Here is a 57,159-nt window from a genome sequence, read left to right on the forward strand (position 1 = left end):
TTCATCGTCGAAGGTGACAGCGCCGGGGGGTCGGCCAAGATGGCGCGCGACCGCAAGACCCAAGCGCTGCTGCCTCTGCGCGGCAAGATTTTGAACGTCCTCGGGGCGGCCTCAAGCAAACTGGGGTCCAACGCTGAAATTTCGGACCTAAGCCAAGCGCTTGGCGTGGGTCTGGGGGCCAAATTCAACGTCGACGATCTGCGCTATGACAAAGTCATCATCATGACCGATGCGGATGTGGACGGCGCGCACATCGCGGCTCTGCTCATGACGTTCTTTTTCACCCAGATGCGGCCGATGATCGATGCCGGGCACCTGTATCTCGCCTGCCCGCCGCTGTTCCGCCTGACCCAAGGGGCCAAGCGGGTTTATTGTCTGGACGAGGTCGAAAAAAACGCGCTGATGGAGAGCGGTTTGGGTGGCAAGGGCAAGATCGACGTGTCCCGATTCAAGGGACTGGGCGAGATGGACGCCAAGGACCTCAAAGACACCACCATGAACCCCGCAACGCGCAAGCTGATCCGCGTGTCGATTGACGATGATGAACCCGGAGAGACGGGCGATCTGGTCGAGCGTCTGATGGGCAAGAAGCCGGAGATGCGGTTTCAGTACATTCAGGAGAACGCACGGTTTGTGGAGGAGTTGGATGTTTGAGAAGGTTACTTCTTCCAGTCAAACTCCAAATCAACTCGAATTTTGAACGGCTTTAGCACACCCGCATTCTGCAAATCTTTTGCTGTATTGCCAAGTTTCCGCAAAAATTTACCATAAGTTGTTTTTACTTTGGCATTTTTCGATTTTTTGAAGTCAAATTTGTCAAACAGATATCCCTTGAATACGAAACCATCCTTGGTTCTGTCGATATCGCCAAAAAGTGTTGCCTCAAGAAAGGCCGCATGAAGGTGTTTGGTAGAACGAAATTTTATTGATGCCTTTATGCAAGCTGGGGCGGTGAACTCCTTAATCTTTTTCTGAAACTCCAGGGATTTATATATGCTCTTCGCGACGGAGGAAGACTTCCCATATTGTAGATCCTTTTTTCCTAGAGCCGCGTGCTTTACAAACACAGCTGGCGTTCCGATTGCTTCAAGGTCAGCAATCACCCCATCAAAAGCTTTTTCAAGATCATCGATAGAAGTACCAATTTTGCTTAACGCATTCGAATTGGCTTTTATTTTCTTAGCCATGAACAATCCATACGGTTAGAGAACGCCACCGGCCAAATTATCAGCAGCCAACAAGCGAGTCGTTTTGATCCAATAGCCTAGCATATTGCTAACCTAAGCGGGTCACCAACCCTTGGAATTGGTACCCAATCGAAACAAATACAGTGATGCAGGACATATTTCGCTTCACCCGACCGCGGGTAGAAGGCCGTCTTGCAAAGGCTCCAGTTGAGCTGTTGAGGCCGCAGAGGGCGATAGCTCCGGGGTGACGCAGTCGCCCATGGGGGCGGTCGTGCTCTCTCGCGGGTTTCAGCAAGAACACGCTGTCGGGTGTCGCGCCCGCAAGCGGACGCTCAGGCGGCGAAAACGAGGGGCGTTTCCGCTGACCTTGTCTCGCACTGCTGCGCAGTATGCTGCTGGGCGACGCGCCCACCATACGCACGCATGAAAAAGGCGAGAGCTTTCGCCCTCGCCTTCATACTCGTTACAAACCGACAGGCACTTACTCGCCCGCGGCCTGATACTTTTTCGCCCATAAAGGTGTACAGCAGTTTACCAGAACTAGGCATCTTCAAGGCATTTTAGAGACCGGATTTTTGCTAAGCGGGATATTGCCCAATCTTGCATCCTTTCCGCCTATGCCGCAGGTTAAAGGAATGATTACAGCCCCCGATGCCCAACGTTTCCTGGAAGAAAACTTTGCCCCGTGGGTCCTTGCGCTGTCGCCCTCTGTCACACAATGCGACCACACTGGGCTGACTGTTGACATACCAATAACAGATGAGATCGCACGCATTGGTGGTATTGTGTCAGGCCAGGTTTTGGCGACCCTCGCAGATACGGCCATGGTGCTGGCTGCGGGCGCGAATCGAGGGCAGATGATTCCCGTGGCGACGGTCACGCTCGACACACAGTTTCTGCGCCCCGGCTCCGGCGACACGGTCCGCGCAGAGGCACAGGTTTTGCGCGCGGGCCGGTCGATGATCTTTGCACGCTGCACCCTGACCGCCCTGCCCGTGAACAAACCAATTGCCCATGCCACAGCCACTTTCGCCGTGCCGGGATAAGAGGTGCGGTGTTCACGCAGTTGCAACTTGATCCCAAATCCGATCTGGCCCCTATTGGGCGCATGTTCATGCGCACCCTTTTGATCCTTGCCCTGCTGACGGGCTGTGGTCGGCCCCTGACAGAGGCCGAGATCGCCTTTTCCGCGACGATCCATGGCGATGCACTGGACACCAAGCGTGTGCGCCTTGTGGACAGCGCCCCAACCCGCGCTGTCACCTTCCGGCGCAAGGCGCGGCCACGCACAACGTGCCGCGAGTTGATCCTGCCCCCGGCGACCGAAGGGATTGTCACGGCCAAACCTGCGGCTGTGGCCCTTTGGCAGCATGTGCTTTTCGACAAGGATTGGTATCTGGAGGACTACGTCCCTGACTACCCGGACGAGATCAACCTGATCGCTGCCATGCTGCTTGCCCATGAGCTGACCCATGTCTGGCAATGGCAGAACCGGGATGTGACGGGCTATTCCCCGCTCAGGGCCGCGCGCGAACATCAAACAAGCGACGATCCCTACCTGTTTGATGTTGGGGTGGAACGAAAGTTTTCCGAATTCGGTTTCGAGCAGCAGGGGGCCATCGTGGAAGAGTTCGTATGCTGCCGCGCCCTTGCCCCCCAAGCCCCGCGCACGCATCGGCTCCATGCACTCATATCCAAGTCCATGCCCGTGGCCGCCCTGCCCCAATCGCGCCAACACAATGTGCGCCTGCCGTGGGACGGTGTTGAACTTAACGGGATCTGCGGCTGAAACATGACGGATAAGGGAAGATCACCCATGGCCCAATACGCCCTCATCATGCTGTTGGCCGGGATCGGCATTCCCATTCTGGCCGCACTGAATGCAGCCCTGGGCACCCGACTGGGCAACCCGGCAGCAGCGGCCACGGTATTGTTCACCGTGGCGTTGGTGACGGCGGCAGTGGTCTTTGCGTTCACAGGGGGGCATGGATTGGCCAAGGTGGCGGAGGCCCCAAAGCATCTGTTTCTGGCCGGTGCGCTGATCGCGTTCTACGTGCTGTCCATAACGTTCATCGCCCCGCACTTTGGCATCGGAAATGCCGTGTTCTTTGTGCTGATTGGACAGTTAATCAGTGCAGCCGCCATTGACCACTTTGGTCTGTTCGGTGCGCAGGCTGCCGCCCTTAGTCCGGCGCGGATGGGCGGGATTGCATTGATGGCGGCGGGGGTGTGGCTGACGCAGCAGGCGTAAGGCGCAGGTGTTCTGCGCTCTAGCTGACCTCGGCCAGCGCCTGAGCTTGTTCCCACGCCGCTGGGTCTACGTCGACCGGATCCGCGATCACGCGATGTTGTCCTGGCATGCGCCCCCCTTCGTCGGTCGCAATCAGTTCACTCAGTTCTACGACGCGGTCCGCAAAGTCGGGTGAGGTACTGGGATCGATCAGGAGGTAAAACTGGCCAAGATCATGCGGTGGTCCCTCTGGCGCCTTGAGCGGTTTGACGTCACGACTGAGAACGCCGCCTGTCATGCCTGCCGTCAAAAGTTCGGCCATCAGGCCAAAGCCCCATCCTTTGTACCCGCCCATGGACAAAAGTGAGCCTTTAATCGCGGCCTCCGGATCCGTTGTCGGGTTACCGTCTGCGTCAAGCGCCCAGCCAAGGGGGATCGCCTCGCCCGCGGCCTTGGCCATTGTGATCTTGCCCAAAGCCACAGTGGTTGTGGATTGATCAAACTGCATGGCCAGCCCGCCTGACCCATCAGGCACAGAAAACGCAATGGGATTGGTCCCGATCATCCGCGTCTTGCCCCCCGGCGGAGCAACGATGGGCGAGGCATTGGTCATTCCGATCCCGATCAATCCGGCCGCCGCGATTTGTTCGGTGAAATAACCCAGCGACGTGCAGGTATGCGCATGGCCCACGGCCAGCGTGGCGACGCCAAACTGGCGGGCCGCGTCCAACGCCGGAGCAAGCCCATAGGCAAATGCCGGTTGCGCAAAGCCCATAAGCGCATCGACCTGAATGGCCGCCGGACGCGCGGCCGTTACCACCGGCACCACATCCCCCTGTACACGGCCCGTTTTCAACTGCGCGCAGTAGCTTTCAAGGTAATACAGCCCGCATATCCGGTTGTGCGTCGCTTCGGCCCGTGCCACGGCCCGCGCCACCTCGGCGGCGGCAAAGGTGCCCGCGCCATGGGCGACCAGTGCGGCCTGAACTTTGCGTTCGATGTCGGCAAGAGTAACGGAAGTCATTGTATTCGTCCTTCACGGCGAGGGCCGTGCCACACATTCTGATCAAAGAGCTTGGCAAGCGTCAAGCGTAACGGATACGAGACAGTTTACACCAACCGCCCAGAATCCAGCTGCAATGTGCGGTCCATCCGGGCTGCCAGTTCAAGGTTGTGAGTGGCAATCAGCGCCGACAACCCTGTGTCACGTACCAATCCCATCAGCGCATCAAACACCTGATCTGACGTAGCCGGATCCAGGTTTCCGGTTGGCTCATCCGCCAATAGCAGTCGCGGCGCATTGGCCAGAGCACGGCAAAAGGCAACGCGCTGTTGTTCGCCGCCAGAAAGTTCGGCCGGACGGTGATCTGCACGGGCCCCTACCCCAACTTTGTCGAGAAGCATCATAGCACGCTCGGACGCGGCGCTTTTCGACGTCCCGTTACTCAACTGCGGCAACACGATGTTTTCCAAGGCTGAAAACTCGGGCAACAGGTGGTGGAACTGGTAGATGAACCCCACATCCGCCCGGCGCGCCAAAGTCCGGCGCCGATCTGATTGCCCGCTCAGGTTCTGCCCACCCAATTCGACCGTTCCGGCGTCAGGCGTGTCCAGCAAACCCGCAATGTGCAGCAATGTCGACTTTCCTGCACCGGAGGGCGCAACAAGTGCGACAACCTCACCTTTGCCCACACTCAGGTCTACGCCGCGAAGCACCGCAACCTCAGACGGTTTGCCCGCATTGTAGGTCTTGGCGATATCCTTCAGTTCCAGCACCACATCACTCATAACGCAGCGCCTCGACCGGGTTCATGCGAGCCGCACGACGTGCCGGAAAAATGGTGACAATGAAGGACAGCCCGAGAGACAGGCTAACCGCACTCAGTACGTCAGACAGGTTTAACTGGGCTGGCAGCGCATAGATACCGCGAATGGATGGATCCCATACGCCCCCGCCCATAAGGTAGTTCACCAGCGAAAACAGCGGATCGATATAAAGAGCAAAGAGGCAGCCAAGTACTACGCCCATGGCCGTCCCGATCATGCCCGTGAAGGCGCCGCAAATGAAAAAGACGCGCAGGATTGACCCTTCGGTCAGCCCCATGGTGCGCAGTATACCAATGTCGCGCCCCTTGTTTTTGACCAACATAATCAGGCCCGAGACGATGTTCATCGCCGCGATCAGAACGAGGATCGACAGAATGATGAACATCACGTTGTCCTCAACCTCGAGCGCGCGCAAAAAACTGCCCGAGGCGTCGCGCCACGTCCACAACTGGCTGCGGTCGCCTGCAGTTTCTCTCAAAGCCACAGCATAGCTGTCGACGGCCTCCGGGTTCTCGACCATCACCTCGATCTCGTCCACGACCCCTTCGCGGTTAAAGAACGATTGTGCCTCGGCCAGAGGCAGATAGACACGCACCCGGTCGATGTCGTAGCGCCCGGCAGAGAATATGTACGTGACTTCATATGCGTTGATGCGTGGCGAAGTGCCGAAAGCGGTTTTCACCCCATTGGGTGAAATCAGCTTGATCCGATCCCCCACCTGCGCGCCCAGTTCCTGCGCCACGCCCGAGCCGATGGCCACACCTTGTTCAAAGCGCGCGATGTCACCCCGGGCTGTTTCGGGGTCCGCAATGCGCGGCAAACTGCCAAGATTTTCCGCCGATATCCCAAAGACTTGGACGCCCGCATTGCTTTGGCGCAAGTTGGCCATAACCTGCCCACGCACAATCGGCGCAGCACGGGTCACACCCGGCACGGCGCGCAATGCCTCTGCCCGTGCATCGTAATCGGCGATGGTGCGGTCAATGGTTCCCGCCGGAGTGACCTCACCAATCTGGTATACCGTCACGTGGGCGTTGGCACCAAGGATCGTATCTACAAACTCCGCACGAAAACCCGAGCGAACCGACAGCGTCGCGATCAGCGCAAAGACCGCCAGCGTGATCCCGATCAGGCTGATCCATGTCATCGTACTGACGCCACCGGTGGCGCGACGCGCGCGCAAGTAACGCCATGCGATCATCCACTCGAAAGGGGCAAAAGGGGGTGTGGCCACGGTTTCGGGCTCCTGCTCTGTTTGCAAGCAGACTTGGGCGAGACGCAGGCGGAGGTCAAGCGGTTGCAGTCAGAGGCTTGGGTTGGACACGCGCCACGCTAGGGCGTGCGGGCACTACGCGCCGCCGTGGCCATCGATAATACGGTCCGGCTTCGTGGGCGCACGAAATACATCTGTTCTTGGAAAATCACCTACCCAAACAGGGTTTCGCCGCCCGATCAGACCGCCGTTCCGGCGCGGCGGCGAAGCGGCCACATCAACAGTTTGAGCGCCGCCCAGATGGTGAGCAACCCCGCAATAAATCCTGACCCCGCAAACGTCAGCCCCGCCATGCCAAGAGGGACCGCTGGTTCAAACGTCTCCATCGCCGCGCGCGCAACGTCTCGGTCGCTCATGCTGGTCGCGTGATAGGCGCGCATAAACGGCCCTGCCCCTTCCAGCTTTGTCAGATCGGCTAGCAAGCTCTCGTAACGCTCAAACGTGCGCGTCATATCCTGCCGCCTCGCATCCAGAAATGCGCTGCCTTGCAGTTCGGCCAGTGCCGCGTCCCGCGTCAGGCCAGCATCCGCCGCCGAGGCGTCAAAGTCGGCAACCACTTCGCCCAACGCATCCACTGCTCCGCCCAGACGCTGGGTGTACTGTTGGGCGAATTCCGGGAATTGAGACGCGGACGCGCCGCCCAAGACACCACCTGCCAAAACCAGAACCCGGGCAATCATTCCACCGCCCCATAAGCCGCGCGGCCAATTTGTGTATCTAACGCCAGCATGGTGTCGAAATCCACACAGGCGTCATAGCCCATGATGGCAGTCAATTTTCCACCGAATGTGACAGCGTAAGAACCAACGCTCATGCGTCCGGGAAAACAGAGCGCACCGAAATGCCAAAAATTGAAAGTACCATCGCCGGTGTGGTTGGGGCGAAACACAGTGCCAAGCCCATAGTAGGGTCCGTTTTCGAACAATTGCACATGTGGATAGTCAAATGGATTGCGACCCGTTGCGGTGCCTTGCCCATACCAATGTGCATGCAACCGCGCATAATCCAAAGGCGACATGGTCCAACCGCCCCAACTGAGGAACCCGCCAGCCCGCGGTGATGGCATGCCTGTCACGCCTACAGGATGCAACACAAGGCGTTTGCAGGTATCTTCATAACTGTCCGGAACGCTGGCCTCGATCACCAATCCCAACAAGGCGTAGTTGACGTTGTTATAGACGTACTGCCCCGACACTCCAGTTGGTGCCGACATCGCCTCAAGCACGTCAAAGCCGCGTTGTCCGTCCGTGTCCAGCCACTCCGGCATCAGCTTCTGTGTGACATCCTCGGTGAGGCCGCTGGTGTGGGTCACAAGGGATGCAACGCTGACATCCGGGCCGCGGCCCAGCACATCGCGAACTGAAACTGACATGTCCAGATCACCCGAATCCCGAAGCGCTGCTGCGCAAAGCGCGGTGATGGATTTGCTGACGCTTGCCAATTCAATGGGTGCGGTGGCATCCCCAATCGCGTAGGTGTCGGCACCTTCGAACGCCAGCGCACCTGTTCCGGTCGTCTGATTGCGCTCCAGCCACTCCGCATAGGCCGCGCGCATTGCCTCCACCCGGTCAGCGTCCTGAGATGCCGCTGCCAAAGGCAGCAGCGTCAAAATCAGCACGGATAAAACAAGCGCTTTCATCACATACAACTTAGCACAAGGCGGCGATCAATGTGCCGCGTAAATCTCCGCTACGCGCTTGACCGCCTCTTCGGGCGGCAACTCTTCGCTCACCCCTGTACGGCGCGAGGTCAGTTCGACCACGCCGTTCTTGAGACCCCGTGGCCCGACGGTGATCCGCCAAGGCAGGCCAATCAGGTCCATGGTGGCAAACTTGCCCCCAGCGCGCTCGTTGCGATCATCGTAGAGCGGCTCAAGGCCCAGCAGACCGAGGCTGGCATATAGAGCCTCACAAGCCGCGTCCGCCTCTGCATCGCCCTGTTTAAGGTTCACGATGCCGCAGTGATAGGGTGTGACGCCTTCTGGCCAGATGATGCCGTTGTCATCATGGCTGGCTTCGATGATGGCGCCCATCAGGCGGCTGACACCGATACCGTGGCTGCCCATATGCACTGGTACCTGCTTGCCATCCGGGCCCTGCACAACCGCGTTCAAAGCATCCGAATACTTGGTGCCAAAGTAGAAAATCTGGCCCACCTCGATCCCGCGCGCCACGCGGCGGCGTTCCTCGGGGATGGCGTTGAACAGCGCCTCGTCGTGGGTTTCGTCGGTGCGCGCATAAAGGTTCGTGAACTCTTCCATCACGCCCGCGCACTGGGCCACATCATCATAGTCGATGTGACGATCGCCAAAGGTGAGGTCGGTGACGGCACTGTCATAGAACACTTCAGACTCCCCAGTTTCGGCAAGCACCAGAAACTCATGGGTGTCATCTCCGCCAATGGGTCCGGAATCTGCGCGCATCGGAATGGCCTGCAAGCCCATCCGCTCGTAGGTGCGCAGGTAGCTGACCAGATGGCGGTTATAGGCGTGCAGCGCGTCTTCTTTGGTCAGGTCAAAGTTGTAGCCATCCTTCATCAGAAATTCGCGGCCCCGCATCACGCCAAAGCGCGGGCGGATCTCGTCGCGGAATTTCCACTGGATCTGATACATGGTCAGCGGCAAATCCTTGTAGCTGCCCACATGGGCGCGGAAGATATCGGTGATCAACTCTTCGGCGGTGGGAGTGAACAGCATGTCACGCCCGCCGCGATCCTTGATGCGCAGCATCTCGTCGCCGTAGGCATCATAACGCCCGCTTTCACGCCACAGATCAGCCGATTGAATGGTGGGCATCAGCATGGCCATGTGACCAGCGCGCGCCTGTTCTTCGTGGACGATGTTTTCCAGCTTGCGCAAAACCTTAAAGCCGAGGGGCAGCCAGGAATAAATCCCCGCACTGGCTTGCTTGATCATGCCAGCCCGCAGCATCAGGCGGTGGCTCACGATCTGCGCCTCGCTGGGGTTTTCCTTTAGTACGGGCAAAAAATAACGGCTCAAACGCACGATCAGCACTCCATCAGATATTTGGACCTGATTAGGCGAAAGGGTGAAAGGCCGCAATCACACTTGAACGGCAGTCCGGGAAAAAGGCGGATGCGTGCCTTGACCGCGCGGGCCAATTACAGCCGTGAAGCCGCGCATAGGCAAAGACGCACTATGCTTGCGACCACATCTTCCCTTGAAAGCGGGGGTAAAAACCGCAATGTGGACCCAAGGTCAAACGGGAGACAACATGGCCCTGCCGGTGCGCGATCAGTTAAAATATTGGGGGATCGCCGCGGCGATCTTTTTCTTGCTGCTTTACGCGCTGGGTGATCAGTTGCTGCCTTTCTTTCTTGGGGCCGCTATCGCCTATTTCCTTGATCCGGTCGCAGACTGGCTTGAGGCGCACGGTTGCAGCCGCGCCCTCGCCACAGGGATCATCACCGTCAGCGCGATCATCGTCTTTGTCATCCTTATCCTCTTGGTGATCCCCAACCTTGTCCAGCAGTCCGTGCAACTGTTCAACGCCGCACCCCAAATCGCCGAAGACGCCACAACCTTCCTCAACGAACGCTTTCCCAGCCTGCTGGATGAAAGTTCGGCCGTACATCAAACGCTTTCGAGCATCGGCCAAACCATCTCTGAACGGGGCGGTGACCTGCTCAACTCTGCGCTGATCTCAGCCGCAAGCCTCATCAACATCATAGTGCTCTTCGTCATCGTGCCTGTTGTGGCGGTTTACATGCTGCTGGATTGGGACCGTATGATTGCACGCATCGACGCTCTTCTGCCCCTCGATCATGCGCCCGTCATCCGCCGCCTCGCTCACGAAGTTGACACGACCCTGGCCGGGTTTATCCGGGGCATGGGCACAGTTTGCTTGATCCTTGGAACATATTACGCTGTCGCGCTGATGGTGGTGGGCCTTCAATTCGGGCTTGTCGTTGGTTTCGTGGCGGGTCTTTTGACCTTCATTCCTTACGTGGGCGCACTTGTGGGCGGCGCTCTGGCCATCGGTTTGGCGCTGTTCCAGTTCTGGGGGGAATGGGGCATGATCGCTGCGGTGGCCATCATTTTCATGATTGGTCAGGTTGCAGAAGGAAACGTGCTGACACCAAAACTGGTCGGTGAAAGCGTCGGACTGCATCCAGTGTGGCTGATACTCGCCCTGACGGTGTTTGGCGCCCTATTTGGTTTTGTCGGCATGCTTGTCGCGGTGCCAATGGCCGCCGCCATTGGGGTGTTTGTGCGGTTCCTCGCAGACCAGTACAAAGACAGTCGCCTCTACAAAGGGTTAGAGGCTGACATCGAGACCGAAGACTGATCATGGCCACGCAACTTGGACTGGACCTGCCTGCACGCGCAGCGCTTGGGCGTGACGATTTCCTTGTGGCGCCCTCTAACGCGCTGGCAATGACGATGATCGACGATTGGCAGAACTGGCCATTGCGCAAAATGGTGCTGAGTGGTCCCGAAGGTTCAGGAAAAACCCACCTCACCCATGTTTGGGCCGCCGCCAGCGGCGCACGGATCATAGCGGCACGTGATCTGACCATTGACCTCCTCGACATTCCCCCAACAGGGCCAATCGCGGTCGAAGACGTCCCCCTTATCTCTAAAGACATAGACATCCAGACAACCCTGTTTCACCTTCACAACCAATTGGCCGAGGCAGGACAGCATTTGCTGATGACGGGCACCCAAGCGCCGTCCCTTTGGGCCATGTCACTGCCTGATCTGCAAAGTCGGATTGACGCGGCTGGGCACGCGGCCCTCGATCCCGCAGATGACAACCTGCTGGCGGCAGTGTTGGGCAAACTGTTCAATGACCGTCAACTGACGCCACGGGCGGATGTGATCCCCTATCTGGTCACCCATATGGAGCGGTCATTCGAGGCCGCGCGGCGCATCGTCGCCACCCTCGATGCAACAAGTCTGGCCCGCAAAAAACCAGTGACACGCGCCCTTGCCGCAGAGCTGCTGGACATTGACACAGGCGATAGGGGATAAACGTCACTTAACCGTCACATGTGATCGCCATACCCGCCCCATGACCAATGCCGACTTTCTTGCCTCGCCCTTTCCCGAACCTGTCGACCTGCCCGATCTGGACACAAACGGTCCGGGCCGGTTTTTCAATCGTGAACTCAGCTGGCTGAGCTTTAACTGGCGCGTGCTGGAAGAGGCGGAGAACCCGCGCGTTCCGCTCTTGGAACGGCTGCGGTTCCTGTCGATCTCGGCCGGCAACCTTGATGAATTCTACACCGTGCGTGTCGCAGGCTTGCGCGAACTGGCCATCGCCGGCAACACAACGCCCGCCGCAGATGGCCTGTCGCCCGCCGAACAGCTGGTGCTGATCAACGAAAACGCGCGTGCACTGCTGACCGAACAACAACGGGTCCTCAAGGACCTGCACGAAGAGATGGACGCGGCTGGCATCAATGTCCTGACACCAGAAGAGTTGACCGAAGAAGACATCGCCCACCTTGAGGACGTATTCCTTGCCGAAGTCTTTGCCGTCCTCTCTCCTCTGGCCATTGATCCTGCACATCCGTTCCCCTTCATCCCCAACACCGGCTATGCGCTGGCCCTGCAGATGGAGCGCAAGTCCGACAAACGCAAACTTCAGGCCCTGCTGCCGATCCCGGCGCAGATCGACCGCTTCATCGCCCTGCCCGGCCCCGGCCAACGGTTCCTGCCGCTTGAAGAATTGCTGATCCTGCACATCCCGAACTTGTTCCCAGGCTATAAACTCAAAGCACATTTCGAATTCCGCGTGCTGCGCGACAGCGATCTGGAAGTCGAAGAAGAGGCCGAAGACCTCGTCCGCGAGTTTGAAGTTGCCCTGAAACGCCGTCGTCGTGGGGAAGTGGTGCGAATGACCCACTCCGCAGGCGCGCCAGATGCGCTGATGGCTGTCATCAAGGAAGAACTTGGGGTCACGGATTCCGAAGTGGTTGAGGTCGATGGTATGCTTGGTCTGGCGGACCTCAGCGCGCTGGTGCTGGATGATCGTCCGGATTTGCTATGGCCCTCGTTCACCCCACGTGTCCCCGAGCGGGTCAGTGACTTTGACGGCGACATGCTGTCGGCCATCCGCCAAAAAGACATGCTGTTGCATCACCCCTACGAAACATTCGACATGGTGGTGCGTTTCCTTCAACAAGCGGCGCGGGACCCGGACGTCGTGGCGATCAAGCAGACGCTCTATCGGACTTCAAAAAACTCACCCATCGTCGAAGCCCTGTGTGAAGCGGCAGAAGACGGCAAATCCGTCACCGCTCTTGTCGAACTCAAAGCCCGCTTTGATGAGGCCGCCAATATCCGCCAGTCGCGCCGCCTCGAACGGGCGGGCGCGCATGTGGTCTACGGCTTTATTGATCTCAAGACACATGCAAAAATCAGCACCGTGGTGCGCCGCGAAGGCAAAAAGCTGGTGACCTACACCCATTTTGGCACCGGCAACTATCACCCCGGCACGGCCCGTATCTACACCGACGTGTCGCTGTTCACCTGCGATCCGAAACTGGGGCGTGATGCGACCAAAGTCTTCAACTACCTGTCCGGATACGCCCCACCCGAAGCGCTCGACAACCTCGCCATTTCGCCAACCACCCTGAAACCTAAACTGCTAGAAATGATCCAAGCCGAAGCTGATTACGCCGCCAAAGGTAAATCGGCTGTGATCTGGGCCAAGATGAACTCGCTCATCGATTCCGAAGTCATCGATGCGCTCTATGCAGCAGGACAGGCCGGCGTGAAGATCAGCCTTGTCGTGCGGGGTATCTGCGGGTTGCGGCCGGGGATCAAAGGGTTCTCCGATAACATTCGGGTTAAATCCATCGTGGGCCGGTTCCTCGAACACTCGCGTATTGTCTGCTTTGGCAACGGGCACGGGTTGCCGTCCAAGAAAGCCCGCGTTTTTATATCTTCAGCGGACTGGATGGGCCGGAACCTGAACCGGAGAGTCGAAACACTGGTCGAGATTGAAAACGCTACCGTAAAGGCGCAGATCGTGAGCCAGGTCATGGCCGCAAACCTCGCCGATGTGGCACAAAGCTGGGTCATGGCACCCGATGGCAGCTTTATACGTCCAGACGTGCCCGAAGGAACGTTCGCCTTCAACTGCCACCGCTTTTTCATGGAAAACCCCTCGCTCTCCGGGCGTGGATCGGCGGGGGCCTCAGACGTGCCCAAACTGACCCACACCGAGGACTGAGCGCACGCGCCCGGATCGTCGAGCGCATTGACCAAGGCGTCTCACTGGTTCATCACTGATCACAAGATCGGCACCACGGGGGCTCCATGAACGTTTTGGTCGAACCGCATCATGACGGGGGTCTTTTCGGGCGTCCCCTGTTTGAAGACCCATCAGCGCGCGCTTTGTCCCGTGTCGGGGTTGTGGATGTGGGATCAAACTCGGTCCGGTTTGTGGTCTTTGACGGGGCCGCGCGCAGCCCGGCCTATTTCTACAATGAAAAGATCATGTGCGCCCTCGGAGCCGGCATGTCCGGCACCGGACGCCTGAACCCGGAAGGCCGCGTGCGTGCCCTTGCCGCGTTGCACCGGTTCAACCGTCTGGCTCAGGGCATGGGGCTGTCCGATCTGACCGTCGTGGCCACTGCGGCCGTGCGCGACGCAAGCGACGGCCCGGCCTTTTGCGCGGATGTGGAACGCGAAACTGGCCTTTACGTGCGCGTCATAGACGGGCGGGAAGAGGCCCGGCTGTCCGCTCAGGGTGTTCTGCTTGGCTGGCCGGGCTCTTACGGTCTGGTCTGCGACATTGGCGGATCGTCCATGGAACTGGCGGAAATATCGGGGGGCATCGTGGGGCGCCGCGAAACTTCTGACCTCGGCCCTCTCAAACTGCAAACCGTGAAGGGCGGCAAAAAGGGGCGCGCCGCACATATCAAAGCAACCATGGAACGTCTCAAGGACGCGATGGGCGCACAGCGTGATCGGCTGTTTCTGGTTGGCGGCTCATGGCGCGCAATCTGCAAAGTGGACATGCACCGGCGTGGCTACCCGTTGCAGGTGCTGCACGAATATCGCATGACCCCCAAGGCCGTCCGTCAAACCGCCAAATTCATCGCCAAACACCCCGATCCGGAACAATTGCGCAATGCCTGCGGCATTTCAGCGGCGCGTATGGCGCTGGCACCACTGGCAGCCGAGGTGTTGGTACGGCTGATAAAAACGTTCAAGCCCAAAGACATCGCCATTTCCAGCTACGGCATTCGTGAGGGGATGCTTTACGAGCAGATGCCCCAAAAATTGCGTGACCGTGATCCTCTGATCGAGGCGTGCTATTTCGCCGAATCCAAGGACGCGCGCATGCCGGGTTTTGGCAAACGGCTCTATGAGTTCTTGGAACCGCTGTTTAAATCCGCCCCATTCGAGCGCAAACGCCTGATCAAGGCAGCCTGCCTTCTGCACGATGTGAGTTGGCGCGCGCATCCCGATTACCGCGCAGAAGTGTGTTTCGACAACGCCACCCGCGCAAACCTCGGCGGGCTGAAACACTCCGAACGGATTTTTCTGGGCCTCGCGCTGCTCCACCGGTACACCAACCAGCGCGAAGGCACCCATTTCGAATACCTCTATGACCTTGTGGACGACAAAACGCTTATCGACGCCGAAGTGCTGGGCAAAGCCATGCGGTTTGGCGCGATGATGTGGACGGACAAAGACGCCAATCTCGGAGAATTCCGCTGGTACCCCAAGAAAAAGAAGCTTGAACTGCGCCTGTCAAAAGACGCGATGCCGCTCTTTGGAGAGGTGGCCGAAGCCCGGCTGAACTCGCTGGCTGCCTCGCTTCGCGCAGACGTGACCGTCAAGCAGCGTAAACGCTAAAGCTCAATCTGGCCCTCTTCATCGGGCTTTGGCGTGTCCGTTGGCGGTTTCCGCCGGATGATGATGTCGCCGTTGTCGAGGATTTCGGGCGGTTCATAAACGCTCCAGTCCTCAACCTGTTCCAGCAAATCGCGCAGTGCAGGCCCCATCTGGGCGGTAAAGTCGCGCAAAGCAGGGCCATACTCGTCCGCCAACTCTTGGAAATCCTCAAGTGCGGGCTCCATCTGCTGCATCAAGCCTTCCATCAGCATCTGCGCGCCCCGTTCCATCAGAGACAGCCCATCGCCCTCATCTTGGGCCATGGCCGGGGTGCTACATGTCAGGCACGCAATCATGATCAGACGTTTCATAGCCATAATATGGGACCTCAAAGTGAGATATCCAAGCTCACCGGGAAATGATCTGACGCATCCACCAATGCATCGCGCAAGGCAGGCTGTTTCCAACACTCCGGATCATCAAGCGGATGCCAAATGCGCCAGCGCCCTTCGTGCATCGCCAGATCAGGCGATACCATGATGTAATCCAAAAGTGCCTGCAAATAACGCTGCTCAGGCCGAATCCAGAACCGCGCAGTGGTCGGCATCGCGCCGAGGCGGCGTTGCAATCCTTGGCGCGCGTGCGGATCGAACAGGGCTGTGTCCCCCTCGCCAAGGATGATCTCGACCGAGGAGCGGCCAAAGAGGTGTTCGTATTCATCCAGCCCCGGACCGTCATTGAGATCGCCCAACAATATCAACGGTGTACCTTCATCCAGATGCGCCGCAATGCGGGCACGCAACCAGATCGCCTGCGCCAGTTGCTTGCGCCGGTTCGCGATAGACATGCGCAGCACTTCATCGCGCGTCTTGGCCCCGTGGGGGGCTTTGGATTTCAGATGTGCGCCGATCAGGCGGAGCTGTGTCCCGCCCTGCGTCTCCACTGCCAGCTCAAGTGGCGGTTTTGAAAAGACGACCCTGTCTTCAGTTGCATCAATGTCCAGATCAATTGCAAATTCACTATCGAATTGCGGGGCACCGGCGTGAATCTGCGGATCATGGCGCACCGTCAGGACATCGGGATCAAACAACAGGGCAATCTCTTGCTGTGTGTCATTGGCAAAACCGATAACAGCGCGGCGCGCCCGAATGCCAGCATGAGCGGCAAAGGTCTCAAGAGCCGCCACTGAATCGCGACTTCGCCCTTGATCCGGAGCCTCAACAATCATTACGCCGTCCGCATCCAAGGCCTGAAACACGTTGCACAGCGCAGCAATCTGATCTTGTCGGGTGACACCATAGCGGCCCGACGGCTCGCCATCGTTCAACAGCGCGCCATCGTCAGCGAACAGGTTGGTCATCCACTCGATATTATAGGTCGCCAGCCGCATCAGGCGTGCGCACTCCGGATGTCTTCCCAAGCCCGGTTGATGTCGATCATGCGTTTTTCGGCCAACCGCACAGCCTCTTCCGGCACGCCGCGGGCCATCATCGCATCGGGGTGGTTCTCGCGCACGAGTTTGCGCCAAGCTTTGCGCATCGCCTCAATATCCATGTCCGGAGTTATGCCGAGCACGGTGTAGGGATCAGGTACAGCTTCAGGGACAAACCGCGCACGCAGGGCGCGGAATTCGACGTCTGGAATGGCGAAAATGTGGGCCACCTGCTCAAGAAACGCATCCTCGTTGGGGTGATAGAATCCATCAGCCATCGCGATGTGAAACAGTCCCTCAATGAGGTCGGTCAGGGTCTCGGGCTGATCGGAAAACATGGAATGGATGCGCGTGGCGTATTCCTCAAAGCCCGCCACATCCTGACGGGCTAGGTTGAACACACGTGCCGCCCCGGCCTCGTCCTGCGCAGCGATGTGAAACACGTCCCGAAAGGCGGTAACCTCGTCGCGGGTCACCTGCCCGTCCGCCTTGGCCATTTTGGCCCCCAAAGCGATCACAGCAATAGCAAAGGCAACACTGCGTTCAGGCGGCGAGCGCAATCGATCAAAGACAGCCGTAAGCCCTTCACCAGCTGTGAGGGCCGCGAGAGCGTCTGATATGCGGGTCCAAAGTGACATGAGGCCATCTTATAGGCCAAGGTCCGGGCGCATGTTAGGGCAATCAAACCTATCCGAGCAGCTTTTGCATCAGGATCAGATCAAGCCATTGGTCACTCTTGCGCCCAACCTCAGGCATCTGGGCCACAGTTTCAAAACCAAGGGCCGCGTGAAAGGCAGCTGCGTTCGGATTGGCACTGCTGATCCCGGCCACCATAACGTGATGTCCTTGGCCCCGCGCGTGCTCCATCAAGGTCTGCATCAACGCACGCCCCTGCCCGCGCCCTTGGGCCGATGTGTCCAGCAGAATGGAGTGTTCCACGGTCGCCGCGTATCCGGGGCCCGAACGAAAAGGACCATATGTGGCAAAGCCTGTCTGGTCTGCCAGCACAAACACCGGACGGGTTTCGATCATTTCTGCGATCGCTCCTTCGGTCTTGGGCTCGGTTGTAAAAGTGAACAGAGTATCGGCAATCATCGCGTTCCAGATCGCCGCGATCCAGCCCGCATCCTGAGGTGTCGCAGACCGGATCACAGGATGCGTTCGCCATGTGGCGTATCAAACACCGCCTGCATCGCGATAGGCCCCGTTTCGACAGCGACGCGGTCGTCAATCAGATGCCGCGCCAATGTGGTGTTTAACACTTCGGCTTCAGGATGGCGCAGCGTAAACCGTTTCAAACGCGCGCCGGTTGGGTTCAGCTTGGTCGCCGGGTGCACAATTCCAGCAGGCCACTGCAACAGTGCGGGCCACAGGTTGTCAAAGGGCGTTGTGCCCTGTGCTGACACAGCCATATGCCAAGTCAATGCGCCGCGTGCCACCTGAACCGGTGCGCCACATCCCTCTGGCAGGTCGCGCAAGTCAGCTTCCAAATTATCCACTGCACAGGCCCAATTCGACAAGCGCGCCGGACCTGTAAATCGGTCAAGATCGAACCACCGGGGACGCAGCGGCGGATCAGCCGAAGGATCTGGCGCAATCGCCTCCAGATACAGACCGTCCTCCAAACCCATCAGCGCGTTGTGCGTGTGAAACACACTGTGTTGCCCGCCGGGTTGCATCGTCAAACCCAACGCATCCTCAATATGGGCCTGTGCTTCGGCCAGTGTTGTGGCTCCGACAACCAAATGGTCGAACTTCATCACCTAAGCCCTTGTTTCTCCGAGGATGGTCAGAATTTCTTGCGCTGCCGCAGGGATGTTTGTGCCCGGCCCAAAGATCGCTTTGACCCCAGCATCATAGAGGTACTGATAGTCCTGCTGCGGGATCACCCCGCCACAGATCACGATGATTTCTTCGGCCCCGGCCTCTTTCAGGGCGTCCACCAGCTGCGGCGCGAGGGTTTTGTGACCTGCCGCCTGCGACGAGATGCCAACCACGTGCACGTCGTTGTCCACCGCGTCCTGCGCCGCCTCGGCAGGCGTTTGGAACAAGGGGCCGACATCCACGTCAAATCCGATATCGGCAAAGGCAGTCGCAATCACCTTGGCCCCGCGATCATGTCCATCCTGTCCCATCTTGACGACCAACATGCGCGGGCGGCGCCCCTCGGCCTCAGCAAATGCTTCAACCGATTTTTGGATGGCCGCGAAGCCTTCGTCGCCCTCATAGGCGGCACCGTAGACACCAGAGAGTGTTTTTACTTCGGCGCGGTGGCGTCCGAATACCTTTTCCATGGCCATGCTGATCTCTCCTACGGTTGCGCGGGCGCGGGCGGCCTCAACGGCCAAAGCCAAGAGGTTGCCATCGGCGCGCGCGCCCTCTTCCAATGCCAAAAGCGCGGCCTCACACGCCGCGTCATCCCGAGCAGAGCGGATGTTTTCAAGGCGCGCGATCTGATTGTCGCGCACAGCGGCGTTGTCGATGTCGAGGATGTCGATGGGGTCTTCCTCGTCGAGGCGGAACTTGTTCACGCCCACGATGACCTCGTCGCCCTTGTCGATCAGGGCCTGTCGGGTGGCGGCCGCTTCTTCGATCCGAAGCTTGGGCATGCCGGATGCGACCGCTTTGGTCATACCGCCCATCTCTTCAACCTCTTCGATCAGTTTCCAAGCCTCTTCCGCCAGATCGTGGGTCAGCTTTTCCACGTAGTAAGAGCCGGCAAGCGGATCGACTACATTGGTCACGCCAGTTTCATTTTGCAGGATCAGCTGTGTGTTGCGCGCAATGCGAGACGAAAATTGTGTGGGCAAAGCAATCGCTTCGTCAAAAGAGTTCGTGTGTAGAGATTGGGTACCGCCCAACACCGCGGCCATCGCCTCATAGGCGGTGCGCACCACATTGTTCATCGGGTCCTGCTCTTGAAGGCTGACGCCGGACGTCTGACAGTGAGTCCGCAGCATGCTCGATTTCGGGTTCTTCGGTTCAAACTCCGCCATGATCTTGTGCCAAAGCAGACGGGCCGCGCGCAGCTTGGCCGCCTCCATGAAAAAGTTCATGCCGATGGCGAAAAAGAACGAAAGCCGTCCCGCAAACGCGTCCACGTCCATGCCCCGCGCAATGGCGGCACGCACGTATTCGCGCCCATCGGCCAGCGTAAAGGCAAGCTCTTGGACAAGGTTCGCACCCGCCTCTTGCATGTGATATCCCGAGATGCTGATCGAGTTGAATTTGGGCATATCGGCTGACGTAAAGGCGATGATATCCGCGATGATGCGCATCGAGGGTTCGGGCGGATAGATGTATGTATTGCGCACCATGAACTCTTTGAGGATGTCGTTCTGGATCGTGCCTGATAGGGCGGCGCGGTCCACGCCTTGCTCTTCCCCGGCGACAATAAAGCTTGCAAGTATCGGAACAACGGCGCCGTTCATCGTCATGGAAACGCTGACTTTTTCCAGCGGAATTCCGTCAAATAGGATCTTCATATCCTCGACTGAATCGATAGCAACACCGGCTTTGCCGACATCACCCTGCACGCGCTCATGATCACTGTCATAGCCTCGGTGTGTGGCCAGATCAAAAGCAACGGACACCCCCTGCTGACCCGCCGCAAGCGCGCGGCGGTAAAAGGCATTGGATTCTTCAGCCGTTGAAAAACCAGCATATTGGCGGATAGTCCACGGACGCCCGGCATACATCGTTGCCTTCACGCCACGCGTAAACGGTGCCTCACCAGGAATGGTGCCAAGGTGGCCGACATCGGCAAGGTCCGCCTCTGTATAGATCGGGGCGACGTCGATCCCTTCGAGCGTTTTCCATGTCAGATCGTCAACGGGTTTGCCGCGCAGTTCACCCTCAGCCAGGCTGCGCCATGCGTCTTTCTTCGATGTCATGTCCTAGTCCTCGTTTGTACGGACCGTGTGGCAGGGTTTTCCCCGCGCGTGTCTGGTCCAGTTCCTCTGTCAGTGTTGCAAGACCGTTTGCACCGCTTATCAGCCAGTGCATGTCGTCTGCGTATGCTTCGCGCAGGGCCGCGCGCGCGTTCGTGTCGAACGGGTTCCAACGCCCATCCGTATCCGGAACGGCGTCAATGTCTTCCCCCCGCTCAGCCAAAACATCCCGTAATTGTGCAGCTGTCGGTGCCCGATTTAACCATTCGGGCGCTGCATCACGGGGGGCCGCGTGACCCGTGGCCGCCGTCAGCATCAAATCCGGGCGATCTGCAGACATTTCAAACGGGATGACCTCAATCTGTGCAAGCGGGGCCGCACAGGACACGTCCGACACCACATCGCGCCAAGTGCGCGGCTGGCGCGCAATCCCCAGACACCGCGCGGCATCAGGCACTGCATGGCCTCGCCCAACACCATATGCCAGCGACGAGGCCCAGAAATGATCCAACGCGCGAACAGACAGCACGATCTTGTCAATCCGCTGGTCAAACGCCCAAATGTAACGCACCAAACGCTCGCCAATGTCGGGGTAAAGGCGACTTTTGCGCAGGTTCATACGGACCGAACCCATCATGTTTTCATCGCTGACGAACAAGGTTTCGACGCCCTGCGCCTGTGCTTTTTTCAAGTTAAGCAGAATGCGCCCCCGGGCGCGGCGGGCGGCGGTACGACCAAAGCCCGGTGTGGGTTGAACGCCCGCGAACAGCCCCTTGCGGGTGCGCATGGGCCCCCAGAACCCAAGGCCGTCATCGCGCAACTCTTTGCTGTGGCGCCGAATGTAGGATTGAAAACTTATTGTGCCGGTTCGATGTGCCCCGATATGTAGAATGACTTTCATCTGTACCCCTTTTGATGCCCTATGGGCCATGTGGCGCACTGATCGGGTGCGCCAGACGGGCAAAGCTGGCATGCAGAGGCTTGAAGAGGCATTAAAGCTAAAAATGATGTGACTGGCGGTCGTAATTGGGGAAAATGCATCTACATATCCCTCATCAGGAGAGCATATGAAACACGTACTACCCGTTGTAATTGCAGGCCTTTTGGGCGGCTCACTGGCAGCCGCCGAGGGTGAGGTCACGCCCGCAGAAGCCCTCTTTGTCGAGGGTGATGTGGAAGATTTGAGCCAATTTGTCTGGGAAAAGCGCCCGATCATCATATTCGCGGACAGCCCTGCCGATCCGAACTTTGGCCAGCAAATCGAATATCTGGAAACACGCGCCCAAGAGTTGCTGGACCGCGACGTCATTGTTCTGACCGACACGGACCCGTCCGGAGACAGCGCGTTGCGCACAAAATTGCGCCCGCGTGGGTTCATGCTGGTGCTGATCGGCAAAGACGGAGGCGTGAAACTGCGCAAGCCGTATCCTTGGGACGTGCGGCAGTTGATGCGTTCCATCGACAGTATGCCGATGCGGCAACGCGAGATTCGCGAGCGCCGGGTCGAAAGTGGCGGCTGAAAGCTGAGGTAACACGGCCTTAACCCACCTGTGTGATTTTGAGCTTGAGAGTTGCGTGCACAGGCACGCACGCCTATATTGTGGGTGGAAGCACCGCGCGTGTGCGGTGTCGTGACACGAGGGAATGTAATGTCTGATACGTCCAAACGTTCTACCCCCATCACTGGTCGGAATGGGCCAAGCCCGGGCTACTGACCCCGGACGTCACACCCATTTCACGCAGTGCCCGATCCGCATAGGTCTTTGCGCGCTGTTTCATCTGCAAATACTCAAAATACGAAATTTCGCGGCGTCTTATGCTGTCTTCGTCAGTGCCCGATACAAAAGCATCCAGGCGCGAGTCGGCGATCTGTGCCTCGATCGCCTTGAGTTGTGAGTAGTACTTCACAACCGGATCAATCACTGTCTTTGGCAGAATATGGATGTCTGCCAGCACGGACTGGAACACCATATCATTGTCTTCTGTTGGTAAGAACGGGACATACCCAGATGCGATGCGCGGCTGCATCGCCTCCCACGCGGCATTGAGATCCTCGCCTTCCAGCACCTCAAGATAGTGCTTTATCTCAGCCACGAGCGCTCGTTGCACGTCATCACGCCGTTCGCGGCGCAAGCGTCGGGCATCGGCCCGATTCTGCGCCCCGTTCACGATCCAACCCACAGCAACAAACAGGCCAGCCAGCACGGCCTGCCACATGCGTGGGTCTATGGTTGAAATCCACCCACTTATGTTGCCTGTCTCGTTCACTCGAACTCAAGAATGACTTCGTCCACAGCCAGACTGTCACCGGCAGCGGCATTGACCTTGGATACGATGCCCTTGCGCTCAGCGCGCAGGATGTTTTCCATTTTCATCGCCTCGATGGTGCATAGGGCCTGCCCCACCTGCACCTCTTCGCCCGGTTCGACATGCAGGGTCACGACCAGTCCGGGCATTGGGCACAAGAGCAGCTTGGACGTATCTGGCGGCGTCTTGATAGGCATCATGCGCGCCAGTTCTGCTTGGCGGGGCGTGCGCACGTGCACAACCATGTCCGCCCCGCGGGTGCGGATGCGGAAACCGCCAGACACTTTTCCGACCTTCAGAACTAGGGGCGCGTCTTCCACCTGCATCACAGCCAGCTGATCCCCCGGCGTCCAAGCGCCAGACACCCGCAGCGTCGCACCATCAGAGAACCGGACCGTCGATCCGGACTGATCTGCGTCGACCGTCACATCAAACGAGCGGTCCTGCAGCGTCACGTTCCAATCCTCACCCACCTTACGTTCGTGATTGTCCATCCGGCCCGACACGCGGGCGCGACGGATTTCAGCGACCCGGTGCATGGCTGCGCAGGCCGCCGCCACCCGGACCAGTTCCGCTCCGGGCAATGTGACGCCTTCAAACCCGTCCGGGTATTCTTCGGCGATAAAGGCGGTGGTCATGTCGCCCTTGATGAAGATGGGGTGGTCCATCACCGCGCTTAGGAAAGGCAGGTTGTGGCCAATCCCCTCAACCTCGAAACTGTCGAGCGCCACGCGCATCGCTTCAATGGCGGTGGCCCGATCCGGTCCCCATGTGCACAGCTTGGCAATCATCGGGTCGTAATACATGCTGATCTCACCGCCCTCATAGACGCCGGTATCGTTGCGCACGGCTGTCTCGCCACTGGGGGCTTCACCCTGCCATTTGCCGGTGTCCAGCAGCGGCCCAGCCGCCACTTCCATCGGAGGGCGATAGCGGGTGAGACGCCCAATCGAGGGCAAGAACCCGCGATACGGATCCTCGGCATACAGTCGGTTTTCGATGGCCCAGCCGGTGAGGGTCACATCGTCCTGAGTAATGCTCAGGGGTTCTCCGGCGGCAACGCGGATCATCTGTTCAACCAGATCGACGCCAGTGATCAGTTCGGTCACCGGGTGTTCCACCTGAAGGCGTGTGTTCATTTCCAGGAAGTAGAAATTCTTGGACCCGTCCACGATGAATTCAACGGTGCCCGCGCTGGCATAGCCCACGGCTTTGGCCAATGCGACGGCCTGTTCACCCATCGCCTTGCGGGTCGCCTCGTCCAGAAACGGGCTTGGGGCTTCTTCGACGACCTTCTGGTTGCGGCGCTGGATCGAACATTCACGCTCGCCCAGATAGATGCCGTTGCCATGGGCATCGCAAAGCACCTGAATTTCGATATGCCGGGGCTGGGTGACAAATTTCTCGATAAAGATCCGATCATCACCAAAGGAATTGGCCGCTTCGTTCTTGGACGACTGAAACCCCTCGCGAGCTTCTTCGTCATTCCACGCGATGCGCATGCCCTTGCCGCCACCCCCGGCAGAGGCCTTGAGCATCACAGGATAGCCAACTTCGTTGGAAATCTTCACCGCCTCGTCGGCATCCGCAATCAGCCCCATGTAACCGGGAACCGTGCTGACACCCGCCTCCTTGGCGATCTTCTTGGAGGTGATCTTATCCCCCATCTTCTCAATCGCACCCACAGGTGGGCCGACGAATGCAACGCCAACTTCTGCCAAAGCCTCAGCAAACTTCGAATTCTCGGATAGAAAACCGTACCCGGGATGCACCGCTTGCGCGCCCGAGGACGTGATGGCCTCCATCATCTTGTCGATCACGATATAGGACTGGTTGGCCGGTGGTGGGCCGATATGAACGGCCTCGTCGGCCATCTGCACGTGCAGGGCCTGCGCGTCCGCGTCCGAATAGATTGCAACGGTTTCAATGCCCATCTTGCGCGCGGTCTTGATGACACGGCAGGCGATTTCGCCACGGTTGGCGATCAGAAGCTTTTTGAACATGGGCCCTCACTTGAGTTGGGTAGAAAATGCAAAACGCCGCCGTGCAGCGAGGCACGACGGCGGTTTTGAGATGTCAGATGTTGGAACGCGTGCGCGTTAGCAGCCGACGATGTCGAGCTCGCACGCGAGAATGTTGCCCGCAGCACCAACCGCAAGGCCGGTCGCAATGCTGCCACCCGCAACGGCAGCCGCGCCTGCGCCGACCGCGCCGCCGATGATGGCCTGTTCGCCCGCGGTGTTTCCGCAAGCTGCAAGGCCAAGCGCTGCAACGCATGAAAGCGTGATGTATTTGATGCCCATTTTGTTTTTCCTATGCTCGTTTTCCTTGTGGATAAACGATACCGGGCACAGGTCAAACGCTGCGGGAAACGGGGTGTCAGATGCGCGTCAAACTGCCGAGGCGGGCAAAGATCCGCCTGTGCAAGACGCGGCACGCCGGCCGAAAAAATGGCGGGCAGCAACGTGTTGGAGAACGGATGCTGCCCGCCAGAGGAAGGGGTACGGAAATGGTACATGCCCGCGGATTTACTTTGGGGAACCGAAGGCACCTGAGGAGCGTTGCACAGCAAACCGCTGAGCGCATAGGACAGTTTTGGGCTGCCGTCCATTTCAGCCAAATTTCGCCATATACGGGAATATGGCGGCAACTTTGCGCCGATCATCGCCCACCCTCCCCGTCAATTGCGTCAGGAAAAGAGGCGCGCGCCACGGGTTCGTCGATGACCAAAAGAGCCTCGTAATCGGCCACATCAAAAGGGTCTGTCGCCGGAATGACTTCTCGACCAAACAGCCATGACAAGCGGCCCGCATCCAGGTTTCCGCGCTCGAAAGGTTCGGCGCCAAATTGCGCCCACAAGGCCGCCATAAAGGCGGCATCGGCGCGCTTATCGGGGGGGCGACGATCGGGAAACCGCTCGCGCTGGGTCAGCGGAGTGACCCCTTTGGGGTTGGGGCGTCGAATGGTGAATTGGAAATCAGTGCCCGACAAACGGCCGGGAAATCCGCGATGTTTCAGCATGGGCTGCCCCCCGCGAAAAGGGGTGTCAGAGCGGGCCGCGGGGCCCGCCCTGCGAAATTATTTGTACTTGCCGGTCTGGACTGGCTCTTGGCTGATGGGCTCCGGGTCAACCACAACGAACTCTTCGTTGTTATTGTTGCCACATGCGGCAACCAGAACCAAAAGGCTAACCAAGCCCATTGCTTTGATGCTCTTGGACATCTGTCTCTCCTGTATACAATTCTTGAGCGAACCTTCCGATGCGCTCCCTGCGAGGTAAAGAAGTCTCTCAGACCCCTTAATCGTGGTATAAGGGAAATCGGGCTCAAAATAAACGGCAATGCAACGGCTTGCGCGGGATGTGGCCGCAATGCCGCAAAGCCATTTACGGGTCTATATGTCGGCGCGCGCATCAAAAAGCCTCCCATATACAGGCGTCATCCGCGATGCGGAACGCCTCGATAAACTGCGTCGCGGCTGCATCCGATTGCCCAAATGGGACAGGACGATCCATGAGGGTCACAACAATCACATCCGCACCAAGATCGTATTCGCGCATATAAGGGCGCGCGACGGTCTCGCACAGATGGGCAAAATCCGCCTCGGCTTGCGCATATGAAACATCACCGCCCTCGCGCGCGATCTGCGGCGCGACAAAGCGAAACCGCAACCAGCTTTCGGACTCAACCGCATCCACCAGCACCTCGTGCAGCGCAAGCCTTTGTCCCGAGGGGACTTCCTGTGCGGTGACAGGTGCAGCCAGTATAGTAAGAAATGCGCAGCCCCGGACCCAGTGCCGCAAGCGGCGTCGAGCTCCTCCCTCCGGGGCTGCTGTGCGGGCGAATGTCAGCCTGCGCACTAACTTGATCGCCACCTTATGAAGTTGACGAGAATTCATTTTGCACCTTCTTCTCGAGTTGTAAAGTCAGCCGGCGAGGTAATCTCGATCAACTCCATATCGTCCGAGTGGCGCACCTCGCGGTGGACGATCCCCGGCGGCTGCAAAACGCAAGAACCAGATCGCAGAGTATGTTCGCCCTGCCCTTCATATTCGAACACAACCCACCCCTTTGTCACGTAAACCATTTGGAAATCCAGATCATGGCTGTGCCACGTGCCCGGAATTTCCATGCCCGGCACGGCGCGGATAACGTGGGCTCCATATTTGCCTGACGTGGCTTCTTTAATGCCCAGTTGGCGGTATTCAAAAAACGGGCGCAGGCCCGCTCCCTCAAAGGTGCCGCTGTCTGCATGCGCGATGGTGAAGGCCTGATTTTTCCACGTACTCATGACATCATCCTCGCCTGCCTGACCCAGCGGGTCCGTTTGGCCGGGTCACTCAAAAGCGCATCAATCGTCGCCTCGACACTAGGGGCGCTGCGGCCCATGACCCGCCCCCCGGCAGTGACCTCCCACCCATTTTCCGTCGGTTCCAGACGCACAACCGGCGAAAACCCACGCAAGTTGGACAGCCCCCGCCACAGATCCTGGCGGATCTGATGTGCCAGACGAACGGGGCGCGCAGGGGGCAATTGCGTGGACGCGGCCACATCAAAGCGCGCAGGCAGATGCCGGGACAGGGTCACGGTGCCGTCCTGATGCGTGATATGCCAACGCGGGCTCATGCCGGGCGCCTCGCGATACAGTCGATTTCGACAAGGGCACCGACAGCAAGGGCGGTAACACCAACAGTGGTGCGCGCCGGACGGCGATCTTCAGGAAAGTAAGTCTGATAGGTGTCGTTGAACGCGGCATAGTCGCGCTCGAATGCGGTAAGGTAGCAACGGCATTGCAGCACATGGCTGAGGTCAAGACCGACGCCTTTGAGGATGATCTCAAGATTGTCCATCACCCGTCGGGTCTGCGCCTCGATCCCTTCGGGCAAAGGCGCATCCGGTGCGTCCGGGTCCGTTGGCATTTGGCCAGTCAGAATGACCCAGCCGTCTGTCTCAACCGCGTGGGAAAAGGGGGCAACAGGGCGCGGGCCGGATGCAAGGAGGTGAAAGTCAGGCATCTGTCACATCACTCCCAAACCCAACGTCTCACCACCAAAGCTGCGCGCGATCTGACGCGCCGCAAAGGCTGGAATGGCGGCGAAAGCAAAAAGTACAAAAAGAACGACGCGCATAGACTGTTTCAACCCAATTCCTGTGAACCTTCGTTTGATCAAAGCGGAATGTTGTCGTGCTTCTTCCAAGGATTCTGCAACGATTTGCCCCGCAGTGACGCAAATGCGCGGCTGACCCGCTTCCGTGTAGACCGGGGTTGGATCACCTCATCAATGAACCCCTTCTCGGCGGCAACAAACGGATTGGCGAAGCGGTCTTCGTAATCTTTCGTATGCGCCGCGATCTTTTCTGCGTCTCCCAAATCCGCACGGTGGATGATCTCCGTTGCCCCCTTGGCACCCATCACGGCGATCTCGGCCGTGGGCCAGGCATAATTGAAATCACCGCGCAGGTGTTTGGAGGCCATCACATCGTACGCACCACCGTAGGCCTTGCGGGTGATCACAGTCACTTTAGGGACGGTCGCCTCGCCATAGGCGAAAAGCAATTTCGCCCCATGCTTGATCACGCCACCATATTCCTGCGATGTTCCGGGCAAGAAACCGGGCACGTCCACCAATGTCAGGATTGGAATTTCAAAGGCATCGCAAAACCGCACAAAGCGCGCGGCCTTGCGGCTGCTATCGATGTCCAGACATCCGGCCAGAACCATCGGTTGGTTGGCCACGACCCCAACAGTCTGCCCTTCCAAACGAACGAAACCGGTGATGATATTCTTGGCAAAATCTTCCTGTATCTCATAGAAATCGCCCTCATCCGCGATCTTCAGGATCAATTCCTTCATATCGTACGGCGTGTTGGGATTGCTGGGCACCAATGTATCAAGGCTGGCCTCGATGCGACCCGGTTCGTCAAAGAACGGGCGCACGGGTGGTTTTTCGCGGTTGTTGAGCGGCAGAAAATCAACAAGGCGGCGCACTTCAGCCAACGCTTCCACATCGTTTTCAAATGCGCCGTCGGCCACGCTGGATTTACGGGTGTGGGTTGACGCGCCACCCAGCTCTTCGGCGGTGACATGTTCGTTTGTGACCGTTTTGACCACATCAGGCCCGGTGACAAACATGTAAGACGTGTCTTTGACCATAAAGATGAAATCCGTCATCGCGGGCGAGTAAACAGCGCCACCTGCACACGGCCCCATGATCAGGCTGATCTGCGGGACAACACCACTGGCCATGATATTGCGCTGGAACACTTCGGCATATCCCGCAAGGCTGGCCACACCTTCTTGGATCCGCGCGCCGCCAGAGTCGTTGATGCCGATGACAGGCGCCCCGTTCTGCATCGCCATATCCTGAATCTTGCAGATTTTCTGAGCGTGGGTTTCTGACAGTGACCCACCAAAGACGGTAAAATCCTGACTGAACACATAGACCATGCGGCCGTTGATCGTGCCCCAGCCCGTGACCACGCCATCCCCTGCGGGCTTTTGTGCCTCCATCCCGAAATCGGTGCAGCGGTGGCTGACGAACATGTCGAACTCTTCGAACGATCCTTCGTCCAAAAGCAGCTCGATCCGCTCGCGCGCAGTCAGTTTGCCTCGGGCATGCTGCGCATCTACGCGTTTTTGTCCGCCGCCCATACGCGCATCTGCGCGCCGCGATTCCAATTCGGTCAGGATATCGTTCATGCTGTCCCCGCTGGTGATTTTGCGGCATCATACAGGCACGAAGGGCCGCCGTGAACGGCCATTTGGAATATTTGCAAACTATATACAGCATCACTACTGCAAACTGCGAACTTGCAAAGCGCCGATACCTGTGCAAAACTGCACTGGACAGTTCAGTTGGCGCGACTTACCTCCAAAAGCATGGACAAACCCACCAAGGTCCGTTTTCTGGATCGCTCCACCCCACCGCATATTTCTACGCTGATCCTGCTGGCCGGGGTTTCGGCCATGGTCATGAACATGTTCCTGCCCAGCCTGCCGAACATGACGGCCTATTTCGAAACGGATTACAGCGTGATGCAGTTGTCCGTGGCGCTGTACCTGGCGGTTTCCGCGGTGATGCAGACGATCATCGGGCCGATTTCAGACAATCTGGGGCGGCGCCGCGTGCTGTTATGGGGCATCGGGCTGTTTATGCTGGCCACGCTGGGCTGCATTTACGCCCCCAATGCCGAAGTATTTCTGGTGTTCCGCATGTCACAGGCTGTGGTCGCCGTGGCCATGGTGCTCAGCCGGGCGGTGATCCGTGACCTGTACGATCAGGATCACTCCGCTTCGATGATCGGATATGTCACCATGGGCATGGCCGTTGTGCCAATGGTGTCACCCGGTCTCGGCGGCTTGCTGGACGAGGCATTTGGCTGGAAATCAGTGTTCTGGTTCTTCTTTGCCATCGGCGGGCTAATGATGTGGCTGGTCTATGTGGATCTCGGGGAAACGGCGCAAAAGTCGTCAAAGTCGTTGATCGGACAGTTCAAGGAATATCCCGAATTGCTGAAATCCCCGCGTTTCTGGGGATACTCGCTGGCCGCAGCTTTCTGCTCCGGTTCGTTCTTTGCCTATCTTGGTGGGGCGCCTTTTGTGGGCACCGTCGTCTTCGGCATGGGCCCATCCGAACTTGGGTTTTACTTTGGCGCGCCTGCCATCGGCTATTTCCTCGGCAACTTTCTATCTGGGCGTTACGCGACCACGTTCGGCGTGAACAAACTGGTTTTGTGGGGCTGCATCGCCAACGCAACAGGCACCTTTGCGTCACTCATGATCTTTGTTGCCGGCCTCGGCACACCCCTTAGCTTTTTCGGGATGATGGTCTTTGTTGGCCTTGGCAACGGCCTCGTCATTCCCAACGCCACTGCTGGCATGTTGTCTGTGCGCCCACATCTGGCCGGGACTGCCTCTGGCCTCGGCGGGGCAATCATGATCGGGGGCGGTGCGGCGCTGTCCGCTCTTGCGGGCCTTCTCCTGACACCTGAAACAGGGGCATTCCCGCTTGTCGGCATCATGTGTGCCACCGGCGTGTGTGCCTTGTTGGCTATTGGCGCCGTCTATCGACGCGAACGCAGGCTGGCCGTCGCCTAAGGGTTGCGCGCCCCCCTTTGCAAACTTAGCCTGACCCTATTGCAAAACTGCAAAGGGAAGGATTCGTATGGCCAGCCCAAAACTCTACGCCGGTGCCAAACTGCGCGAAGTGCGCACGCGCGTCAGCCTGACCCAAAAGGACTTTGCCGCCAAATTGGGCGTGTCGCTGCCCTATCTCAACCAGATGGAAAACAACAACCGGCCCGTCAGCACCTCCGTGGTTCTCAGTCTGGCCAAGGAATTCGGGCTGGATGTCACCGAACTCAGCGCAGGGGACGGCGCGCGCCTTGTGTCGGACATGCGCGAGGCCTTGGCTGATCCGGTTTTTGCCGCTGATATGCCTCCGCTCGCGGATCTGCGCCTTGTATCTTCGAATGCGCCCGCCCTTGCGCATGCCTTTCTCGACCTGCACCGCGCCTACCGGCAAACCCACGAACGCCTCGCCTCGCTCGACGAGGCGCTGGGACGTGAAGACGCAAGGGTGCGCCCCTCCCCTTGGGAGGAAGTCCGCGATTTCTTCCATTATTGCGATAACTACATCGACGCCGTTGATCACGCCGCCGAAAACTTTGCTAAGGCCGATGGCGGGAACAGCAATATTCGCATCGCTGCCGTCTCTGCCCTTGCAAATGCGGGCGTCACCGTCAGTTTTGAAGACAGTGACACGCTGCGCCGATACGACGCTGAGACCAAGACCGTTCACATTTCCACACGCGCCGCGCATCAAAGCCAGACGTTCCAATTGCTGCTTCAGGTCGCTCTGGAGCGTCAGGACGCGCTTCTTGAGGCCACGCTCGACCTCGCCCGCTTTCACACCAGCGAGGCACGTGCCATCGCCAAGATCGGGCTCGCCAACTACTTTGCCGGCGCGGCCCTAATGCCCTACGCCACCTTTCTCGAAGCCGCCCAATCCACACGCCACGATCTGGAACAACTCGCCACCCGGTTCGGCGCGTCCATCGAACAGGTCTGCCACCGCTTGTCGACGCTACAACGGCCCGGGGCCAAGGGCGTGCCCTTCTTCTTTGTGCGGGTTGATCAGGCAGGCACGATCACCAAGCGTCATTCGGCGACCCGGCTGCAATTTGCGCGTTTTGGCGGCGCCTGCCCTTTGTGGAACGTGCACCGCGCCTTTGAACAACCGGGTCAATTCCTGCGGCAGCTGGCCGAAACTCCGGACGGGGTACGCTATGTCAGCCTTGCGCGCGACGTATCCAAAACGGGCGGCCGGTTTGGCGCACCGGTGCGTCGCTATGCGATCGCACTGGGGTGCGAGGTCAAACATGCGCCGCATCTTGTCTTTGCCGATGGGTTGGACGTCAGTGCGGATGCCGCCTTTGAACCGATCGGTATTTCCTGCCGAATTTGCGAGCGCAAAGAGTGTCACCAACGCTCTGTTCCGCCGCTTGAACGCCAACTGACTGTTGATCCCGACAGGCGCGGGGTTCTGCCTTACGAAGTGGGCTAACGCCGCGCGGCCCGCCAGCCCGCAGCCCGCGCCTCGGCGGGCGAACAGAACCACCGCTCGCCCTTGTCAGTATTGATCCCGGTCCGTTCATAGAATTCCTGACCAGGGACATGAAAAATGCGCCCGTTTTTCGATATATTGCCTTTGATCCGACAGGATGGGTCCGGTGGTATCCGCCCCTTGGCGCGGGTCTGGCGGAACTGCGCTGGCGACTGCACCCGAAACCCATGCAGCCCACGATCCGCGACATAGGCGGACTTTTCGTCCAGATCATAGTCCATGCCGTAGCGACGATAGGCAAAGGCCAAGCCTTGGGACACGATCTCCTGCCCGATGTCGACGCCATTTACCCGACAGATCGCAACGACGCGACCATAGCGGTCCGTGTCCATTTGTGTGCAGCGCGCAAATACGCCTTCAAACTGATCCGCCACCTGCGCACTGGCCCAAGCGCCACAGGCAAAGTCAAAGCCATGCTCGGTCTGGCAAATCTGGTCTTGTTCGGGTGCATCAATCGCATGCAGGCGGACGCGGGTGTCCCCAACGTCAAGTGTATCCGCATCAATGACACGTACCAAGCCAGAGACTTCTGCCCAAACGGGCAGGCAGACACAGATCAGAACAAGAGCGGAACAAATCCTTAACACTTCGTTAACATGGGCACGGCGCGTTTGAATTTCAAACGCAATCCGGGCCCATGATTAACGCTGCGATGTCTCCCAATCGGGGTGAATCCAAGGCTCGTCATTGCTACGGGCGAGCGGGTCGCGGCCCAGAATATGGTCGCTCATCTTTTCGCCAGTCATGATGGACGGCGCATTGAGGTTCCCATTGGTGATGCGGGGAAAGACGGAACTGTCCACAACCCGCAGCGCCTCGACACCAATCACCCGACCTTCCGGGTCGACCACAGCCCCTTTGTCATCACTGCGCCCCATGCGGCAGGTGCCGCAAGGATGATAGGCGCTTTCGGCATGTTCTCGAATGACAGCATCAAGGTCCGCATCGCTTTGCATCTCAGCGCCCGGGACAATCTCGTGTTTGACATAAGGCGCAAACGCCTCTTGGGCAAAAATCTCGCGGGTCAGACGAATACAGCGGCGGTAGTCTTCCCAATCCTGCTCTGTGCTCATGTAGTTGAACCGGATCACAGGGTCGTCGGCCGGGTCAGCCGAGCGCAAGGTGACCGCCCCGCGCGAGGGCGAGCGCATTGGCCCCACATGGGCCTGAAACCCATGCCCTTCGGCGGCGGCTGTGCCGTCATAGCGCACCGCAATGGGCATAAAATGGTACTGAATATCCGGATATGGCACCCCAGCCTTTGAGCGGATGAAAGCGCAGCTTTCAAATTGGTTTGACGCGCCAAGGCCTGTGCCGGTGAACAACCACTGCGCCCCGATCATAGCCTTTGAGACAATGTTCCAGTGTTTATAGAGCGTGACAGGCAGTTTGGAGGCCATCTGGATATACATCTCAAGATGGTCCTGTAGGTTGGCCCCGACGCCAGGGCGGTCGGCCACGACCTTGATCCCATGTTCAGCGAGATGTGCGGCAGGCCCGATCCCAGACAACATCAAGATCTTGGGCGAATTGATGGAAGAGGCGGCGAGGATCACCTCGCGTCGTGCCCGTACCACCTGCCCGCCCGCAAGCACCACGCCCGTTGCACGCCCATCTGTGATTTCGACGCGCTCTACGAGACCGCGGATCAGATCGCAATTGGGTCGCTTCAAAGCTGGTTTCAGATAGGCATTGGCCGTCGACCAACGCCGCCCTTTGTGAATAGTTTGATCAAAGGGGGCAAAGCCTTCCTGCTTTTTCCCGTTGTAGTCATCAGTGACCTCATACCCCGCTTGCCGCCCCGCCTCGACAAAGGCTGTGTTCAGGGGGTTGTCACGTGGCCCGCGTTTGACGTGCAAAGGACCCTGCGTACCGCGCCAATCCGGATCACCCCCGTGACCGCCATCATCCCATGCCTCCATGCGCTTGAAATAGGGCAGCACGTCGGCATAGCTCCAACCGTCGGCACCCGTTTCGGCCCAATGATCAAAGTCATGCGCATGGCCGCGCACATAGACCATCCCGTTGATCGAGGATGAGCCGCCAATAACCTTGCCCCTGGGACAGGCCAGACGACGCCCGCCCAAATGCGGTTCGGGCTCTGACCTGTATCCCCAATCATACCGCTTCATGTTCATCGGATACGACAGGGCGGCAGGCATCTGAATGAACGGGCCGGCATCGGTGCCCCCATGTTCGATGACCAACACCGACTGGCCAGCTTCTGCCAGACGATAGGCGACAGCGCAGCCCGCGCTGCCCGCCCCCACAATCACATAGTCACTTTCCATCTCTTACCTCACGGTGAAGCGGCCCGCCGATCAAACCGATCCTCAAGGCCCCTCGCAAAAAATCCCACCCGTTCAAAGCGCCTGTAGGCCCGCCACTGCACCGCCCTGTTTGGCGGACGGTGTGGGCGGGTGGGCCGGTGCCAAAAAGGGTGGCCCGACCTCTCAGAACAGGCCTAAAACGGAGCCTCCACATCGCCCATGCGCACATAAACCGACTTCAACTGGCTGTAATGCGCTATGGCAGCCTTCGAATTCTCACGGCCCACACCTGACTGTTTGGACCCGCCAAACGGCGCCTCGACCGGCGCGTCATTGTAGGTGTTGATGTAACAGGTGCCCGCCTGAAACCCGGCGGCGACGCGGTGCGCGCGGGTCAGATCACGGGTAAAGACACCAGCGGCCAGACCGAATTCTGTCGCATTCGCGCGTGCCATCACCTCGTCTTCATCGTCAAAATCAAGAACCGCCATGACAGGGCCAAAAATCTCTTCGCGCGCGATGGTCATATCGTCCGTGACATCCGCAAAGACGCAAGGTTCGATGTAAAATCCGTCCTGCGCAAGACGCGCGCCGCCATAGACAAGGCGCGCACCCTCTTCTTTGCCTTTGGCAATATAGCCCTCGACGATGCCCAACTGGCGCTCCGATACCATCGGGCCAAAGGACGTGGCCGGGTCTTGGGGATCGCCAATCACAGCGTCCTTTAGCCGTTCGGCAAGGCGGGTCAAAAACGCCTCTTTGATCCCCTTTTGAACGAACACGCGCGTGCCGTTGGAACACACCTGGCCTGAGGAATAGAAGTTGCCCAAAATGGCCCCGGACACGGCGTTTTCAACATCTGCGTCATCAAAGACGATAATGGGGGATTTGCCGCCCAACTCCATCGTCACGTGCTTGATGCCCGCGGCCGCTGCGGCATAAACCTTGCGGCCCGTCGGCACAGATCCGGTCAGCGACACCTTGTCCACCCGATCATCCGTGACCAAAGCAGCGCCGACATCCCCAAGTCCCTGAATGACGTTGTAAACGCCCGCAGGTGCACCGGCTTCGTGCAAAATCTCGGCGACCTTCAAGGCGCACAGCGGCGTTGTTTCGGATGGTTTGAACACCATGGTGTTGCCACAGGCCAAGGCTGGCGCGCCTTTCCAACTGGCAATCTGAGTGGGATAGTTCCATGCCCCGATCCCGACACATACCCCCAACGGTTCGCGGCGGGTATAAACCCAATCTTCGCCCAACTGGATGTGTTCCCCAGTCAGCGTCGCCGCCATTCCACCAAAATACTCCAGCGCGTCCGCGCCGCTTGTGGCATCCACCACACTTGTTTCCTGATAGGGCTTGCCGGTGTCATAGGTTTCAAGCACCGAAAGGTCATGATTGCGTTCCCGCATGATGTCTGCCGCGCGGCGCAAAACACGCCCCCGCTCTGTGCCCGTCATTGCAGCCCAAGCCCCTTGGGCCTGCCGCGCAGAGGACAGCGCAAATTCGATCACGGCAGGGGTCGCGGAATGAACCTGGGCAATCTTTTCGCCGCTCGCGGGATAGATCACATCGATGACCGCGCCATCGGTGTCCTCGACATATTTACCATTGATGAAATGGCTGGCCTTGGGTTGGGTTGGATAGGTCATGAGTGTGTGCCTCCGACGGCAGTGTTTCGGGCCAAAAGAATTTTATTCACCGCGCGGGAAGCGCTGGTTTTCTTCGACGGTGTTGAGGTTCATGTGATTGCGCATGAATTGCTCGGATGCTTTTTGCAGGGGCTGATAATCCCAAGGGTAGTAGCCCCCCTGTCGCAGTGCTTCGTAGACCACCCAGCGACGGGCCTGGCTGGCGCGAACGTCTGCATCAAAGCGGTCAAGATCCCAGCGCGCTTCAGATTTGGCGCGCAATTGAGACAGCGTGCCCTGATGGGCCGGGACATCCGCGAGGTTGTTCAATTCATGGGGGTCGGCTTCCAGATCAAACAGTTGATCCGGGTCCAGCGCGCAACGGTTGTACTTCCACTTGCCATAGCGCAGCGACACCATCGGAGCGTAAGAACCCTCGGCCGCGTACTCCATCGCGACCGGTTCAGTGCGCTCTACCCCCTTTCCTTGGGGGACAACGCTTTGCCCGGCTGTCCAAGGCGCCACTTCGACCATGTCCACACCCGCCAGATCACACAGGGTCGGGCAAACATCGATATTGCTAACCGGATCCGTGATCAAACCGGGGGTCATATCGGGGCTTGAGATCATCATGGGCACCCGTGCCGATCCTTCATAGAAGGACATCTTGAACCACAAACCACGCTCGCCCAGCATGTCACCGTGATCCGAGACAAAAAGGATCACCGCCTCTTGGCGCGTGGCCTCCAGTGCCTCCATCACTTCACCGATCTTGTCGTCCAGATAGGATATGTTGGCGAAATAGGCGCGGCGCGAGCGTTTGATATCCTCTTCGGTGATGTCAAAGCTGCGCCAGTCATTGGCATCAAATATGCGCTGCGAATGCGGATCATGATCTGTGTAGTCCATTGCAGGCACATCGGGCAGCAAGTGGTCGCAGTCTTCGTACAGGTCCCAGTATTTTTTGCGGGCCACATAAGGGTCATGTGGGTGGGTAAAGCTGACGGTCAGGCACCACGGGCGCGCGTCATGCCCACGCGCCAGATCATAGACCTTGCGCGTCGCGTGAAAGGCAACCGCATCGTCGTATTCCATTTGGTTGGAAATCTCGGCCACCCCGGCCCCTGTGACCGAACCCATGTTGTGATACCACCAGTCAATCCGCTCGCCGGGTTTGCGGTAATCCGGGGTCCAACCGAAATCGGCCGGGTAGATGTCTGTGGTCAGGCGTTCTTCGAACCCGTGCAACTGGTCGGGGCCGACAAAATGCATCTTGCCCGACAGGCAGGTCTGATACCCTGCACGGCGCAAATGGTGGGCATAGGTGGGAATAGAGGATGGGAACTCGGCGGCATTGTCGTAAACGCCTGTTACGCTGGGCAACTGGCCCGACATAAAGGCGGCACGCCCGGGCGCGCAAAGGGGCGACGCGGTGTAGCAATTGGCAAAACGGGTCGATCTGGCGGCGAGTTTCTTGAGGTTGGGCGCATGAAGCCAGTCGGCGGGACCGTCCGGAAATAACGTGCCATTCAGCTGGTCCACCATGAATATCAGGATGTTGGGCGCGCTCATTGCTTTGCTCCGATCAAGGTTTCAAGAGCGCGCACCGCACAGCTCTTGGCGTCATCAACAGAGGCCTCAGGTGACAAAGCCGCGCGCAGATAAAGCCCATCGATCAGCGCGCCAAGCATTTCGGCATCGCGACGCGGATCAAGACTAAGCGGACGCAAGGCGTGGGTCAGGTTGCTGCGCAAACGGCGCTGATAAAGGTGCAGCAAGCGGTGCGTTTCAGGGTTGGTCGTTGCCTGCGCATACAGTGTCATCCATGCGCTGACAGTCGCAGGGGCAAAGCAGGACGGTGCAAAACTCGCCGCGATCAAAGCCTCGGCACGGGCCTGTGCCGTTTGGGCGGCCTCCAGCTCGCGGATCACCTCACGCCCGAAATCACGTAGAATCTGACGCATGGCGGCCAGAAAAATCTGATCCTTCCCACCAAAGTAGTGATGCGCAAGGGCCGTCGACATCCCTGCCCGCTTGGCGATTTGGCCGACCGTCACATCCAGCGATCCAGCCGCCCCAATTTCGGCGATTGTCGCCTCAACCAGCGCCGCCCGGCGGATCGGTTCCATCCCCACTTTTGGCATGCCAGCCCCTTTGCCCCAAGTCTCCCTTTGGACGTAGGCGATTTTTTATTGATCCGTCAATCAATAAAAAATCAAAGCTTGGTTGCAGGCGCCGGCGGCGTGATGGGTCTGCGCTTTAGCACCGCCTCGCGCCATGTAATGAAAGTGACAGATGCAAGGATCAGCGCACCACCAAGGATCACCCAGATGTCGACCGGCTCAGCAAAAACCAGCGCGCCAAGGGCCACCGCCCAGACAAGCTGCAAAAACGTCACGGGCTGCGTCACGGTCACCGGTGCCGCGGCAAAGGCCATTGTCATCGTATAGTGCCCCGCCGTGGCAAAGCAGGCGACGGCAAACAGCAGCCCCAAATCGCCCCATGACGGCGTCACCCAATCGGCCAGAGCAAAGGGCGCCAATCCGATGGTCACGAAAATCGACAGCATAAAGACAACGACTGCCGGTTTCGCCTCGTCCGCCATGATCTTGGCCAACAGGTAAGACCCGGCAAAGGTGACGGCGCAAAACAGCATCGCCACATGCCCCGGCTCAACCACACGAAAGCCCGGGCGCAAGATCACAGCGGTGCCAATCAAGGCAACAACAATGGCCGCGACGCGCCTAAGCGCCAGCGTTTCCCCCAGAAACAACGCGGCCCCAATGCTGACGTAAACGGGGGCAAGATAGTTCATCGCCGTGACTTCAGCGATGGGAATGCGGGTCATGGCATAAAACCACAGGATCACCCCGCCTGAATGAAACACGCCGCGCAGGGTGAACAGCTTCCATTGGCGAGGGGTCAAATGGGCGTCCCGCACCGCAGGCAGCATCGGGATCAAAAAACCCAACCCAAGAAAGTAGCGCAAAAACGCCGCCTCCGCCGGGGGCACACGCGGCCCCATATATTTGACCAAAGCCGTGACGGCGACAAAACACAGGCCCGTCACCAGCATCCAAAAAATACCGACCAGTGGTTTGGGTTCGCCGTGCTGCATGGGCTATCAATGCGGGCTGGACGCGGCAGAGGCAAGCCCCTGTCATACGCGCGACGGCCCACAATTCAAAGACAAAGCAACTTCAACGCAATAGCCCACATTGTTAAGGCGATAACAGCGTCCAGTATCCGCCACGCACGGGCATTGGCAAAGATCGGAGCAAGCAGCCGCGCCCCATACCCAAGCACAAAGAAAAATACGAAACTGGCAAGCGTCGCTCCGATCCCAAACAGCAGCCTGCTGTCATATTGGGACGAAATCGAACCGATCAGAACAACCGTATCCAAATACACATGCGGGTTCAGCCAGGTCAGCGCCAGCACGGTCAACAATGCCTCACGCAAAGGCTGGGTGTCTTCGCTACCCAGTTCCAGCGCCGACCCGCCCTGCCATGCTGACCGGGCGTTGCACCATCCGTACCACAGCAAAAACGCGGCCCCACCATAGCGCATCACCGGCTCAAACCACGGCACCGCCTCTGCCAACGCGCCGAACCCTGCAACCCCGCAAACGATCAAGATCGCGTCAGATAGGGCGCAAGTGAGGCAGACCCAAAACACGTGCGCGCGGCGCAACCCCTGCCGCAAGACAAATGCGTTTTGCGCGCCAATGGCTACGATCAGCGACAAAGATAGGAAAAATCCGGGTAAAAACGATGCCATTTTAGACGCCTTGGACAGTGCTCAAGCGGCCTTACGTGCTGCAAGGTCTTCTGACAAGTCTCTGCGAGCTATCCGTTTTTTGCACAGCGGCTTTGCACAATTAAACAGAGCATTCCGCGCCCCCATCCCCTATATCCGCTGAACCCCGATGGCGATCTCTTGCCAAAAGGTGTCACCAGCGAATGAAATCACAGTGATCTGATCATAGATGATTAGCGTATCTGTTTAGAAATCTTATGCTGGTCAAAGAGAACAAGGATAAATTCCGATGCTTGATGAAACACATAGCGTTGACCTGACCCTTCAAGACCTCGAGCTGATCGAGGGCGCCCTGCAAACGCAGGAGAAAATCCTGTCGGTTCAAAGCCGCGCAGGCGGCAACGCCGCGCGCACGCGTTTGAACGACCTCAAAGGATTGATGCGCCGGTTGCGCCGCCAAACGCCTGCTCCCCAAGGGGCAGAATCCGCAAGCTGGAGCCAAGCGGCTCGCCAACTGTTTTTCTAGGCTCAAAAAGCCCGACGACTATAAAAAAACGCCGCTCCAGAATTGGGGCGGCGTTTCCTGTTCAAAGCCGAAAAAATTAGGGCGGCGCGTTACTCGTCTCCAAGCTGCGCCATCACCTCATCGCTCGCCTCAAAATTGGTGGTAACTTGTTGGACGTCATCATCGTCCTCCAGCGCATCCATCAGCTTCATCAGCTTTTGCATCGCCTCAAGGTCCATCTCTGTGGTGATGGTGGGGCGCCAGACCAACTTGGTGGACGCAGACTCGCCCAGTTCGGCCTCAAGCGCGTTTGACACGTCATTGAGGTCTGTATCGGCACACCACACCGTGTGACCGTCTTCGCCGGACTCCACGTCCTCTGCCCCCGCCTCGATGGCCGCCATCATCACAGTATCAGCGTCACCAACCTCTGCCGGATAACTGACCGCACCCTTGCGCTCGAACATGTATCCAACGCTGCCGGTTTCACCCAGGTTGCCGCCATTCTTGGTAAAGGTGGACCGCACAGTAGATGCGGTGCGGTTGCGATTGTCAGTCATCGCCTCAACAATCACCGCCACGCCGTTGGGGCCATAGCCCTCATAACGGATTTCCTCGTACTCATCCCCGTCACCCGCCTGGGACTTCTTGATTGCACGATCGATGACGTCCTTTGGGACGGAATTCGATTTGGCCTCTTTGACGGCAAGGCGCAGGCGGGGGTTTTTGTCGGGGTCCGGGTCGCCCATCTTGGCGGCCACGGTGATCTCCTTGGACATCTTCGAAAACAGCTTGGCTCGGATTTTGTCCTGACGCCCTTTGCGGTGCTGGATGTTTGCCCATTTGCTGTGGCCTGCCATGGGGGCCTCCTGTCTTGATGCGTGCGGATGATTGTGTGCCGCGCTGCTATACGGCAAGGCGACACCAAGGGGCAAGGACCCAAGTCCATAGCGCGCACCACTACCATACCGCCCGGGTTACTCTGGTTCAGGAAAAACCCAGGGGTGAGCGCGCAGCGCGAAGTGGTAGGCTCCTTTCCCGATCTGCAAATAGCGGCTGGCGCAGCATCGAGCGCAGCCCTATCGTTCCATGCATGAGCACAGACCAGATCATCCTCTTTTCTCTCTTCGGCGCGGTCTTCGGCCTCTTACTCTGGGGTCGATTTCGCTATGATATCGTCGCGTTCACTGCTCTGATGATCGCAGTGGTGCTGGGCGTGGTGCCAAGTGCCGACGCATTCTCGGGCTTTGGCCATCCCGCGACGCTGGTGGTCGCCCTTGTGCTTGTGGTCTCTGCAGGGTTGGTCCGGTCTGGAGCGGTTTTTCTGATCACCCGCACGCTGGTGGATGCCAGCCGCAGCCTTGGTGCGCACATCGCACTCATGGGCGCCATTGGTGGCGTGCTCTCGGCCTTCATGAACAACGTCGCCGCCCTCGCCCTCCTTATGCCCGTCGACATCCAGACCGCGCGTAAGGCCGGGCGCAGTCCGGGGCTCAGCCTCATGCCACTCAGCTTTGCGACGATCCTTGGGGGCATGGTCACCCTGATCGGCACTCCACCCAACATCATTATCGCCTCGATCCGGGAGGACAGCCTTGGCGAGCCCTTCAAAATGTTCGACTTCGCCCCTGTCGGTGGCGTCGCAGCCATTGCAGGGCTCCTGTTCGTGGCGCTTATCGGGTGGCGGTTGATCCCCGCGCGCGAGGACGAAAAAAGCGTGGCAGAAGAGGTCTCGCAGTATATCGCCGAACTGACCGTGCCCGAAGACTCGAAACTGATCGGTGAACGCCTCGGCACTTTGGAGGAGGACGCCGAAAAGGCTGACGTCGCCATCATCGGCCTTATTCGCGATGGCAAACGCCGCTACGGGCGGGCGCGCAGCTCTGCACTGCAAGCCGGCGACACGCTGGTGCTTGAGGCAACGCCGGATGCACTCGATGAATTCCGCGCTGCACTCAGCCTTGCCGTGGCCGAGGCAGACCGCGAAGAAAAGTTGAAAGCCGCAGGTGAAGGCGTTGAAATCATAGAGGTTGTGGTAACCGACCAGTCCCGCCTGATCGGACGTACGGCCCAGGCCGTGGGCCTCAATTGGCGGCAGTCCACGATCCTGATGGGCATTTCGCGGGGCGGCAAAAAGATCACCAAACAGATCCGCAAAACCGAAATCCGCGCGGGCGACATCCTGCTGCTCTTGGTGCCCCGTGACACAGGGGCCGACGTTACGCAGTGGCTGGGCGCCCTACCATTGGCGGAACGTGGGCTGGCCGTAACCGCCGATGACAAGGTGTGGCTGGCGATTGGGTTGTTCGTCGGTGCGGTGATCGCCGCCAGCGTCGGACTACTCTACCTCCCGGTCGCTCTCGGCCTTGTGGTGGTGGCCTTCGTTTTGTCCAAGATCGTGCCACTGTCCGAGCTTTACACGCATATCGAATGGCCGGTGATCGTACTTCTTGGCTCCATGATCCCATTGGGGGCAGCGCTGGAAAGCTCTGGCGGCACAGAACTGATCGCAGGATGGCTGGTCGCGTTAACCCAAGGGATGCCTGCATGGGCCGTTTTGACCGTGTTGATGGTCGTGACGATGAGCCTCTCGGATGTCCTCAACAACACCGCTACCACAATCGTGGCAGCCCCTGTTGGCATCCAGATGGCCCAAACGCTGGGCGTCTCACCCGACCCATTCCTGATGGCAGTGGCAGTAGCAGCCTCGGCCGCGTTCCTCACGCCCATTGGGCACAAGAACAATACGCTGATCCTCGGGCCAGGAGGCTATCAGTTCGGCGACTACTGGCGGATCGGCCTGCCGCTTGAGGTGATCGTGGTTGCCGTTTCCATCCCCGCCATCCTCGTCTTTTGGCCACTCTGACAATACCCAGCCGTAGGGCGCGGAAAACCACCCCTGACTTGGCGTCAGGATTGCGCGACAAACATGCGCGCGCTTAGTCTGCACGTGGGGGAGACATATGGATATTCTGATCAACGTTGTACTGCCGCTGTCATTGGCCATCATCATGCTCAGCCTTGGCATCGGATTGACGATCGGCGACTTTGCCCGCGTTCTGCGCGCGCCCAAGGCCTTTGGGATTGGCGCCATCGCGCAAGTGATCCTGCTCCCACTGGTGGCCTACGCAACCGTCACCGCATTCGGCCTTCCCCCCGCCATCGCCGTCGGCTTTATGCTGCTCAGCTTTGCGCCCGGCGGTGTGACCTCAAACATTCTGGCCAAGCTCGCAGGTGGGGATGTCGCACTTTCTGTTTCGCTCACTGCGGTCATCAGCCTGCTCAGCCTCATTACCGTTCCCGCGCTTGCAGCATGGACAGTGGTGCACTTCATGGGTGACGCAGCGCCACCGGTCTCTGTCGCATCCCTGACGCTCGCGGTCTTTCTGATAACTACCCTACCCGTGTTGATTGGTGTCGCCATCCGCCACTTTGCGCCCTGTTTCGCCACTCGGATCGACCCGATCCTGTCGACGCTTGCCACAATCCTGTTCGTCGTGATCATCATTGCAGCCCTCGCCGGCAACTGGGACATCTTCACCACCAACCTGCCCACACTTGGGCCCGCCCTCATCACTCTCAACATCGCTCTTTTGCTCATCGGCCGCGGCCTTGCGCGCCTTGCCACTCTGAACTGGCAACAGGCCAAGACCGTTTCGATCGAGACCGGCATACAAAACGCAACCTTGGGGATTGCCTTGGCAGGTCTTATCTCCGGACAGTCCGAAGGGTTCAGTGCAATGGCACTGCCCTCAGGTGTTTATGGGATCACCATGTACCTCGTCGCCGCACCTTTCCTTGCGTGGTATCGGAGCCGCTCATGACCACCACAGATGCCATTATCGTTGGCTCCGGCCTTGCCGGTCTGGCAGCGGCCGCAGAACTCGGGGATCGGGGCAAACAGGTCATCATCGTCGATCAGGAACCACGCAGTTTCCTTGGGGGGCAGGCATTCTGGTCCTTAGGCGGCCTTTTCATGATCGATACGCCCGAACAGCGGCGCATGGGGATCAAGGACAGCCACGAACTGGCGCTCAATGACTGGATGGGCAGCGCCCAGTTTGACCGGGACGAAGACGCATGGCCCCGCAAATGGGCCGAGGCCTATGTCGACTTTGCCGCCGGAGAGATGCGCCCGTGGTTGCACGCGATGGGCCTGCGTTGGTTTCCCATTGTGGGCTGGGCCGAACGGGGGGGCGGCTTTGCAAACGGGCACGGCAACTCGGTTCCACGCTTTCACCTCACATGGGGTACCGGGCCGGGGATCATCGAACACTTTGTACGTCGCTGCATCGCCCATGAAAAAGCAGGGCTGATCCACTTCCACTTCCGCCATCAGGTCGACCGGATCGATATGGAAAACGGAGCGGCGAAAGGGGTGAGTGGTACCGTCCTCGCTGCGGACGCATCTGAGCGCGGCCAAAAAACCAACCGCGACCCAGCAGGCGATTTCGCCTTCACGGCTCCCTCCGTCATCGTCACCTCCGGCGGCATTGGCGGAAATTTCGAGATGGTGCGCAAAGTCTGGCCAACCGAACGTCTTGGCCCTGCACCCAAGGATATGGTTGCAGGCGTACCCGCCCACGTGGACGGGCGGATGATCGCAATATCTGAGGGCGCAGGCGGGCACGTGATTAACGGGGACCGGATGTGGCACTACACCGAAGGGGTCAAAAACTGGGACCCAATCTGGCCTTCTCACGGCATCCGCATCCTGCCGGGGCCGTCGTCTATGTGGTTCGACGCACGCGGCAACCGGTTCGCGCCCCCCGCCCTTCCCGGTTTTGACAGCGTGGGCACCTTGCGCGAAATCCTCGCCACCGGGTTCGACTACAGTTGGTTCGTGCTGACCCAAAAGGTGATCAAAAAAGAATTCGCGCTGTCGGGTTCGGAACAAAACCCCGACTTCACCTCCAAGAAATGGGCCGAAGTCATCAAACAAAGGGTTCTGTCGGGCAAGAACGCAACCGGCCCCGTCGAGGCGTTCAAGGAAAAGGGCGAGGACTTTGTGGTCGCAAACGATCTGCAAACGCTCGTCAATGGTATGAACCAGATCGGGGGCGGCAACCTGATCGACGCCACCCACCTGCGCCGCCAGATCGAGGCGCGGGACACCCAGATCGACAACCCGTTCTCAAAAGACGCGCAGATGATGGCGATCCACGCCGCGCGCAACTACCGGGGCGACCGCCTGCTGCGCACCGCCAAACCGCACAAATTCCTTGATCCCGCCAACGGCCCCTTGATCGCAGTCAAATTGCACATCCTCACGCGCAAATCGCTGGGGGGGCTTCAGACCAACCTTGATTCGCAGATGATTGGTGCTGATGGCGCGGCGATCCCGGGCCTTTTTGCAGCCGGAGAAGTCGCAGGATTCGGCGGCGGTGGCTATCACGGCTACAACGCGCTTGAGGGCACGTTTCTGGGCGGGTGTATCTTTTCAGGGCGCAATGCAGGGCGCAGCAGCGCAATTGCCTAAGGCGAAAATGCCCATACGGGGCTGGCTCCAACGCGCTTCTTCTTAGGGCTCCGCGCAGTGCTATTTGTGTCCGCTCCGCTCGGCGAGCGCGGCAATCTACCATCCCCCTCCCCCTGTGGGCAGCCAATCCACAGGGATAAAAATAGTTCTTGCCGAAACCGGTTTCGGGAACCAACGTGAGTCGTGGGGAGAGATTTCTGTGGCACCAAACACGGCATCACTATCGAACGATCGCGCCGCGATGCGCGTCACAATCGGTGATATGGCGGCCGCTTTGGGACTGACAAAATCAACCGTTTCGCGGGCACTGAACGGGTACCCGGATATCTCCGCCAACACCAAACTGCGCGTCAAACGCATGGCCGAAGATCTAAATTACATGCCCCTCAGCCATGCACAGGCGATCAAGACAGGGCGCACGCGCTCACTTGGGCTTGTGTTGCAATTGTCAGACCACGACGCACAGCGCCCCTTTCTTGCAGAGTTCCTTGCAGGCGTGTCCGCAGGTGCGAGCACCGAAGGGTATACGCTGACCGTCGCATCGGCCGACAATGACATCCACCTGATCGATACGTTCCGCAACCTGTTGCGCGACGGCAAGGCAGATGGGTTCATCCTGCCGCGCGCCATGGTCGATGACCTGCGGGTCAGCATGTTTCGCGACGCTGACGTGCCATTTGTCCTTTATGGACGGCAAGACAATGACACAGGATGTGCCTGGTTCGATGTGCGCGGCGAGGACGCGATGCATGATGCTGTCCGGCACCTCGCCGATCTGGGGCATTCACGGATCGGATTCATCAATGGCGGCACGATCTACAACTACGCCGGGCTGCGGCGGGACGGCTTTGTGCGCGGGATGGCGGCGTCTGGCCTGAACTTTGCGCCTGAGCTGGTCATTGAAGATGCGATGACCCCCGAAGATGGAGCGCGCATCGGCGCCCGGCTTCTTGATTTGCCAAACCGACCCACGGCCATCGTCTGTGCTGTCGATCGGGTGGCGTTGGGCGTCTACAAAGCCGCTGAAGAACGGGACATGAAGGTCGGAACCGACCTGTCGGTGGTGGCCTATGACGGCATTCACGAAGGTGCGCATGCACAGCCCCCCCTCACGACCTATTCCGTCGACAACCGACAGGCCGGCGCACGCCTTGCCACACTGCTCATTCGCCGCATCGGCGGAGAGCCACCAGAGGCGCTGCGCGAAACGGTTGCCGCAACATTTCTGGAACGCGGATCGACCGGACCCGCGCCCCAATCAGCACACACGTAATCTCACATGTTTCAACGGGAGGAAAAAAATTGAAACTCAATGTAAAAACCCTTGCGCGGACAAGCGTCGCCATGGCGCTCGCCTTGTCGGCAACAGCGCTGTCAGCGGAAGAACTGCGCTTTTGGACAACAGAAGAACAGCCCGAGCGGCTTGCCCGCCAAGAGGCGATGGCCGCAGACTTTGCTGCCGCATCCGGGCACACGGTTGAGGTCATTCCCGTCTCCGAAAACGATTTGGGCACACGGGCGACAGCCGCCTTTGCTGCCGGCGATCTGCCAGACGTGATCTACCACACCCTGCAATTCGCGGCCCCTTGGACCGAAGCGGGCATTCTTGACATCGATGCCGCGACTGACGTGGTCGAAGCCCTCGGCGCCGATACTTTCGCTCCCGGCGCGCTTTCGATGGCTGCAACACCGGATGGCTATGCCTCGGTACCGGTCGACGGCTGGACACAGATGCTGGTCTACCGCGCCGATCTGTTCGCAGAAAAAGGGCTCGAACCACCAAATTCCTACGCCAACGTGCTTGCGGCCGTCGAGGCGCTGCACAACCCGCCAGAGATGTATGGGTTTGTGGCAGCGACCAAGATCGACGAAAACTTCATGAGCCAGGTTCTGGAGCACGTGTTCCTCGCCAATGGTGTATCCCCTGTGGGCCCCGACGGCATCCAGCCACTGGACGAAGCCGCCACCATCGAAGTGCTGGACTTATACAAAGCCATCGCCGAAGCATCCCCTCCGGGTGATCTCTACTGGGATCAGTCGCGCACGCTCTACTTCAGCGGCAATGCGGCCATGATCATCTGGTCGCCCTTCATCCTCGATGAACTGGCCGGTCTGCGCGACAGCGCCCCGCCCACCATCAATGACGACCCAACGTCGACCGATCTGGCAGCAGCCACAGGCATCGTGACCAACTTTGCCGGGCCATCAAACCCGGATGGGGCGGCATGGGGTGATGTGCGCTACTTTGGGATCACGTCCGATGCATCCACGGATGCCGCAATGGAGTTCGTTCAGTATTCGATGAACGAAGGCTATGGGGCGACGCTGGCCATCGCGCCCGAGGGCAAGTTCCCTGTCCGTCGCGGCACGGCAGACAACCCAACTGCGTTTGCAGACCTTTGGGCAACACTCGATGTCGGTGTGGACCGCAAGGCACCCCTTGGTGACCTCTATGATGCCGCCATGATCGAAGAAATCGTGGGCGGTTTGGACGTGGCACAACGCTGGGGCGTGGCCGACGGCCAACTGTCCGCAGCTTCGGCGATCATCAACTCTCAGGTGATCAACCGTCTGGTGCGCGAATACATCGACGGTGAGCGCGACGCTGCCGCCACTGTGGCAGAACTGAACAGTGCAATCGCTGCTGTAAAGTAAGCCAAATCCAAAAGGGGTGCCCGAGACACGGGCACCCCGACCCCAACACACAATTTACTCAACCACCTTGAGGAGGTGTCCCAATGGCGGAGCTCCAGCCTCCCGTCGGAACCGGTCCTTTGGCCAAACGCGAGGCACGCCTTGCATGGGGGCTGTTGTTTCCGACAATCGCAGCCGTCGCTTTGGTCGTGGTACTGCCCCTGCTCGCGATCTTCTGGATTTCATTCAAACCCGTTGAACTGGGCGATTTGCGGGCCCCAGAGGTGACCTTGCGCGAAGACATTCGCGGCGACGCGGAAAAGGTCGGAGATACGCCAACAATCCGATATCGCCTGCGCAATTCCTCGCAAGAACAACCGATTACCGGTGTCACCTTCGCAGATGTCGTGCCCGAAGGGTTGGTTGTGCAGGAGCTTGACGAACGCTGTGCCCTGTCCGCGCGGGATCTGACCTGCGACCTCGGCGATTGGGAGCCGGGTGCACGAGAGACCCTGACCATTCCGGTTACGGTCGAACAGGCCTATCTCGACAATGATCTGCGCCCTCAGGACAGCCCGGCCACGACCACTGGCACCTCTTCCAACGTCCTGACAAACAGCACATTCACACTGGAAAACTTCTCTCGGATCTTTAACGGCGACGAGTTCGTGGAAGTACTCTGGGTCACGTTATTCTACACAGTATTCGGCACCATTGGCGCATTGCTCGTGGGCCTTTTTGCAGCGCTGCTTTTGAACAAGTCCTTCAAGGGTCAGGGCATTCTGCGGGGCCTTTACCTCTTTCCCTACGTCGCCCCGGTGATTGCGGTGGCCTTTGCGTGGCTTATCCTGTTTGACCCGTTTTCGGGGTCCGCCAATGCGCTCTTGATCCAAATGGGTGTGACGCCGCAGGCGATCAACTTCTTTGGCGAACGCCCGCTGGCGCTGATCATGGTCACCGTGTTCGAAATCTGGCGGTATTTTCCGCTGTCCTTCCTGTTCATCCTCGCCCGGATGCAAAGCATCGACACCGATATGTACGAAGCCGCAGACATGGACGGCGCCTCCCCGTTTCAGCAATTCTGGTATCTCAGCGTGCCGCAATTGCTGGGCATTCTCAGCGTGCTTTTCCTGCTCCGCTTCATCTGGACGTTCAACAAGTTCGACGACATCTTCCTGCTGACAGGCGGAAACGCGGGCACGCGGACACTTACGGTAAACGTCTATGAACAGGCCTTTGCGGTCTCGAACATCGGCGCAGGTGCTGCGGTGGCGGTTGTCATCTTTGGCTGCCTGCTGACGTTCTCGATCTTCTTTCTCAAATACATCAGTCAGGAGGAAGGGCTATGAAGGCGCTGCGCTTCAACTGGTTCACCAGCCCGGTTCTGGGCGCACTCTGGATGGTGGTGCTGTCGACCACGGTTGCGATCATCATGAGCTTTGCAACGGGCGATCCGTTCCGGCCCCACATCCTGTTCTCGCTGCTCTGGGGGGGCGTGATCGGCTTTGCGATCGGGCATCGGATGGGCGGGCGGATCGGCGAACTCATCGGCGGGGTCGCGCTGGTGGCGCTGATCCTGCTGAACTTCGGACCGCTCACCATCGGCGAACTGGCCTCACCGTTTGTGGCGATACTGGCAGCCGTCGCACTGGCGGCAGCCTTTGTACTGTCGGGTCGGGTGATCCTCGACGATCTGGTGCCCGGCGCTCTGACACGGCACGAATTCGAAGGGGCGGTGATCCGGTTCCTGACCGGGTTCGGCTACATCTTCTTCACCGCAATCGTGCTGATCCCCTTCTACGTCATGGTGATGACCAGCTTCAAAAACCAGTCCGAGCTGATGCAGAACCCGCTGGATTTTTCAATCGACATCGGCAAAGGGGCAGAACTGTTCCGGTCCTATAATGAACTGTTCAGCCAGTTCAATTTCGGCACGTACCTGTTCAACTCCTTCTTCATCTCAGTACTGACGGTGTTTATCACGCTGGCTTTCGCGATTCCGGGGGCCTACGCGGTTGCACGGCTGCGGTTTCAGGGACGGGCGGCGTTTTCGCGCTCGATCCTGCTGATCTACATGGTGCCGATGATCGTTCTGGCACTGCCGATCTACATCGCGTTTTCAATGACCGGACTGCGCAATTCGTTCTGGGGGATCGTGATGATCTATCCGGTGACGACAATCCCGGTGGCACTCTACATGCTACAAGGCTACTTTCGCGGGCTGCCAGCCGAGGTCGAAGAGGCCGGGCTAATGGACGGGCTGTCGCGCCTTGCGGTGATCTGGAAGATCACACTGCCGCTGTCCCTGCCGGCGCTGGCGTCGGTGTCGCTTTATGTGTTCATGATCGCCTGGAACGAATTCCTGCTGGCCTTCATGCTGCTGGATGATCCATCCAAGTTCACGCTGACGCGGGGCATCGCGGCACTCAACTCTTCAGAAATCCCACGACAACACCTGATGGCAGGATCAGTCATTGCGACCGTGCCGATCATGGCGCTGTTTCTGGGATTGGAACGCTTCATGACAAAAGGACTGACCGCCGGGTCGGTAAAGGGATGACCATGGATTTACACGAGCGGGCGCGCCAGATTCTGCGCCAGAACGACAGGGGCGGATACACGCTGCCCACCCACGGTCTCTATCCTTACCAATGGAACTGGGACAGCGCCTTTGCAGCATGGGGGTTTGCAACCTTTGATCTGCCGCGCGCTTGGGATGAATTCGACACACTGCTGGCCAGCCAATGGGAGGGCGGGATGGTCCCGCACATCATCTTCCACGACCCTGACCCAAGTTACTTCCCCGGCCCCGATGTCTGGTCAACCGGACAAAGCCCAGCCACATCCGGCATCTCGCAGCCCCCCGTCGCGGCCACAATGGTGCGGCGGGTCTGGGAAATGAACAGAGAGCTTGGGCACAACAGGCTGGCCGCGATCTATCCAAAACTGGTGGCATGGCACCGCTGGTGGCACGAGGTACGCTGCGTGCACGGACCTGCCGCGATCACACACCCATGGGAAAGCGGGCGCGACAATTGCCCGGATTGGGACATCGGCATGGCCGGTGTGGATGGGTCCAATGTCGGGCCCTACACCCGACGCGACACCGGCCACGTGGACCCCTCTATGCGCCCGCAAAAAGAACAATATGACCGCTACATCGCCATGGTCCAGTTCGGTGTCAGCGTGGGATGGGATCAGAAAAGGATCGTGGACGAAGGCCCGTTCCTGATGGCGGACCCCGGAATAACGTTCATCCTTCTGCGCGCACATGAGGACTTGATTGCGCTTGGTCAGGCACTTGGGGAAGACACAACGGAGATTGCGCATTGGGCCGAAACGCTCCGCGCCGCCCTGCCCGAAATCTGGAACCCCGATCTGGGTGCCTATGACGCCAAGAACCTGCGCACAGGCGAATTCGCCGGCATACTCGGCTCGGGCGCATTGCTGGCCTATGTGGCCAATGCGGGAAACCCGGAACTGGACGCACATTTGATGCGGGTCTGGGATGCGGTCAACTACGGCATCCCATCGGCCGATCCGCACCATCCCTCCTTTGATGCACGCCGCTATTGGCGCGGCCCTTCATGGCCGTTCCTCAACGCATTAATTGCAATCGGATTTCGCGACATGGGCCGCCATGATCTGGACAACAGACTGCGGCGCGAAACCGCTGCAGCCATCGCCAAAAACGGCTTTGCCGAATACTTTGATCCGCTGGACGCAACCGCGTGTGGGGGCATGGATTTCACCTGGACAGCAGCCATCTGGCTGACCTGGGCCGGGCTAGATGCAGAAGAAAACCGGGGGGCTGCCTAATGCCGTCAATCTCACTCAACGCAGTCGAAAAATGGTTCGGAGACATTCAGGTCATCAAGGGCGTGGACCTTGCCATCAACGAAGGTGAATTTGTCATCTTCGTGGGCCCGTCGGGCTGTGGCAAATCCACCCTGCTGCGCATGATCGCGGGGCTCGAAGAAACATCGCGCGGCTCGATCATGATCGGGGATCGCGATGTCACCGCCGAACCACCCAGCAAACGCGGGCTGGCGATGGTGTTCCAGTCCTACGCGCTCTATCCGCACATGTCGGTGCGCGACAACGTGGGCTTTCCCCTGAAATCCGCCGGGCTGCCCAAGGCAGAGATCGAGGCCAAGGTGAACGAAGCGGCGCGCGTCCTGAAACTCGATGCCTACATGGATCGCCGCCCCAAGGACCTGTCCGGCGGTCAGCGCCAGCGCGTGGCCATCGGCCGCTCAATCGTGCGCGACCCCACGGCGTTCCTCTTTGATGAACCACTGTCCAATCTCGACGCCGCCCTGCGGGTCGAAATGCGCTACGAGATCGCCAAGCTGCACCAAACCCTCAAATCGACGATGATCTACGTCACCCATGATCAGGTCGAGGCGATGACACTGGCCGACCGGATCGTCGTGCTGGAATTTGGCAAAATCGCACAGGTGGGCAGCCCGAGGGAGCTGTATGAAAATCCCGCAAACCTGTTCGTGGCGCAGTTCGTTGGCTCCCCCCGCATGAACGTCGCTGACGCATCATCCGCACCGGGAGTCCAACTGCCAGCCGAGGCTAAATCCTTTGGCGTGCGCCCCGAACACATCGCCCTCGTAGAGGCGGGCGCAGGCCGCATCGACGGAACGGTCGACGTGCTCGAATACCTCGGGGCCGACACATTCGTGATCGTGTCCTGCGGCGACGCGGGTCAGTTGACAGTGCGCGTGAACGGCAGCGCGTCTCTGAAACCCGGAGACCCCGTGGGGCTCGATTTCGGCGATGACGTCATCCACAAGTTTGATGCAAAAGGGTTGGCTTTTTAGGCTCTGGGGCTTTTGGGCTGGTAGCTGATGACTGGTGGCAAAGCGGAGCTTGGGGCGCTCGGTAGTGAAGGGTGGCGATGCGCAGGAAGCGGACTTTGCAAAGTCGGATCAATTCCCGTCAGCGGTCATTCATGCAGAGTGCAGCGAACGACCGCACTGATCCCAAAGTCGACATGTCCAGAGCGTCAATCATGCTGATGAAACATTTTGATTCCCACCAATGATCCAATCTAACGCGCTGCGTTACGAAGAAACACTCCGTATGGACTCATAGGACCTCAGGGCCATACGGGTGCAGGGAGCAATGGGTTCCGACCTTTGGCTGTCGATACCAAGGCCTATGGCGATGCTGCAGAAATCTTTCTCTTTATTTCATTAAACCTCGCTCGCCCCTGAAAACCAGGCGTCGGTTTTGGTTGGGATATTACATATTGCTCTCCGTTTGTGTCACGACCCCAAAGCATCGCAGTGCCGTCCTGAAGAACATTAACCAAAAGATGGACATCGTAAGGTTCGAAACGATAAACCCCCTCCTCATCAATCCCACTCGTCGTTGCGTTTTTCCACACATACCCCCCGAAAGGGGACTCATGAGTCTGCCACGTCCCTTCGGTGATTTCTTGCCTATAAAAATCTACAGATTGGAAGGAGCCGTTTTTCGCAAAATACAATTCCCTGAAATATCCCTTTGCGCCATCCGTAATGTCAAATCGAATAGAGTTTCCGGCATATCGGCTATAGACCTCGGCTTCTGTAAGCGTTCGCGATCCTTCAACCATAGCAGCGCTGATCGGAGGGCCATCACGAAGACAGCCCGATACGAAAAGAACGCAAATAGAGAGCAGGCAGATTGAAACTCTGCTCAGATACGGGTGATTTGTCATAAAGAATATCCTATGATTGCAGGTTAGAAAAAAATCTGACGTGCACCCCGTCTCCAGTGCATTCTACTCAGGCTTTCGAACGAAACTCGGCTATATTCATCCCGCATTTCCCTGCACTGCGGACAGTGAAGACGACTGCGTTGAATGATCGACTGAGCGCAATGCAGACCTCAGGGGCAAGCTCAGGATTGGTTGATAAAGCTACAAAGCTTTTCTTGCTGGCGTGGGTTGGCTGAGGACCAGAAGATTTCTGTGATACGTGAGGATCATTGCCCCCACCACCAGCGCGGATTTGGTGATGTAGGAGAAAAGCCTACCACAAATGGATCAAAGTCCATTGGGTCTTTGTAAAAACTCGGGTGTATAAAAACGTACATTGAATCACCTTTGACAAAACGCGTTGATTCTTGTCCCTTTTATGTACCTTTTTCGATCTTTATGACGTTTTTCTTGTATCCTTTCGCGACCAATGCAGTCTGAAATGCATCGTCTAATGCACGTACACCCACCATATCGTAGCCGGCCTTCCCCTTAACCCTGAGTTTGAATACAGCATAACACACGCGCCCCCTTTTAATGCTATTTGCTGTTAATGTTATGTAGCGGCCAGTTACAAACTTTTCATGTATATCATAAAAACTTTTTTTTCCTGTTGAGGTTCCACTAAACCCTGCCTGTTCGAGGGCAAGTGTGGGAAACTTCCCGGTCGCCAAGTACGAAGCGCATGCTTCGGCCGCAACTTTTCCATCCTTTACATGGTCAATGGTTTGGGACTGCGCTGACAACGGCCAAATAAGGAGCGTTAGAAATAGAGTTGTCCTGTAAAATGATGATTGGGTCGGCATTGTTGATATTATCATTATTCGCCCTTTTTATTCTAGATCAGCCTATGAGTTAAACTGGGAAATCAAAAGTGTGGTATACCTTACCTTCCAGAAATGACTTGATAAAAATGGCCTGACTTGACGTAGTGAAGTCTCGACATCCCGCATGTCCTCGGTCAGTTCGAACGAAAAACATCCCAAAGTATTGCTGCAAGCAACCGATTTGGATAGCGGGCAATGTCGCGGGGTTGGATGATTGCTTGGTCGAAACCACGGTTCAACGTGGCGAGTCGTCAATAGATTTGGTTGAAGCGCGGAGTTGAATTCGCTGCTCGTGCATAAGGCAGCTTTGTCCGCTCAGCGGTCCTTCAAGCTTGGCACAGCGAAGGTCCGTTTACCTCGCGAGACGTCAAATCTCAATGTCGGCTTCGGGCTACCAGCGGTCATTCCTTCCTCTTCGGTGAACGTCAGCTTCAATACGCAAGGCAGTCTTTAACTTGTAATGTATAAAACGGCCGTTTCATTCCGGTTTATCGGCCCAAAGCCCAATTGTTACACCAGGGCAAAGCGCCCAGCGCGTCTCTCCATGTCTTAACAGGGTATGAATCCGCCTCTGTAACCCATTGAAATCCCTAAGGGCGAAACATGTCCCAGCGTGGGACACCGTCACAAGGGCCAGATAAACGGGATCACCAAAGACGCCAGTATCGCCACGCTCAGATTGAGCGGAATCCCAACCTTCATAAAGTCGCTGAACTTGTACCCGCCGGGCCCATAAACCAGCGTGTTGGTCTGATACCCAATCGGCGTGGCAAAGGCGCAAGAGGCCGCAATCATCACCGCCACCACCAGCGGGCGCGGGTCCAGCCCCAGCGCCGCCCCCAGACTGATCGCAATGGGCGTCATAATGACAGCCACCGCATTGTTGGACACAATCTCTGTCAGGGTCGACGTCATCACAAAGACCACAAACAGGATCAAAGGTGCGGGCAACATCGCAAGTCCCGGCGAAACCCCATCGACCAGCAACGCGATGGCCCCCGAATTCTGCAGACCCGCCCCCACCGCCAGCATCCCAAAGATCAGCGCCAACAACTGCCCGTCCACAAAGGAAAACGCCTCATCCGCGTCAATACAGCCCGTCACCAGCACCAGTGCCACCGCCACAACCGCAAGCAAAAGGATGGGCGCCACGTTTAGGGCCGCAAGGATCACGATACCCGCCAGTGCCGCAATCGCGATAGGCGCGTGCGAGCGTCGGTAAGCGCGTGCCGAAGGGTGCGACACATCCACCATCTCCTGATCCGCGGCAAGGCGCTGGATGTCCTCCGGCGCCCCTTCCAGCAGCAACGTGTCCCCGACCTTGACCACCAGCGCATCCAACTGCAGCCCAATATTCTGGTTCCGCCGATGCACCGCCAGCGGGTACACCCCATACCGCCGCCGCAACCGCAACGACCCCAGAGAGCGGCCCACCATCTTGCACCCCGGGGTGATCAGCGCCTCGACCGTCGTGGTTTCCACCGCAGACACCTGATCGACACGGCGCAACTCTTTGTTGGCTTGCAGGCTCAACAACTCGGTCATCTGCGTGCGCAACACCACCCGGTCGCCGACCTGCAACACCACGTTCCCCAAGTCGCGACGCAGAGACAGGTCTCCGCGCACCACGTCGATCAGTCGCACCCCTTCGCGCTTGAACAACTGCACACCCATGACCTCACGCCCAATCAGGTTGCTGTCGGGCGGGATCAC

At 58.6% G+C, this 57,159-nt stretch carries 56 protein-coding genes (2 of these 56 cut by a window edge); 21 read left to right on the forward strand and 35 right to left on the reverse strand.

Annotated elements, in window-relative coordinates; translation table 11 throughout:
• Positions 1-654, forward strand: partial view of a DNA topoisomerase IV subunit B gene (locus tag DHN60_RS09525; RefSeq protein WP_108837064.1) — the end only. The gene continues 1,302 nt to the left of window position 1, outside the view; 654 of the gene's 1,956 nt are visible here — the last part of the coding sequence; the start codon falls outside the window, past its left edge; the stop codon is at positions 652-654.
• A 5-nt stretch (positions 655-659) separates the two neighbouring features.
• On the opposite strand, the gene DHN60_RS09530 is transcribed toward DHN60_RS09525, so the two are convergent.
• Positions 660-1,187, reverse strand: coding sequence for a hypothetical protein (locus DHN60_RS09530; protein ID WP_108837065.1), 528 nt, complete (start codon positions 1,185-1,187; stop codon positions 660-662).
• A 635-nt stretch (positions 1,188-1,822) separates the two neighbouring features.
• Between DHN60_RS09530 and DHN60_RS09535 the strand changes: the two genes are divergently transcribed.
• The 3 genes from DHN60_RS09535 (at position 1,823) to DHN60_RS09545 (ending at position 3,438) form a co-directional block, all read left to right on the forward strand.
• Positions 1,823-2,233 (forward strand): PaaI family thioesterase, encoded by a 411-nt coding sequence (locus tag DHN60_RS09535; protein ID WP_234423589.1) that lies wholly within the window; start codon positions 1,823-1,825, stop codon positions 2,231-2,233.
• 62 nt (positions 2,234-2,295) lie between these two features.
• Positions 2,296-2,976, forward strand: a complete 681-nt coding sequence (locus DHN60_RS09540) for a hypothetical protein (protein WP_108837283.1) — start codon at positions 2,296-2,298, stop codon at positions 2,974-2,976.
• 27 nt (positions 2,977-3,003) lie between these two features.
• Complete coding sequence (locus tag DHN60_RS09545; protein ID WP_108837066.1) at positions 3,004-3,438, forward strand: DMT family transporter; 435 nt, start codon at positions 3,004-3,006, stop codon at positions 3,436-3,438.
• Between the two features lie 19 nt (positions 3,439-3,457).
• On the opposite strand, the gene DHN60_RS09550 is transcribed toward DHN60_RS09545, so the two are convergent.
• The 6 genes from DHN60_RS09550 to proS all read right to left on the reverse strand — a co-directional run bounded on the left by DHN60_RS09550 (position 3,458) and on the right by proS (position 9,521).
• Entirely contained in the window at positions 3,458-4,441 is a 984-nt protein-coding gene (locus DHN60_RS09550) for an Ldh family oxidoreductase (protein WP_108837067.1), read from the reverse strand.
• Positions 4,442-4,527: 86 nt separating this feature from the next.
• Positions 4,528-5,205 carry an ABC transporter ATP-binding protein gene (locus DHN60_RS09555; protein WP_108837068.1) on the reverse strand — a complete coding sequence of 226 codons (678 nt, stop codon included), beginning with the start codon at positions 5,203-5,205 and terminating at the stop codon, positions 4,528-4,530.
• Positions 5,198-6,478 carry a lipoprotein-releasing ABC transporter permease subunit gene (locus DHN60_RS09560; RefSeq protein WP_108837284.1) on the reverse strand — a complete coding sequence of 427 codons (1,281 nt, stop codon included), beginning with the start codon at positions 6,476-6,478 and terminating at the stop codon, positions 5,198-5,200. Before DHN60_RS09560 ends, DHN60_RS09555 begins: the two co-directional genes overlap by 8 nt.
• Before the next feature lie 218 nt (positions 6,479-6,696).
• Positions 6,697-7,197 carry a DUF2937 family protein gene (locus DHN60_RS09565; protein ID WP_108837069.1) on the reverse strand — a complete coding sequence of 167 codons (501 nt, stop codon included), beginning with the start codon at positions 7,195-7,197 and terminating at the stop codon, positions 6,697-6,699.
• Complete coding sequence (locus DHN60_RS09570) at positions 7,194-8,156, reverse strand: serine hydrolase (RefSeq protein ID WP_108837070.1); 963 nt, start codon at positions 8,154-8,156, stop codon at positions 7,194-7,196. Before DHN60_RS09570 ends, DHN60_RS09565 begins: the two co-directional genes overlap by 4 nt.
• 27 nt (positions 8,157-8,183) lie before the next feature.
• Positions 8,184-9,521 (reverse strand): proline--tRNA ligase, encoded by a 1,338-nt coding sequence (gene proS, locus DHN60_RS09575; protein ID WP_108837285.1) that lies wholly within the window; start codon positions 9,519-9,521, stop codon positions 8,184-8,186.
• 229 nt (positions 9,522-9,750) lie between these two features.
• Here proS and DHN60_RS09580 point away from each other — a divergent pair, with 229 nt between their 5' ends.
• The 4 genes from DHN60_RS09580 (at position 9,751) to DHN60_RS09595 (ending at position 15,353) form a co-directional block, all read left to right on the forward strand.
• A complete protein-coding gene (locus DHN60_RS09580; protein WP_108837286.1) occupies positions 9,751-10,824 on the forward strand; it encodes an AI-2E family transporter in 1,074 nt (357 codons plus the stop codon).
• A gap of 2 nt (positions 10,825-10,826) precedes the next feature.
• On the forward strand, positions 10,827-11,510 hold the full coding sequence (locus tag DHN60_RS09585; RefSeq protein WP_108837071.1) for a DnaA/Hda family protein: 684 nt from the start codon (positions 10,827-10,829) through the stop codon (positions 11,508-11,510).
• A gap of 40 nt (positions 11,511-11,550) precedes the next feature.
• On the forward strand, positions 11,551-13,719 hold the full coding sequence (locus DHN60_RS09590) for an RNA degradosome polyphosphate kinase (RefSeq protein ID WP_108837072.1): 2,169 nt from the start codon (positions 11,551-11,553) through the stop codon (positions 13,717-13,719).
• An 86-nt stretch (positions 13,720-13,805) separates the two neighbouring features.
• The gene (locus DHN60_RS09595; protein ID WP_108837073.1) at positions 13,806-15,353 is read left to right on the forward strand and encodes a Ppx/GppA family phosphatase; all 1,548 of its coding nucleotides are present in this window, start codon (positions 13,806-13,808) and stop codon (positions 15,351-15,353) included.
• Here the strand turns inward: DHN60_RS09595 and DHN60_RS09600 are convergent.
• The 7 genes from DHN60_RS09600 to DHN60_RS09630 are packed head-to-tail and all read right to left on the reverse strand — an operon-like array spanning position 15,350 to position 21,555.
• Entirely contained in the window at positions 15,350-15,703 is a 354-nt protein-coding gene (locus DHN60_RS09600; protein WP_108837074.1) for a hypothetical protein, read from the reverse strand. The genes DHN60_RS09595 and DHN60_RS09600 overlap by 4 nt on opposite strands.
• Before the next feature lie 17 nt (positions 15,704-15,720).
• On the reverse strand, positions 15,721-16,722 hold the full coding sequence (locus tag DHN60_RS09605) for an endonuclease/exonuclease/phosphatase family protein (RefSeq protein ID WP_108837075.1): 1,002 nt from the start codon (positions 16,720-16,722) through the stop codon (positions 15,721-15,723).
• Complete coding sequence (locus DHN60_RS09610) at positions 16,722-17,402, reverse strand: molecular chaperone DjiA (protein ID WP_108837076.1); 681 nt, start codon at positions 17,400-17,402, stop codon at positions 16,722-16,724. Before DHN60_RS09610 ends, DHN60_RS09605 begins: the two co-directional genes overlap by 1 nt.
• A gap of 49 nt (positions 17,403-17,451) precedes the next feature.
• Positions 17,452-17,916: a GNAT family N-acetyltransferase gene (locus DHN60_RS09615; protein ID WP_108837077.1), complete on the reverse strand. Its 465-nt coding sequence runs from the start codon at positions 17,914-17,916 to the stop codon at positions 17,452-17,454.
• Entirely contained in the window at positions 17,913-18,524 is a 612-nt protein-coding gene (locus tag DHN60_RS09620; protein WP_108837078.1) for a VOC family protein, read from the reverse strand. Before DHN60_RS09620 ends, DHN60_RS09615 begins: the two co-directional genes overlap by 4 nt.
• Positions 18,525-18,527: 3 nt before the next feature.
• Positions 18,528-20,657 (reverse strand): methylmalonyl-CoA mutase, encoded by a 2,130-nt coding sequence (scpA, locus tag DHN60_RS09625; protein ID WP_108837079.1) that lies wholly within the window; start codon positions 20,655-20,657, stop codon positions 18,528-18,530.
• The gene (locus DHN60_RS09630) at positions 20,620-21,555 is read right to left on the reverse strand and encodes a hypothetical protein (RefSeq protein WP_108837080.1); all 936 of its coding nucleotides are present in this window, start codon (positions 21,553-21,555) and stop codon (positions 20,620-20,622) included. Before DHN60_RS09630 ends, scpA begins: the two co-directional genes overlap by 38 nt.
• A 166-nt stretch (positions 21,556-21,721) precedes the next feature.
• Between DHN60_RS09630 and DHN60_RS09635 the strand changes: the two genes are divergently transcribed.
• Positions 21,722-22,174 (forward strand): DUF4174 domain-containing protein, encoded by a 453-nt coding sequence (locus tag DHN60_RS09635; RefSeq protein ID WP_108837081.1) that lies wholly within the window; start codon positions 21,722-21,724, stop codon positions 22,172-22,174.
• 160 nt (positions 22,175-22,334) lie between these two features.
• Here the strand turns inward: DHN60_RS09635 and DHN60_RS09640 are convergent, their stop codons facing one another.
• From DHN60_RS09640 to DHN60_RS09680, 10 genes are all read right to left on the reverse strand, one after another.
• Positions 22,335-22,922, reverse strand: coding sequence for a hypothetical protein (locus tag DHN60_RS09640; protein ID WP_159089163.1), 588 nt, complete (start codon positions 22,920-22,922; stop codon positions 22,335-22,337).
• The gene (locus DHN60_RS09645) at positions 22,919-24,964 is read right to left on the reverse strand and encodes an acetyl/propionyl/methylcrotonyl-CoA carboxylase subunit alpha (protein WP_108837083.1); all 2,046 of its coding nucleotides are present in this window, start codon (positions 24,962-24,964) and stop codon (positions 22,919-22,921) included. Before DHN60_RS09645 ends, DHN60_RS09640 begins: the two co-directional genes overlap by 4 nt.
• Positions 24,965-25,060: 96 nt before the next feature.
• Entirely contained in the window at positions 25,061-25,264 is a 204-nt protein-coding gene (locus tag DHN60_RS09650; protein WP_108837084.1) for a hypothetical protein, read from the reverse strand.
• A gap of 358 nt (positions 25,265-25,622) precedes the next feature.
• Positions 25,623-25,982 carry a hypothetical protein gene (locus DHN60_RS09655; RefSeq protein ID WP_108837085.1) on the reverse strand — a complete coding sequence of 120 codons (360 nt, stop codon included), beginning with the start codon at positions 25,980-25,982 and terminating at the stop codon, positions 25,623-25,625.
• 57 nt (positions 25,983-26,039) lie between these two features.
• Entirely contained in the window at positions 26,040-26,183 is a 144-nt protein-coding gene (locus DHN60_RS22495) for a hypothetical protein (protein ID WP_199913653.1), read from the reverse strand.
• A gap of 190 nt (positions 26,184-26,373) precedes the next feature.
• Positions 26,374-26,763, reverse strand: a complete 390-nt coding sequence (locus DHN60_RS09660; protein ID WP_108837287.1) for a DUF6497 family protein — start codon at positions 26,761-26,763, stop codon at positions 26,374-26,376.
• A 92-nt stretch (positions 26,764-26,855) separates the two neighbouring features.
• Positions 26,856-27,251, reverse strand: a complete 396-nt coding sequence (locus DHN60_RS09665) for a cupin domain-containing protein (protein ID WP_108837086.1) — start codon at positions 27,249-27,251, stop codon at positions 26,856-26,858.
• Positions 27,248-27,586, reverse strand: coding sequence for a hypothetical protein (locus DHN60_RS09670; RefSeq protein ID WP_108837087.1), 339 nt, complete (start codon positions 27,584-27,586; stop codon positions 27,248-27,250). Before DHN60_RS09670 ends, DHN60_RS09665 begins: the two co-directional genes overlap by 4 nt.
• Entirely contained in the window at positions 27,583-27,975 is a 393-nt protein-coding gene (locus tag DHN60_RS09675; protein ID WP_108837088.1) for a RidA family protein, read from the reverse strand. The genes DHN60_RS09670 and DHN60_RS09675 overlap by 4 nt, the downstream gene beginning before the upstream one ends.
• 152 nt (positions 27,976-28,127) lie before the next feature.
• On the reverse strand, positions 28,128-29,660 hold the full coding sequence (locus DHN60_RS09680) for an acyl-CoA carboxylase subunit beta (RefSeq protein ID WP_108837089.1): 1,533 nt from the start codon (positions 29,658-29,660) through the stop codon (positions 28,128-28,130).
• A 180-nt stretch (positions 29,661-29,840) separates the two neighbouring features.
• Between DHN60_RS09680 and DHN60_RS09685 the strand changes: the two genes are divergently transcribed.
• Together DHN60_RS09685 and DHN60_RS09690 are read left to right on the forward strand one after the other, a co-directional pair.
• Positions 29,841-31,058, forward strand: a complete 1,218-nt coding sequence (locus DHN60_RS09685; RefSeq protein WP_108837090.1) for a multidrug effflux MFS transporter — start codon at positions 29,841-29,843, stop codon at positions 31,056-31,058.
• A 67-nt stretch (positions 31,059-31,125) separates the two neighbouring features.
• Positions 31,126-32,526 carry a short-chain fatty acyl-CoA regulator family protein gene (locus DHN60_RS09690; protein WP_108837091.1) on the forward strand — a complete coding sequence of 467 codons (1,401 nt, stop codon included), beginning with the start codon at positions 31,126-31,128 and terminating at the stop codon, positions 32,524-32,526.
• On the opposite strand, the gene DHN60_RS09695 is transcribed toward DHN60_RS09690, so the two are convergent.
• The 7 genes from DHN60_RS09695 to DHN60_RS09725 form a co-directional block, all read right to left on the reverse strand.
• A complete protein-coding gene (locus DHN60_RS09695; protein ID WP_108837092.1) occupies positions 32,523-33,173 on the reverse strand; it encodes a thermonuclease family protein in 651 nt (216 codons plus the stop codon). The two genes, DHN60_RS09690 and DHN60_RS09695, sit on opposite strands and share 4 nt — an antisense overlap.
• A gap of 54 nt (positions 33,174-33,227) precedes the next feature.
• A complete protein-coding gene (betA, locus tag DHN60_RS09700) occupies positions 33,228-34,877 on the reverse strand; it encodes a choline dehydrogenase (RefSeq protein ID WP_108837093.1) in 1,650 nt (549 codons plus the stop codon).
• Positions 34,878-35,050: 173 nt separating this feature from the next.
• Positions 35,051-36,508 carry a betaine-aldehyde dehydrogenase gene (gene betB, locus DHN60_RS09705; RefSeq protein WP_108837094.1) on the reverse strand — a complete coding sequence of 486 codons (1,458 nt, stop codon included), beginning with the start codon at positions 36,506-36,508 and terminating at the stop codon, positions 35,051-35,053.
• A gap of 42 nt (positions 36,509-36,550) precedes the next feature.
• Complete coding sequence (gene betC / locus DHN60_RS09710; RefSeq protein ID WP_108837095.1) at positions 36,551-38,059, reverse strand: choline-sulfatase; 1,509 nt, start codon at positions 38,057-38,059, stop codon at positions 36,551-36,553.
• On the reverse strand, positions 38,056-38,631 hold the full coding sequence (gene betI / locus DHN60_RS09715) for a transcriptional regulator BetI (RefSeq protein WP_108837096.1): 576 nt from the start codon (positions 38,629-38,631) through the stop codon (positions 38,056-38,058). The genes betC and betI overlap by 4 nt, the downstream gene beginning before the upstream one ends.
• 71 nt (positions 38,632-38,702) lie before the next feature.
• Positions 38,703-39,605, reverse strand: coding sequence for a DMT family transporter (locus tag DHN60_RS09720; protein WP_234423590.1), 903 nt, complete (start codon positions 39,603-39,605; stop codon positions 38,703-38,705).
• Between the two features lie 65 nt (positions 39,606-39,670).
• Positions 39,671-40,267: a LysE/ArgO family amino acid transporter gene (locus DHN60_RS09725; RefSeq protein WP_108837097.1), complete on the reverse strand. Its 597-nt coding sequence runs from the start codon at positions 40,265-40,267 to the stop codon at positions 39,671-39,673.
• 268 nt (positions 40,268-40,535) lie between these two features.
• Here DHN60_RS09725 and DHN60_RS09730 point away from each other — a divergent pair, with 268 nt between their 5' ends.
• The gene (locus tag DHN60_RS09730; RefSeq protein WP_108837098.1) at positions 40,536-40,772 is read left to right on the forward strand and encodes a hypothetical protein; all 237 of its coding nucleotides are present in this window, start codon (positions 40,536-40,538) and stop codon (positions 40,770-40,772) included.
• An 89-nt stretch (positions 40,773-40,861) separates the two neighbouring features.
• Here DHN60_RS09730 and DHN60_RS09735 read toward each other — a convergent pair whose 3' ends face one another.
• A complete protein-coding gene (locus DHN60_RS09735; protein ID WP_108837099.1) occupies positions 40,862-41,611 on the reverse strand; it encodes a YebC/PmpR family DNA-binding transcriptional regulator in 750 nt (249 codons plus the stop codon).
• 233 nt (positions 41,612-41,844) lie between these two features.
• On the opposite strand from DHN60_RS09735, the gene DHN60_RS09740 reads away from it, so the two are divergent.
• The 9 genes from DHN60_RS09740 (at position 41,845) to DHN60_RS09780 (ending at position 53,696) form a co-directional block, all read left to right on the forward strand.
• Positions 41,845-43,617, forward strand: coding sequence for an SLC13 family permease (locus DHN60_RS09740; RefSeq protein ID WP_108837100.1), 1,773 nt, complete (start codon positions 41,845-41,847; stop codon positions 43,615-43,617).
• A gap of 97 nt (positions 43,618-43,714) precedes the next feature.
• Entirely contained in the window at positions 43,715-44,575 is an 861-nt protein-coding gene (locus DHN60_RS09745; protein ID WP_108837101.1) for a bile acid:sodium symporter family protein, read from the forward strand.
• Complete coding sequence (locus DHN60_RS09750; RefSeq protein ID WP_108837102.1) at positions 44,572-46,230, forward strand: FAD-binding dehydrogenase; 1,659 nt, start codon at positions 44,572-44,574, stop codon at positions 46,228-46,230. Before DHN60_RS09745 ends, DHN60_RS09750 begins: the two co-directional genes overlap by 4 nt.
• Positions 46,231-46,429: 199 nt before the next feature.
• A complete protein-coding gene (locus DHN60_RS09755) occupies positions 46,430-47,503 on the forward strand; it encodes a LacI family DNA-binding transcriptional regulator (RefSeq protein WP_234423591.1) in 1,074 nt (357 codons plus the stop codon).
• Positions 47,504-47,532: 29 nt separating this feature from the next.
• Positions 47,533-48,885 carry an ABC transporter substrate-binding protein gene (locus DHN60_RS09760; RefSeq protein ID WP_234423592.1) on the forward strand — a complete coding sequence of 451 codons (1,353 nt, stop codon included), beginning with the start codon at positions 47,533-47,535 and terminating at the stop codon, positions 48,883-48,885.
• 83 nt (positions 48,886-48,968) lie between these two features.
• Positions 48,969-50,213, forward strand: coding sequence for a carbohydrate ABC transporter permease (locus DHN60_RS09765; protein WP_108837104.1), 1,245 nt, complete (start codon positions 48,969-48,971; stop codon positions 50,211-50,213).
• Entirely contained in the window at positions 50,210-51,424 is a 1,215-nt protein-coding gene (locus tag DHN60_RS09770) for a carbohydrate ABC transporter permease (RefSeq protein ID WP_108837105.1), read from the forward strand. The genes DHN60_RS09765 and DHN60_RS09770 overlap by 4 nt, the downstream gene beginning before the upstream one ends.
• Positions 51,421-52,683 (forward strand): hypothetical protein, encoded by a 1,263-nt coding sequence (locus DHN60_RS09775; RefSeq protein ID WP_108837106.1) that lies wholly within the window; start codon positions 51,421-51,423, stop codon positions 52,681-52,683. The genes DHN60_RS09770 and DHN60_RS09775 overlap by 4 nt, the downstream gene beginning before the upstream one ends.
• Entirely contained in the window at positions 52,683-53,696 is a 1,014-nt protein-coding gene (locus DHN60_RS09780) for an ABC transporter ATP-binding protein (RefSeq protein WP_108837107.1), read from the forward strand. The genes DHN60_RS09775 and DHN60_RS09780 overlap by 1 nt, the downstream gene beginning before the upstream one ends.
• 338 nt (positions 53,697-54,034) lie before the next feature.
• Here DHN60_RS09780 and DHN60_RS09785 read toward each other — a convergent pair whose 3' ends face one another.
• The 3 genes from DHN60_RS09785 to DHN60_RS09795 all read right to left on the reverse strand — a co-directional run.
• A complete protein-coding gene (locus tag DHN60_RS09785; protein WP_159089164.1) occupies positions 54,035-54,580 on the reverse strand; it encodes a hypothetical protein in 546 nt (181 codons plus the stop codon).
• Between the two features lie 416 nt (positions 54,581-54,996).
• Positions 54,997-55,440 carry a hypothetical protein gene (locus DHN60_RS09790; protein ID WP_108837109.1) on the reverse strand — a complete coding sequence of 148 codons (444 nt, stop codon included), beginning with the start codon at positions 55,438-55,440 and terminating at the stop codon, positions 54,997-54,999.
• A gap of 630 nt (positions 55,441-56,070) precedes the next feature.
• Positions 56,071-57,159, reverse strand: the 3' portion of a protein-coding gene (locus DHN60_RS09795) for an SLC13 family permease (RefSeq protein WP_108837110.1). 690 nt of this gene lie beyond the right edge of the window; the window shows 1,089 of its 1,779 coding nt (coding positions 691-1,779); the start codon falls outside the window, past its right edge; its stop codon occupies positions 56,071-56,073.

Origin of the sequence: Tateyamaria sp. Alg231-49, assembly GCF_900143535.1 — a bacterium.
In the GTDB taxonomy this organism is placed as follows: Bacteria; Pseudomonadota; Alphaproteobacteria; order Rhodobacterales; family Rhodobacteraceae; genus Tateyamaria.

What these genes read in the sequence shown, in the direction of transcription:
- DHN60_RS09595 (WP_108837073.1), top strand. Translation starts at nt 13,806, where the DNA reads ATGAACGTTTTGGTCGAACCGCATCATGACGGGGGTCTTTTCGGGCGT.
- DHN60_RS09550 (WP_108837067.1), bottom strand. Translation starts at nt 4,441, where the DNA reads ATGACTTCCGTTACTCTTGCCGACATCGAACGCAAAGTTCAGGCCGCA.
- DHN60_RS09645 (WP_108837083.1), bottom strand. Translation starts at nt 24,964, where the DNA reads ATGTTCAAAAAGCTTCTGATCGCCAACCGTGGCGAAATCGCCTGCCGT.
- DHN60_RS22495 (WP_199913653.1), bottom strand. Translation starts at nt 26,183, where the DNA reads ATGTCCAAGAGCATCAAAGCAATGGGCTTGGTTAGCCTTTTGGTTCTG.
- DHN60_RS09555 (WP_108837068.1), bottom strand. Translation starts at nt 5,205, where the DNA reads ATGAGTGATGTGGTGCTGGAACTGAAGGATATCGCCAAGACCTACAAT.
- scpA (WP_108837079.1), bottom strand. Translation starts at nt 20,657, where the DNA reads ATGACATCGAAGAAAGACGCATGGCGCAGCCTGGCTGAGGGTGAACTG.
- DHN60_RS09665 (WP_108837086.1), bottom strand. Translation starts at nt 27,251, where the DNA reads ATGAGTACGTGGAAAAATCAGGCCTTCACCATCGCGCATGCAGACAGC.
- DHN60_RS09670 (WP_108837087.1), bottom strand. Translation starts at nt 27,586, where the DNA reads ATGAGCCCGCGTTGGCATATCACGCATCAGGACGGCACCGTGACCCTG.
- DHN60_RS09720 (WP_234423590.1), bottom strand. Translation starts at nt 39,605, where the DNA reads ATGCAGCACGGCGAACCCAAACCACTGGTCGGTATTTTTTGGATGCTG.
- DHN60_RS09780 (WP_108837107.1), top strand. Translation starts at nt 52,683, where the DNA reads ATGCCGTCAATCTCACTCAACGCAGTCGAAAAATGGTTCGGAGACATT.
- DHN60_RS09730 (WP_108837098.1), top strand. Translation starts at nt 40,536, where the DNA reads ATGCTTGATGAAACACATAGCGTTGACCTGACCCTTCAAGACCTCGAG.
- betI (WP_108837096.1), bottom strand. Translation starts at nt 38,631, where the DNA reads ATGCCAAAAGTGGGGATGGAACCGATCCGCCGGGCGGCGCTGGTTGAG.
- betA (WP_108837093.1), bottom strand. Translation starts at nt 34,877, where the DNA reads ATGGAAAGTGACTATGTGATTGTGGGGGCGGGCAGCGCGGGCTGCGCT.
- DHN60_RS09620 (WP_108837078.1), bottom strand. Translation starts at nt 18,524, where the DNA reads ATGAAGTTCGACCATTTGGTTGTCGGAGCCACAACACTGGCCGAAGCA.
- DHN60_RS09725 (WP_108837097.1), bottom strand. Translation starts at nt 40,267, where the DNA reads ATGGCATCGTTTTTACCCGGATTTTTCCTATCTTTGTCGCTGATCGTA.
- DHN60_RS09745 (WP_108837101.1), top strand. Translation starts at nt 43,715, where the DNA reads ATGGATATTCTGATCAACGTTGTACTGCCGCTGTCATTGGCCATCATC.
- DHN60_RS09540 (WP_108837283.1), top strand. Translation starts at nt 2,296, where the DNA reads ATGTTCATGCGCACCCTTTTGATCCTTGCCCTGCTGACGGGCTGTGGT.
- betC (WP_108837095.1), bottom strand. Translation starts at nt 38,059, where the DNA reads ATGAGCGCGCCCAACATCCTGATATTCATGGTGGACCAGCTGAATGGC.
- DHN60_RS09530 (WP_108837065.1), bottom strand. Translation starts at nt 1,187, where the DNA reads ATGGCTAAGAAAATAAAAGCCAATTCGAATGCGTTAAGCAAAATTGGT.
- DHN60_RS09545 (WP_108837066.1), top strand. Translation starts at nt 3,004, where the DNA reads ATGGCCCAATACGCCCTCATCATGCTGTTGGCCGGGATCGGCATTCCC.
- DHN60_RS09635 (WP_108837081.1), top strand. Translation starts at nt 21,722, where the DNA reads ATGAAACACGTACTACCCGTTGTAATTGCAGGCCTTTTGGGCGGCTCA.
- DHN60_RS09600 (WP_108837074.1), bottom strand. Translation starts at nt 15,703, where the DNA reads ATGAAACGTCTGATCATGATTGCGTGCCTGACATGTAGCACCCCGGCC.
- DHN60_RS09580 (WP_108837286.1), top strand. Translation starts at nt 9,751, where the DNA reads ATGGCCCTGCCGGTGCGCGATCAGTTAAAATATTGGGGGATCGCCGCG.
- DHN60_RS09585 (WP_108837071.1), top strand. Translation starts at nt 10,827, where the DNA reads ATGGCCACGCAACTTGGACTGGACCTGCCTGCACGCGCAGCGCTTGGG.
- betB (WP_108837094.1), bottom strand. Translation starts at nt 36,508, where the DNA reads ATGACCTATCCAACCCAACCCAAGGCCAGCCATTTCATCAATGGTAAA.
- DHN60_RS09775 (WP_108837106.1), top strand. Translation starts at nt 51,421, where the DNA reads ATGACCATGGATTTACACGAGCGGGCGCGCCAGATTCTGCGCCAGAAC.
- DHN60_RS09785 (WP_159089164.1), bottom strand. Translation starts at nt 54,580, where the DNA reads ATGACAAATCACCCGTATCTGAGCAGAGTTTCAATCTGCCTGCTCTCT.
- DHN60_RS09750 (WP_108837102.1), top strand. Translation starts at nt 44,572, where the DNA reads ATGACCACCACAGATGCCATTATCGTTGGCTCCGGCCTTGCCGGTCTG.
- DHN60_RS09770 (WP_108837105.1), top strand. Translation starts at nt 50,210, where the DNA reads ATGAAGGCGCTGCGCTTCAACTGGTTCACCAGCCCGGTTCTGGGCGCA.
- DHN60_RS09685 (WP_108837090.1), top strand. Translation starts at nt 29,841, where the DNA reads ATGGACAAACCCACCAAGGTCCGTTTTCTGGATCGCTCCACCCCACCG.
- DHN60_RS09690 (WP_108837091.1), top strand. Translation starts at nt 31,126, where the DNA reads ATGGCCAGCCCAAAACTCTACGCCGGTGCCAAACTGCGCGAAGTGCGC.
- DHN60_RS09565 (WP_108837069.1), bottom strand. Translation starts at nt 7,197, where the DNA reads ATGATTGCCCGGGTTCTGGTTTTGGCAGGTGGTGTCTTGGGCGGCGCG.
- DHN60_RS09570 (WP_108837070.1), bottom strand. Translation starts at nt 8,156, where the DNA reads ATGAAAGCGCTTGTTTTATCCGTGCTGATTTTGACGCTGCTGCCTTTG.
- DHN60_RS09535 (WP_234423589.1), top strand. Translation starts at nt 1,823, where the DNA reads ATGATTACAGCCCCCGATGCCCAACGTTTCCTGGAAGAAAACTTTGCC.
- DHN60_RS09655 (WP_108837085.1), bottom strand. Translation starts at nt 25,982, where the DNA reads ATGCTGAAACATCGCGGATTTCCCGGCCGTTTGTCGGGCACTGATTTC.
- DHN60_RS09650 (WP_108837084.1), bottom strand. Translation starts at nt 25,264, where the DNA reads ATGGGCATCAAATACATCACGCTTTCATGCGTTGCAGCGCTTGGCCTT.
- DHN60_RS09735 (WP_108837099.1), bottom strand. Translation starts at nt 41,611, where the DNA reads ATGGCAGGCCACAGCAAATGGGCAAACATCCAGCACCGCAAAGGGCGT.
- DHN60_RS09740 (WP_108837100.1), top strand. Translation starts at nt 41,845, where the DNA reads ATGAGCACAGACCAGATCATCCTCTTTTCTCTCTTCGGCGCGGTCTTC.
- DHN60_RS09790 (WP_108837109.1), bottom strand. Translation starts at nt 55,440, where the DNA reads ATGATAATATCAACAATGCCGACCCAATCATCATTTTACAGGACAACT.
- DHN60_RS09680 (WP_108837089.1), bottom strand. Translation starts at nt 29,660, where the DNA reads ATGAACGATATCCTGACCGAATTGGAATCGCGGCGCGCAGATGCGCGT.
- DHN60_RS09765 (WP_108837104.1), top strand. Translation starts at nt 48,969, where the DNA reads ATGGCGGAGCTCCAGCCTCCCGTCGGAACCGGTCCTTTGGCCAAACGC.
- DHN60_RS09590 (WP_108837072.1), top strand. Translation starts at nt 11,551, where the DNA reads ATGACCAATGCCGACTTTCTTGCCTCGCCCTTTCCCGAACCTGTCGAC.
- DHN60_RS09605 (WP_108837075.1), bottom strand. Translation starts at nt 16,722, where the DNA reads ATGCGGCTGGCGACCTATAATATCGAGTGGATGACCAACCTGTTCGCT.
- DHN60_RS09630 (WP_108837080.1), bottom strand. Translation starts at nt 21,555, where the DNA reads ATGAAAGTCATTCTACATATCGGGGCACATCGAACCGGCACAATAAGT.
- DHN60_RS09675 (WP_108837088.1), bottom strand. Translation starts at nt 27,975, where the DNA reads ATGCCTGACTTTCACCTCCTTGCATCCGGCCCGCGCCCTGTTGCCCCC.
- DHN60_RS09610 (WP_108837076.1), bottom strand. Translation starts at nt 17,402, where the DNA reads ATGTCACTTTGGACCCGCATATCAGACGCTCTCGCGGCCCTCACAGCT.